The organism is Brachybacterium massiliense (assembly GCF_900184245.1).
Classification (GTDB): Bacteria; Actinomycetota; Actinomycetes; order Actinomycetales; family Dermabacteraceae; genus Brachybacterium; species Brachybacterium massiliense.
Window position 1 is genome coordinate 227057 of record NZ_FXXB01000005.1, and the last position, 54882, is coordinate 281938.

At 71.8% G+C, this 54882-nt stretch carries 54 protein-coding genes (2 of these 54 only partly in view); 28 read left to right on the plus strand and 26 right to left on the minus strand.

Features of this window, described 5'->3' with window-relative positions; all coding sequences use genetic code 11:
* Together BN4251_RS04000 and BN4251_RS04005 are read right to left on the minus strand one after the other, a co-directional pair.
* Positions 1 to 143: the 5' end (the start) of a bile acid:sodium symporter family protein gene (locus BN4251_RS04000; RefSeq protein WP_087483842.1), read on the minus strand. Its footprint begins 862 nt before the window's first position; the window shows 143 of its 1005 coding nt (coding positions 1-143); it begins with the start codon at positions 141 to 143; the stop codon falls past the left edge of the window.
* A 17-nt stretch (positions 144 to 160) separates the two neighbouring features.
* Entirely contained in the window at positions 161 to 1687 is a 1527-nt protein-coding gene (locus BN4251_RS04005; RefSeq protein WP_087483843.1) for a glutamate-cysteine ligase family protein, read from the minus strand.
* A 102-nt stretch (positions 1688 to 1789) separates the two neighbouring features.
* Here BN4251_RS04005 and BN4251_RS18430 point away from each other — a divergent pair, with 102 nt between their 5' ends.
* The 6 genes from BN4251_RS18430 to BN4251_RS04035 all read left to right on the plus strand — a co-directional run bounded on the left by BN4251_RS18430 (position 1790) and on the right by BN4251_RS04035 (position 6989).
* A complete protein-coding gene (locus tag BN4251_RS18430; RefSeq protein WP_087483844.1) occupies positions 1790 to 2017 on the plus strand; it encodes a hypothetical protein in 228 nt (75 codons plus the stop codon).
* Entirely contained in the window at positions 2014 to 2868 is an 855-nt protein-coding gene (locus tag BN4251_RS04015; protein WP_245810186.1) for a hypothetical protein, read from the plus strand. Before BN4251_RS18430 ends, BN4251_RS04015 begins: the two co-directional genes overlap by 4 nt.
* 173 nt (positions 2869 to 3041) lie before the next feature.
* Complete coding sequence (locus BN4251_RS04020; RefSeq protein ID WP_087483846.1) at positions 3042 to 4307, plus strand: DNA/RNA non-specific endonuclease; 1266 nt, start codon at positions 3042 to 3044, stop codon at positions 4305 to 4307.
* A 90-nt stretch (positions 4308 to 4397) separates the two neighbouring features.
* Complete coding sequence (locus tag BN4251_RS04025) at positions 4398 to 4880, plus strand: hypothetical protein (protein WP_245810187.1); 483 nt, start codon at positions 4398 to 4400, stop codon at positions 4878 to 4880.
* Between the two features lie 113 nt (positions 4881 to 4993).
* The gene (locus BN4251_RS18190) at positions 4994 to 6028 is read left to right on the plus strand and encodes a WXG100 family type VII secretion target (protein WP_087483848.1); all 1035 of its coding nucleotides are present in this window, start codon (positions 4994 to 4996) and stop codon (positions 6026 to 6028) included.
* 61 nt (positions 6029 to 6089) lie between these two features.
* Positions 6090 to 6989 carry an aminodeoxychorismate lyase gene (locus BN4251_RS04035; protein WP_087483849.1) on the plus strand — a complete coding sequence of 300 codons (900 nt, stop codon included), beginning with the start codon at positions 6090 to 6092 and terminating at the stop codon, positions 6987 to 6989.
* 57 nt (positions 6990 to 7046) lie between these two features.
* Here the strand turns inward: BN4251_RS04035 and BN4251_RS04040 are convergent, their stop codons facing one another.
* Positions 7047 to 8003 carry a sugar-binding transcriptional regulator gene (locus tag BN4251_RS04040; RefSeq protein WP_087483850.1) on the minus strand — a complete coding sequence of 319 codons (957 nt, stop codon included), beginning with the start codon at positions 8001 to 8003 and terminating at the stop codon, positions 7047 to 7049.
* Here BN4251_RS04040 and BN4251_RS04045 point away from each other — a divergent pair.
* The 4 genes from BN4251_RS04045 (at position 8002) to BN4251_RS04060 (ending at position 10437) form a co-directional block, all read left to right on the plus strand.
* Positions 8002 to 8439 carry a PTS sugar transporter subunit IIA gene (locus BN4251_RS04045; RefSeq protein WP_087483851.1) on the plus strand — a complete coding sequence of 146 codons (438 nt, stop codon included), beginning with the start codon at positions 8002 to 8004 and terminating at the stop codon, positions 8437 to 8439. The genes BN4251_RS04040 and BN4251_RS04045 overlap by 2 nt on opposite strands.
* Positions 8436 to 8903: an NUDIX domain-containing protein gene (locus tag BN4251_RS04050; protein WP_087483852.1), complete on the plus strand. Its 468-nt coding sequence runs from the start codon at positions 8436 to 8438 to the stop codon at positions 8901 to 8903. The genes BN4251_RS04045 and BN4251_RS04050 overlap by 4 nt, the downstream gene beginning before the upstream one ends.
* 79 nt (positions 8904 to 8982) lie before the next feature.
* Positions 8983 to 9831, plus strand: a complete 849-nt coding sequence (locus BN4251_RS04055) for an aldo/keto reductase (RefSeq protein WP_087483853.1) — start codon at positions 8983 to 8985, stop codon at positions 9829 to 9831.
* Positions 9832 to 10056: 225 nt separating this feature from the next.
* Positions 10057 to 10437 carry a serine hydrolase gene (locus tag BN4251_RS04060; protein WP_087483854.1) on the plus strand — a complete coding sequence of 127 codons (381 nt, stop codon included), beginning with the start codon at positions 10057 to 10059 and terminating at the stop codon, positions 10435 to 10437.
* 239 nt (positions 10438 to 10676) lie between these two features.
* Here the strand turns inward: BN4251_RS04060 and BN4251_RS04065 are convergent, their stop codons facing one another.
* Both BN4251_RS04065 and BN4251_RS04070 read right to left on the minus strand, forming a co-directional pair.
* The gene (locus BN4251_RS04065; RefSeq protein ID WP_087483855.1) at positions 10677 to 12155 is read right to left on the minus strand and encodes an NAD-dependent succinate-semialdehyde dehydrogenase; all 1479 of its coding nucleotides are present in this window, start codon (positions 12153 to 12155) and stop codon (positions 10677 to 10679) included.
* Positions 12156 to 12273: 118 nt separating this feature from the next.
* Positions 12274 to 14157, minus strand: a complete 1884-nt coding sequence (locus BN4251_RS04070; RefSeq protein WP_087483856.1) for a glycoside hydrolase family 15 protein — start codon at positions 14155 to 14157, stop codon at positions 12274 to 12276.
* A gap of 43 nt (positions 14158 to 14200) precedes the next feature.
* On the opposite strand from BN4251_RS04070, the gene BN4251_RS04075 reads away from it, so the two are divergent.
* Positions 14201 to 14554: a hypothetical protein gene (locus BN4251_RS04075; protein WP_245810188.1), complete on the plus strand. Its 354-nt coding sequence runs from the start codon at positions 14201 to 14203 to the stop codon at positions 14552 to 14554.
* Here BN4251_RS04075 and BN4251_RS04080 read toward each other — a convergent pair.
* On the minus strand, positions 14541 to 16607 hold the full coding sequence (locus BN4251_RS04080; RefSeq protein WP_087483857.1) for a beta-galactosidase: 2067 nt from the start codon (positions 16605 to 16607) through the stop codon (positions 14541 to 14543). The two genes, BN4251_RS04075 and BN4251_RS04080, sit on opposite strands and share 14 nt — an antisense overlap.
* A gap of 135 nt (positions 16608 to 16742) precedes the next feature.
* Between BN4251_RS04080 and BN4251_RS04085 the strand changes: the two genes are divergently transcribed.
* From BN4251_RS04085 to BN4251_RS04100, 4 genes are all read left to right on the plus strand, one after another.
* Positions 16743 to 18080 carry an ABC transporter substrate-binding protein gene (locus tag BN4251_RS04085; protein WP_087483858.1) on the plus strand — a complete coding sequence of 446 codons (1338 nt, stop codon included), beginning with the start codon at positions 16743 to 16745 and terminating at the stop codon, positions 18078 to 18080.
* A complete protein-coding gene (locus BN4251_RS04090) occupies positions 18077 to 19003 on the plus strand; it encodes a carbohydrate ABC transporter permease (RefSeq protein ID WP_087483859.1) in 927 nt (308 codons plus the stop codon). The genes BN4251_RS04085 and BN4251_RS04090 overlap by 4 nt, the downstream gene beginning before the upstream one ends.
* Positions 19000 to 19941: a carbohydrate ABC transporter permease gene (locus tag BN4251_RS04095; protein WP_245810189.1), complete on the plus strand. Its 942-nt coding sequence runs from the start codon at positions 19000 to 19002 to the stop codon at positions 19939 to 19941. The genes BN4251_RS04090 and BN4251_RS04095 overlap by 4 nt, the downstream gene beginning before the upstream one ends.
* Before the next feature lie 135 nt (positions 19942 to 20076).
* Positions 20077 to 21129, plus strand: a complete 1053-nt coding sequence (locus tag BN4251_RS04100) for a LacI family DNA-binding transcriptional regulator (RefSeq protein ID WP_087483860.1) — start codon at positions 20077 to 20079, stop codon at positions 21127 to 21129.
* 21 nt (positions 21130 to 21150) lie between these two features.
* Here the strand turns inward: BN4251_RS04100 and BN4251_RS04105 are convergent, their stop codons facing one another.
* The 3 genes from BN4251_RS04105 to BN4251_RS04115 form a co-directional block, all read right to left on the minus strand.
* Complete coding sequence (locus BN4251_RS04105) at positions 21151 to 22677, minus strand: S10 family peptidase (protein WP_087483861.1); 1527 nt, start codon at positions 22675 to 22677, stop codon at positions 21151 to 21153.
* Between the two features lie 84 nt (positions 22678 to 22761).
* Positions 22762 to 23112, minus strand: coding sequence for a hypothetical protein (locus BN4251_RS04110; protein ID WP_170931819.1), 351 nt, complete (start codon positions 23110 to 23112; stop codon positions 22762 to 22764).
* A gap of 22 nt (positions 23113 to 23134) precedes the next feature.
* On the minus strand, positions 23135 to 24832 hold the full coding sequence (locus BN4251_RS04115; protein ID WP_087483862.1) for a sodium:solute symporter family protein: 1698 nt from the start codon (positions 24830 to 24832) through the stop codon (positions 23135 to 23137).
* Positions 24833 to 25206: 374 nt separating this feature from the next.
* On the opposite strand from BN4251_RS04115, the gene BN4251_RS04120 reads away from it, so the two are divergent.
* From BN4251_RS04120 to BN4251_RS04150, 7 genes are all read left to right on the plus strand, one after another.
* Positions 25207 to 26541 (plus strand): ABC transporter substrate-binding protein, encoded by a 1335-nt coding sequence (locus tag BN4251_RS04120; RefSeq protein ID WP_087483863.1) that lies wholly within the window; start codon positions 25207 to 25209, stop codon positions 26539 to 26541.
* Complete coding sequence (locus BN4251_RS04125) at positions 26538 to 27422, plus strand: carbohydrate ABC transporter permease (protein ID WP_087483864.1); 885 nt, start codon at positions 26538 to 26540, stop codon at positions 27420 to 27422. The genes BN4251_RS04120 and BN4251_RS04125 overlap by 4 nt, the downstream gene beginning before the upstream one ends.
* Positions 27419 to 28348: a carbohydrate ABC transporter permease gene (locus BN4251_RS04130; protein WP_087483865.1), complete on the plus strand. Its 930-nt coding sequence runs from the start codon at positions 27419 to 27421 to the stop codon at positions 28346 to 28348. Before BN4251_RS04125 ends, BN4251_RS04130 begins: the two co-directional genes overlap by 4 nt.
* Positions 28349 to 28676: 328 nt before the next feature.
* Complete coding sequence (locus BN4251_RS04135; protein ID WP_087483866.1) at positions 28677 to 30017, plus strand: serpin family protein; 1341 nt, start codon at positions 28677 to 28679, stop codon at positions 30015 to 30017.
* Between the two features lie 106 nt (positions 30018 to 30123).
* Positions 30124 to 31290: a serpin family protein gene (locus BN4251_RS04140; protein WP_087483867.1), complete on the plus strand. Its 1167-nt coding sequence runs from the start codon at positions 30124 to 30126 to the stop codon at positions 31288 to 31290.
* Positions 31291 to 31371: 81 nt separating this feature from the next.
* Positions 31372 to 33387: a beta-galactosidase gene (locus tag BN4251_RS04145; protein ID WP_087483868.1), complete on the plus strand. Its 2016-nt coding sequence runs from the start codon at positions 31372 to 31374 to the stop codon at positions 33385 to 33387.
* 619 nt (positions 33388 to 34006) lie between these two features.
* The gene (locus BN4251_RS04150) at positions 34007 to 35179 is read left to right on the plus strand and encodes a Gfo/Idh/MocA family protein (protein WP_087483869.1); all 1173 of its coding nucleotides are present in this window, start codon (positions 34007 to 34009) and stop codon (positions 35177 to 35179) included.
* 183 nt (positions 35180 to 35362) lie between these two features.
* Here BN4251_RS04150 and BN4251_RS04155 read toward each other — a convergent pair whose 3' ends face one another.
* Together BN4251_RS04155 and BN4251_RS04160 are read right to left on the minus strand one after the other, a co-directional pair.
* Positions 35363 to 35614, minus strand: coding sequence for a hypothetical protein (locus tag BN4251_RS04155; protein ID WP_087483870.1), 252 nt, complete (start codon positions 35612 to 35614; stop codon positions 35363 to 35365).
* 523 nt (positions 35615 to 36137) lie between these two features.
* A complete protein-coding gene (locus tag BN4251_RS04160) occupies positions 36138 to 36737 on the minus strand; it encodes a helix-turn-helix domain-containing protein (RefSeq protein WP_087483871.1) in 600 nt (199 codons plus the stop codon).
* Positions 36738 to 36784: 47 nt separating this feature from the next.
* On the opposite strand from BN4251_RS04160, the gene BN4251_RS04165 reads away from it, so the two are divergent.
* A complete protein-coding gene (locus BN4251_RS04165; RefSeq protein WP_087483872.1) occupies positions 36785 to 37807 on the plus strand; it encodes an NAD(P)/FAD-dependent oxidoreductase in 1023 nt (340 codons plus the stop codon).
* A 96-nt stretch (positions 37808 to 37903) separates the two neighbouring features.
* On the opposite strand, the gene BN4251_RS04170 is transcribed toward BN4251_RS04165, so the two are convergent.
* Complete coding sequence (locus BN4251_RS04170) at positions 37904 to 38857, minus strand: permease prefix domain 1-containing protein (protein WP_087483873.1); 954 nt, start codon at positions 38855 to 38857, stop codon at positions 37904 to 37906.
* A 1-nt stretch (position 38858) separates the two neighbouring features.
* The gene (locus tag BN4251_RS04175) at positions 38859 to 39206 is read right to left on the minus strand and encodes a PadR family transcriptional regulator (protein ID WP_087483874.1); all 348 of its coding nucleotides are present in this window, start codon (positions 39204 to 39206) and stop codon (positions 38859 to 38861) included.
* A gap of 283 nt (positions 39207 to 39489) precedes the next feature.
* Between BN4251_RS04175 and BN4251_RS04180 the strand changes: the two genes are divergently transcribed.
* Positions 39490 to 39972, plus strand: a complete 483-nt coding sequence (locus BN4251_RS04180) for a pyridoxamine 5'-phosphate oxidase family protein (protein WP_087483875.1) — start codon at positions 39490 to 39492, stop codon at positions 39970 to 39972.
* 5 nt (positions 39973 to 39977) lie between these two features.
* On the plus strand, positions 39978 to 40856 hold the full coding sequence (locus BN4251_RS04185) for a TolB family protein (RefSeq protein WP_087483876.1): 879 nt from the start codon (positions 39978 to 39980) through the stop codon (positions 40854 to 40856).
* Here BN4251_RS04185 and BN4251_RS04190 read toward each other — a convergent pair.
* From BN4251_RS04190 to BN4251_RS04200, 3 genes are read right to left on the minus strand one after another with little or no spacing between them, the layout of a single operon-like run.
* Positions 40838 to 41626, minus strand: a complete 789-nt coding sequence (locus tag BN4251_RS04190) for an ABC transporter ATP-binding protein (RefSeq protein ID WP_087483877.1) — start codon at positions 41624 to 41626, stop codon at positions 40838 to 40840. The two genes, BN4251_RS04185 and BN4251_RS04190, sit on opposite strands and share 19 nt — an antisense overlap.
* Complete coding sequence (locus BN4251_RS04195) at positions 41623 to 42696, minus strand: ABC transporter substrate-binding protein (protein WP_087483878.1); 1074 nt, start codon at positions 42694 to 42696, stop codon at positions 41623 to 41625. Before BN4251_RS04195 ends, BN4251_RS04190 begins: the two co-directional genes overlap by 4 nt.
* A 52-nt stretch (positions 42697 to 42748) precedes the next feature.
* The gene (locus BN4251_RS04200) at positions 42749 to 43834 is read right to left on the minus strand and encodes a FecCD family ABC transporter permease (RefSeq protein ID WP_087483919.1); all 1086 of its coding nucleotides are present in this window, start codon (positions 43832 to 43834) and stop codon (positions 42749 to 42751) included.
* Positions 43835 to 44077: 243 nt separating this feature from the next.
* Between BN4251_RS04200 and BN4251_RS04205 the strand changes: the two genes are divergently transcribed.
* Positions 44078 to 44773: a hypothetical protein gene (locus BN4251_RS04205; RefSeq protein WP_087483879.1), complete on the plus strand. Its 696-nt coding sequence runs from the start codon at positions 44078 to 44080 to the stop codon at positions 44771 to 44773.
* Positions 44774 to 44775: 2 nt separating this feature from the next.
* On the opposite strand, the gene BN4251_RS04210 is transcribed toward BN4251_RS04205, so the two are convergent.
* Complete coding sequence (locus tag BN4251_RS04210; RefSeq protein WP_087483880.1) at positions 44776 to 45195, minus strand: ArsR/SmtB family transcription factor; 420 nt, start codon at positions 45193 to 45195, stop codon at positions 44776 to 44778.
* 98 nt (positions 45196 to 45293) lie between these two features.
* Here BN4251_RS04210 and BN4251_RS04215 point away from each other — a divergent pair, with 98 nt between their 5' ends.
* Both BN4251_RS04215 and BN4251_RS04220 read left to right on the plus strand, forming a co-directional pair.
* On the plus strand, positions 45294 to 46664 hold the full coding sequence (locus BN4251_RS04215; RefSeq protein WP_087483881.1) for a NupC/NupG family nucleoside CNT transporter: 1371 nt from the start codon (positions 45294 to 45296) through the stop codon (positions 46662 to 46664).
* Positions 46665 to 46742: 78 nt separating this feature from the next.
* Positions 46743 to 47879 carry a Gfo/Idh/MocA family protein gene (locus BN4251_RS04220; RefSeq protein WP_087483882.1) on the plus strand — a complete coding sequence of 379 codons (1137 nt, stop codon included), beginning with the start codon at positions 46743 to 46745 and terminating at the stop codon, positions 47877 to 47879.
* An 85-nt stretch (positions 47880 to 47964) separates the two neighbouring features.
* On the opposite strand, the gene BN4251_RS04225 is transcribed toward BN4251_RS04220, so the two are convergent.
* From BN4251_RS04225 to idi, 9 genes are all read right to left on the minus strand, one after another.
* Entirely contained in the window at positions 47965 to 48270 is a 306-nt protein-coding gene (locus BN4251_RS04225; protein WP_087483883.1) for a hypothetical protein, read from the minus strand.
* 74 nt (positions 48271 to 48344) lie between these two features.
* The gene (locus tag BN4251_RS04230; protein ID WP_425426184.1) at positions 48345 to 49238 is read right to left on the minus strand and encodes a prenyltransferase; all 894 of its coding nucleotides are present in this window, start codon (positions 49236 to 49238) and stop codon (positions 48345 to 48347) included.
* Positions 49235 to 49543: a lycopene cyclase domain-containing protein gene (locus BN4251_RS04235; protein ID WP_087483884.1), complete on the minus strand. Its 309-nt coding sequence runs from the start codon at positions 49541 to 49543 to the stop codon at positions 49235 to 49237. Before BN4251_RS04235 ends, BN4251_RS04230 begins: the two co-directional genes overlap by 4 nt.
* Positions 49540 to 49905: a lycopene cyclase domain-containing protein gene (locus BN4251_RS04240; RefSeq protein WP_087483885.1), complete on the minus strand. Its 366-nt coding sequence runs from the start codon at positions 49903 to 49905 to the stop codon at positions 49540 to 49542. The genes BN4251_RS04235 and BN4251_RS04240 overlap by 4 nt, the downstream gene beginning before the upstream one ends.
* The gene (gene crtI, locus BN4251_RS04245) at positions 49902 to 51509 is read right to left on the minus strand and encodes a phytoene desaturase family protein (protein ID WP_087483886.1); all 1608 of its coding nucleotides are present in this window, start codon (positions 51507 to 51509) and stop codon (positions 49902 to 49904) included. The genes BN4251_RS04240 and crtI overlap by 4 nt, the downstream gene beginning before the upstream one ends.
* Positions 51506 to 52375 (minus strand): phytoene/squalene synthase family protein, encoded by an 870-nt coding sequence (locus BN4251_RS04250; RefSeq protein ID WP_087483887.1) that lies wholly within the window; start codon positions 52373 to 52375, stop codon positions 51506 to 51508. The genes crtI and BN4251_RS04250 overlap by 4 nt, the downstream gene beginning before the upstream one ends.
* On the minus strand, positions 52372 to 53178 hold the full coding sequence (locus BN4251_RS04255; RefSeq protein ID WP_087483888.1) for a TspO/MBR family protein: 807 nt from the start codon (positions 53176 to 53178) through the stop codon (positions 52372 to 52374). Before BN4251_RS04255 ends, BN4251_RS04250 begins: the two co-directional genes overlap by 4 nt.
* A 36-nt stretch (positions 53179 to 53214) precedes the next feature.
* Positions 53215 to 54318, minus strand: coding sequence for a polyprenyl synthetase family protein (locus BN4251_RS04260; RefSeq protein WP_087483889.1), 1104 nt, complete (start codon positions 54316 to 54318; stop codon positions 53215 to 53217).
* On the minus strand, positions 54315 to 54882 hold the 3' portion of the coding sequence (gene idi / locus BN4251_RS04265; RefSeq protein WP_087483890.1) for an isopentenyl-diphosphate Delta-isomerase. The gene runs 11 nt beyond the window's last position; only the last 568 of its 579 coding nucleotides appear in the window; the start codon falls outside the window, past its right edge — the gene reads right to left on this strand; it ends in the stop codon at positions 54315 to 54317. The genes BN4251_RS04260 and idi overlap by 4 nt, the downstream gene beginning before the upstream one ends.

Genomic DNA, 54882 nt, shown 5'->3' on the forward strand with positions numbered 1-54882 from the left:
ACGAAGAAGCCGAACGCCGCGACGGCGAGGATCAGGACGGGGAACACGGTCACCGCGACGCGCGCGGAGCGGTCCTCGGAGGTGCGGGCGGCCGACGGAGCGGCGCCGCGCACGTCCTCAGGAGCGGGGGAGGGAGTGGCCATACCCCCATCGTGCCGAGCTATGAGATGGGCGTCCGGGATGTGGACGCACTGTCCCGTTGGCGGGCCGGGACCGGCCAGGCGTGGACCGGCTCCCCGGTGTCCACCGCCGCGCGGTAGAGCCGGGTCATCTCGGCCAGAGCCTCCGGACGGCTGGCCCCGCGCAGCTCGAGCGAGGTGACGGTGTCGATCTGCCAGCGGGCGCCGTTGCGGCCGGTGCGGGCGCGCTCGGTGAGGATGCCGCAGTAGTGGGCGGTGACGTCCTCGTCGGCCCCGAGCGCCGCCAGCCCCTCCATGGCCTGGGGGATCAGCTGCTCCAGCAGCAGATCCGCCACCCGCACCCGCCCGATCCTGGGCCACTGCACCCGGGCCTCGAGGCCCCAGCGGGCGCACTGCTGGAACGTCTCGGCCGCCTGCTCGAAGCTCATCCTCGACCACAGCGGGCGCCGCTCGTGGACCAGCGAATGCAGGATCCCGTAGAAGAACGCGGCGTTCGCGGCCATGTCCGCGGGCGAGGGCCCGGCCGGCAGCAGCCTGTTCTCGAGCCGCAGGTGCGGGACGTCGGTGCCGGGATCGTAGATCGGCCGGTTCCAGCGCCACACCGTGCCGTTGTGGAGCATCAGCTCATGCAGCCGCGGCGCCGACCCCTCGGTGAGCAACGGCTCCGCGGCCATCTCCCGCGACTCGGGGATCAGCGCGGGGAACAGGCGCACGTTCTCCTCGAAGAGGTCGAACATCGAGGTGATCCACCGCTCGCCGAACCACACCCGCGGCCGCACACCCTGCGCCGCGTACTCGGGCGGGCGGGTGTCCAGGGCCTGCACGAAGGTGGGCACGCGGGTCTCGTGCCACAGGCGGCGGCCCAGCAGGAAGGGGGAGTTCGCGGCCAGCGCCACCTGCGGCCCGGCGATCGCCTGAGCGGCGTTCCAGGTCGCGGCGAAATGCTCGGGCGGCACCTGGAGATGCAGCTGCATCGAGGTGCACGCGGACTCCGGCGCGATCGAGTCGAACAGCAGGTCCAGCCCCTTGCCCTCGCCCTCGATGCTGAGATGGATCTCCTCGCCGCGCGCCTCAAGCACGCTGTTCTGGAGCGCCTCGTAGCGGGCGCCGGGGGCACGCCACTCGTCGTCCGCGAACAGCTCCTCGTCCACGGTGGGCAAGTGGCCGATCGGCACCACCCGTGCGCCGCGTTCCTGCGCGGCGGCGTCGGCCCGGGCGATCTTCTCGCTCAACTCCTGCTCGAGCTCGCGCAGGCCGCCGCCCTGGGGGCGGGTCACCGGGAGGTTCGCCTCGAGGTTGAAGCGGCCGATCTCGTGGACGTAGTCCTCGTCATCCAGATCCTCGAGCAGGCGGTCCGCCAGCAGCGCCGGCGCCATGGTGTCCGTGCGGGCGAGGTTCATCTCGAGCTCGACGCCCACGGTGCCCTCGTCGATGAACTCCGCGGTGTCGAGGAAGGACTCGAACAGGTCCAGGTTGCGGCGAAGCTCCCGGCGGTAGTGCGTGCGCTGGGAGCGGGTGTACTCCGTGGTGCCGATCTCGCGTCCCATGGCGGTCCTCCGGGTGGTGAGGGGATGAGGTGCGCTCATCCAAGCATGTCCGTCCCGTGAGGGTGGCGCCGCGCCGCCCGGCGGAACGGGTGGTAGGGGCCGGTGGCGGGACTCGACGCCGGAGACGAACTGCTGCACCCCGAGGAAGGGGAGGCGCTGCGTGCCGATGCCGTGCTGCACGGCCTCGGTGCGGAGCTGAACACGCACCGGGCACGGCGCGCCGGGCTCGAACTCGAGGGCGATGCTCGCCGGCCAGATCCCGCCCGGCCGAGCGAGCCCATGGGGCGCCGCCTGCCCAGGGCCGGCGGTCGTGCCAGACTGAACGGGTGAGCACGCCGATGAACAACTCCCTGCCCTGGCCCGCCGACGCCGAGGTGCTGCCGGTGGCCTCCGTACGACCGGTTCTGGACCGCCTGGCCTCCCTGGTGACCACCCATGCGCAGGACGCCGCCGCGATCCCGGGCCTCGCTGTGACCGAGGAGGAGGTCAGCGCCGATCCGCCGCCCGCCCTCGAGCAGATCGTCGACGAGCTCGGGGGGATCACGGTGCGCGGGCTGACCATGCTCACTCTCCAGATCGAGGACCGCACCGACGTGGGCCCCTACACCCTGCTCGGCCCCGCGACCACGTACTACCCCCTGTACGAGACCCCGGACTCCGCGGTGGTGCTCGCGCTCGACGAGGACGGCACCCCCGGCGCGGTCTACGGCATCGGCGAGGACCTCGCTCTCCAGCTCGCGGCCCCTGACCTGGGCGCCTACCTCGAGCGCTTCGCCGCGGCCCTCGAGGCGACGCTCGCCGGTCTCGCCGAGCGCGGCCCGGCGGAGGAGGACTCCGAGGACGCCCGCACCGACGCCGCCGAGCAGCTGATGGATCAGCACCTGTTCGCGGAGCTGCTGGGCATGCGCGAGATCGAGGAGGCCGACGAGACCGCCGGGGCCGACAAGACCACCGGTACCGACGGGACCGCCGGGACCGGCATCTCCGTCGTGCCGCTGCAGGCCCCCGCCGCCTCGGGCCTGCCGGGCCTGCCCGCCGGCGCCCTCGCCGTCGCGGATCTGCGCGAGGCGCCCGTCGGCGCGCGCGTGGACCTGATGGACGTGGATGTGCCCGGCGACCCGCTCGAGCTCCACGTGGCCTGGAGCGAGCGCGGCCGCGTGATCGCCCTGCTGGGAGGCTGAGCCGCGCCCTCGCTCGCGCCCGGCCGAGGCTCGTGCCCCGCCCGCAGGGGCGTTTCGGTGACCGGCAAGTGAACTCTCGGCGCCGCCGTGCGGGATGGGGAGAACTCCCCATGGTCGGCGCCGCACCGCGCTCCCTACGGTGAGTTTGTCGTGACCACGAGCGGGGAGAGCACGTGAACGGATTCCAGGGGGCCGATCCCGAGGCGCTCCGACACCAGGGCGCCGCCGTCGCATCCGGTGCCGAGCGGATCGAGGACCTCGCCCTGCGCCTGGGCGCCCTGATCGAGTCCGTGGCATGGACCGGACCGGATGCGGACTCCTTCCGCGCCGACTGGTCCGCCCGGGTGCGCCCCGGCCTCCTCGAGCGCGGCGAGCACCTGCGATCCGAGGCCCGCGCCCTGAACGCGCACGGCGAGGAGCAGGACCGCGCCTCGGCCCCCGGCACGGACGGCGCCTCAGCACCGGGCCGCCCGGCAGCCGATGCCGCGCCCTCGCCCGGCTCCGGCCCGTCGGCCGCTCCTCCCGCCTCGCCCGGCCACACCCTCGGCGGCGCGGGCTCCGAGACGGTGGGCCTGCGCCTGATGGCGGCGAGCACCCCGCTCGCGAGCGCCGCGGAGGTCTCCGAGGGCATCGGCGAGGGGGACCTCGCCTTCCCCGAGACCGGGATGGAGCTCAGCCCGCCCGAGACCGCGCACACCGTGCGCGTGGACGCGGACCACGAGCTCGCGCCCGACGGGGCGGAGGAGCCCTTCGGCCTCGACGCCGACGGCGCACCGCTCGAGCTCGCCCCGGACACGGCCTACGACGTGGGAGACCACGGCACGTACTACACCGACGGCGAGGGCCGCATCAGCTATGTCGAGGCCACCGGCGGCGGGGAGGAGATGAACCCGAACCTCCGCGAGGTGCTGCCCGAGACGACCTATCACGTCAACGAATCCACCTACTACCGCACCGACGAGCTGGGCCGCACCGAGCACATGTACGTCCCCGACGTCATCGTGGACCGCGAGATGGCCCGCAGCCAGTCGATCCAGTCGAAGATCGCCGAGCGCTGGGACATGGCCGGGGACGGCACCTCCGAACCGGTCGAGTTCAACGCCGGGCACGTGCTGGCCCGCCAGCTCGGCGGGATCCGCGAGGAGATCAACTACACCCGCCAGTGGGACGAGGTGAACCAGGCCCGCAGCGGCCAGGACACCATCTACAGCTACGAGTCGCTGATGGCCGACGGGATCACCGACGAGGGCCGCTCCTACTCCTACGAGACCCTCGTGACCTGGGGCGATGAACAGCCCTCAGGGGTGGGCCCCGAGCACGACAGCGCCCCCTGGGAGTACGTGCCCGAGGGCTACGACGTGCGGATCCACGAGGACGGCGAGCAGATCGTGGACGCGCACCTGCCGAACTACCCTGAAGGCGCCCGCTTCCCCGACTGAGCCGGCCCGAGCTGACCAGAGCTGGCCTGAGCCACCCGGTGCCGGCGCCGCTGATGATTCCTGCAGATCGACCCCCTGTGGAGGGACCCCGTGACCGAGAACCCGCCCCCGCCCCGCTCTCCGATGGAGCGCCAGGGCGCGCTGCTCCAGGAGCTCGCGGGCGTGCTGCTGGACGCGCTCGACCTGCCCGACGACTGGGCCTCGGTGGGCGCCGCCTTCCTCCCGCACGGCGAGGGATGGGCCGCGCGCCTCGTGATCACGGGCCGCGACGGCGCCACCTCGGGCGGGGACGCCCCCTTCGCAGAGGACTCGCAGATCACGACCCTGCTGAACGCCCTCCAGCAGGCCTCCGCCGAGCAGCGCGAGGCCTTCGCCTCCCTCCGGCTCACCGCATCGCGCAGCATCGAGGAGCCCGAGCGGATCCGGCTGGGCACGGACGTCAACTACGACCGCGACCCCGGCAGCTTCGACGGGCTCGGCGGGATCGACGCGCACTACGCGCGGCGTCTCGCGGACCGGGTGGGGGCGCAGCGCCTCCCGGGCTGGATGCAGGAGCTGCTCGAGAGCTCCTGAGAGGCGGCATCTTTGCAGGTGGCTGCATGGGCAGTCCTCCCCATGGTCGCAGCGGGAGAGGCTGGGTACGGTGATGTCGACAGCAGGGCAAATGGACGGGGGAGCGGCGGCGGATGAACGCATTCATGGGGGCTGACACCGAGGCGCTGCGCACCATGGGGACGGTGTGCGCGCGGCGCGCGGAGCTGCTCGCGGATCTCGTGACGCACCTGGCGGCCACGGTCGACGGCGTCGAATGGATCGGGGAGGACGCCGACCGCTTCCGCGCCGACTGGACCGGGATCGTGCGACCGGCGCTGCAGGAGCAGGAGATCGTGCTGCGCCAGCGGGCGCGCCACCTGCTGCAGCACGCCGATGAGCAGGACGAGGCCTCCGCGGTGGACGCCCCGATCTTCCGCACCCAGCCAGGCTTCCACAGCGGGCCCGGCCTGCTGCGCGGCGGGGTGGCGGACCTCGCCCAGGGGCCGCTGCAGGACATGATGGCGCGACGCGAGGAGCCCTTCGCCGAGCTGCTGCGGGCGCTGCTCGGCACCCCGGAGGGCCGGGCCCTGCTGCACGGCGCGCTGCTGGGCCGCCTGCTGGGCGGGCTGCTCGGCGATCTCCTGCTGCGTGCGCTGGTGCTGGACGTCGCGCTCGAGCAGCTGCTGGCGGGCCTCGGCACCGCCGGTGCGCTGAGCGATCTGATCGGCGAGAGCGGACTGCATGAGCCCCTCGAGGCACCCTCCGAGGCACCGGCCGGCGCGCCGGCCGAGGCGTCGGGGGGTCAGGCATCCGGCGTCGGCTCCGCCGCCGGCGAGGGCGGCACAGGCGGGGACGCCGGGGGAGGCTCCGGCGGCGGCAGCGGGGGCTCGAGCTCCGGCGGCGGTGCGGCGGAGGCCGGCGGCGCCGAGGCCGACACCGGCGCAGGGGAGCCCTCGGGCGAGGTGCGACCGCTGGGCCTGCAGGGCCTCGAGCACGGCCCCGGCCAGAGCGCCGGCTCCGGGCCCGGCGGCCGCTTCGTGGTCGATGCCGTGCAGGAGCCGCGCTCCCTGCTCGAGCGGCTGCTGGAGATGCTCGGCGACGCGATCGGCCCCGTCCCCGCCCCGGGCGGCGCCTCCGCGCTCAGCGACGACATCGGCGCCTCCGCCCTGGGTGAGGCCCGACGCTGACGGGTCTACCCTGGATCGAACGCCTCCCTCCCCGTGAGGCCACCCGATCAGGAGTCGTGACATGACCACGCACAGCCCGGACGTCCCCGCGCCGGTCCTCATCCTCGTCCCGGGCGCCGCCGGCGCCCCCGCGGACGGCGGGGCCCGCTTCCACGTCGCCGACGAGACCGCCCCGCAGCTCGCGGTCACGGATCTGGTCGCCACCCGCGGCGACGGCGTCTTCGAGACCATCGGCGCCTTCGACGGGGTGCCCGTCAACGTCATCCCCCACCTCGAGCGGCTCGCCCGCAGCGCCGCGATGGTCGACCTGCCCGCCCCTGATCTCGAGACCGTCGTCGGTGCCGTCGAGGCGGCGATCGCCGCCCATGAGCCCGTCTCCGAGCTGAGCGTGCGCGTGATGTACACCCGCGGCATCGAGGGCACCGGCACCCCCACCTGCTGGATCCACGCCCGCGTCTCCGACGACTGGGCGCCCTACCGCGCCGGGATGAAGGTCGCGCTGCTGGACCGCGGCCTGCCCACCACCAGCGCGCAGACCAGCCCCTGGCTGCTGCCCGGCGCGAAGACCCTCAGCTACGCGGTCAACATGGCCGCGGTGCGCGAGGCGAAGCGCCGCGGCGCGGCCGACGTGCTGTTCGTCGCGAGCGACGGCTACGTGCTCGAGGGGCCCACCTCGACGCTGCTGGTGCGCCGCGGCGACGAGTTCCTCACCACCCCGGTCAGCGCCGGGGTGCTCGCCGGGACCAGCGTGAGGTCGCTGTCGGACCACCTCGAGGCGGAGCGGGGCACCGGAGTGCGCGAACAGCTGATGACCATCGAGGACGTGACCGGCTCCGACGGCGCGTGGCTGCTGTCCTCGACCCGCCTGGCCGCCCCGATCACGCACCTGGACGAGGCCGAGCTGCCGGTGGACCGCGCGCTCACCGCCCGCTTCCAACAGGTGCTCACCGGCGCGATCTGACCCCTGCCGCCCCGCCCGTAGGCGCCGGAGAGAGGGACCGGCGGGCGTGCGGGGCGCTCAGACGTGCGCGAGGATCTCGCGGGCGAGGTCGACGTCGAACACGGCGGTGTCGATCACGCCGCTGCGCAGCACCCCGAGCACACCGGGGGCCTTCTCCGCCCCGGCGGCCACGCCCAGCACCTCCGGGATCCGCAGCAGCTCCGAGAAGGTCACCGAGAGCACCCGCTGATCCGTCGGCGCCCCGAGCGGCACCCCGTGCGCGTCGATGAACCGCCCGCACACGTCACCGGCCGGCTCCTGGGCGTCGAAGGCCGCGCGCTCGGCCTCGCTCAGCCGCATCAGATCCAGCACATGCGGGGAGGAGTGCACCCCGCGCGAGCCGATCCCCACGATCGCGAGCTCCACCTGCGCGGCCGCCGCGAGCACCTCCCCGATGCTGGACTCGGCGCGCAGCGTGGCCACCGCCGTCGCGGACTCGAGCACCGCCGGCGCGTACAGGGTGCGCGGGGTCGCCCCCAGGCGCGAGGCGAGCACCCGCAGCACCGATTCCCCAGAGTCGAACTGGTCCAGGGCGCTGTGCCCGCCCACCAGCGGCAGCACCTGCGGGGTGGGACGCAGCGAGAGGGTGTCGAGCTGGGCGACGACCTGCTGGACGGTGCGCCCCCACGAGACCCCGATGCTGCGCACCGACGCGGCGCGCTCGGCGATCACGGAGGCGCCCTCGCGCGCCACGGACTCCATCGAGGTGGCGCGCGGCGCGGAGACCACATGCGCCTCCCGCAGCGAGAACGCGGCCCGCAGCGCCGCCTCGAGCACCTCGTCACGGCGCGGCGGCCCCTCCGGATCATGGATCGTGATCTCCACGATCCCGCGGTCCCGGGCCTGGGTGAGGATCCTCGAGACGTTCGAGCGGGACAGCCCCAGCTCCTGCGCCACCTCTGTCTGCGACCTGCCCTGCTCGTAGTAGAGCCGCGCCGCGCGCACGACCACGGCGGTGTCACGAGGGGCGGGCATGGGGCTCTCCTGGGGTCGGCGGGCGGCGCCGGCGGGGCGGGACGCGCCGTCCGGACCAGCCCAGGGTGCGCTGCGCACCCGCGAGCGGACCTACCCCACCGGACTGCCCACCCCCGTGCCCACCGCGATCCCGCACGCGGACCCGCAGCACGTGCTCACCCCGGGCCTGGCGCTGGCGACCCTCGCCCGCCCCGTCCCCTTCGGGGAGATGGGCACCCGCGACAGCACCGTGGAGGTGCGCCTGATCGCGATGCCGCTGCTGACCGACGCCCGCGAGCACCTCGAGGCGTTGCAGCGCCTGATGGGCCTGCTCAGCGACGAGACCGCGGTGCAGGAGCTGCTCGACGCGAAGGACGACCAGCAGCTGCGCGAGCGGGCCGAGGTGCGCCTGGCCGCCGCGCTGCCGACCCGTCGACCGGCGGAGCCGCACGCATGAGGACCCCGCGACTGGGCGTGAAGGCCCTGATCATCCGCGACCGCCAGGTGCTGATGAACCGCTACCGCGACCCGGAGGGCGACGCGGTGTTCGCCCTGCCCGGCGGCGGTCAGGAGCACGGCGAGGACCAGGTGGCCGCGATGATCCGCGAGTGCAGCGAGGAGATCGGTGCCCGGGTCGAGGTGCACCAGGCGGCCTGCCTGTTCGAGATCATGCGCCCGCCCGTCACCGTCGGCGCCTCCTCGCTGCCCCCGTTCCACCAGGTCAACGTCGCCTACTGGTGCGGCCTGGCCGAGGGTGAGGAGCCGGGCGAGGGCACCGAGCCCGATGCCGGGCAGGACGGCACCGCGTGGCTGCCGCTGGACCGGCTGGCCGAGTACCGGGTGCGCCCGCCCGAGCTGGCCCGCTGGCTCGAGGCCGATCCCAGCGACCGGCCGTTCTCGCTCGGGGTCTGCACGTTCTGAGCTCGCCGCTAGGCTGGGAGCACATGACAAGGAAACGGCGCCCCGCTGTGCCCGGACACGCCCCAGAGCAAGGAGCATCATGACCACCTCTCCCCGCATCGACTTCCGCGACGGCCGCTCGATCCCGCAGCTGGGCTACGGCGTGTGGCAGGTCGAGAACGAGGTCGCCGCCGACGTGGTGGTCAAGGCCCTCGAGGCCGGCTACCGCCACGTGGACACCGCCCGCGGCTACAACAACGAGGCCGGCGTGGGCCAGGCGCTGAAGGCCGCGGGCCTCGCCCGCGACGAGGTGTTCGTGACCTCCAAGGTCCCCAACCAGGACCAGGGCCGCGACGCGACCCTCGCCTCCTTCGACGCGACCATGGAGGACCTCGGCCTCGACGAGCTCGACCTCTACCTGATCCACTGGCCCGCCCCCTCCAAGGGCCTCGCGGTGGACACCTGGAAGGCGCTCATCGAGCTGCAGGAGCAGGGCCGCCTCCGCTCGATCGGCGTCTCGAACTTCCGCATCGAGGACCTCATCGCGCTCGAGTCCGAGACCGGCGTGCTGCCCGTGCTGAACCAGATCGAGCTGCACCCCTACATCACCCAGCCCGAGCTGCGTGAGTTCCATGCCGCCAAGGGCATCGTCACCCAGTCCTGGTCGCCGCTCGGCCAGGGCGGCGGCGAGCTCGAAGACCCGGTGGTCACCCGGATCGCCGAGGCCCACGGCGCCTCTCCGGCCCAGGTTCTGATCGCCTGGAACCTGGCGCTCGGCAACGTGGTGATCCCCAAGTCCGTCACCCCCGAGCGGATCATCTCCAACTTCGCCTCCCTCGACCTCACCCTCACCGAGGACGAGATCGCGCAGATCTCCGCCCTCGACAAGGGCACGGCGGGCCGCCGCGGCCCGAACCCGGACGAGTTCGCCGGGCACCAGGGCGCCTGAGCCCTGGCCGGCCCCGCCCGGCCCGGTCCCGCCCGGCCTGGCTGCGCCCGGCCCCGTCCGGCCTGGCTGCGCCCGGTCCCGCCCGGCCTGGCTGCGATGGTTGGGTGCTGGCGTCACAGCGATCCGTACGGCGATATATCCGTACACATCGCGCAGGCGCCAGTACCTGACCATCGACTGCATCGGGGCGGCCACCCGGCGGCCACCCGCGCGTAGGGTCGATGCATGACCCTGCCCACCGCCGCCCCGCCCGCTGACGTGCGCCTCGCGCACTGCCTGCTCGATGCGCAGGGCACCGTCCTCTCCGCCCATGCGCCGGATCTGCCCTTCTACGCCGCGAGCACGATCAAGCTCCACGTGCTGCTGGCAGCGCTGCGCGCCGCCGACGAGGGCAGGCTCGATGTGATGGCCGAGGTGCCCGCCGCGTGCACCTTCCTGCGCGTGCTCGCCGTGATGACCGGCGGCCTCCCTCAGGACGAGGCGGATCCGCGGATCCAGGACCTGGTGCGCGAGCTGTGCGGGGACCTCGCCACCTGCGCCACGCTGCCGCGCGACCAACACGTCGGTGCCGGAGCGTGCGACAACCTCACCGGCCCGGAGGACTGACATGCCGGTGGTCAGGTGACGGCGTCACAGCGATGCGTACGGTCATATCGCCGTACTCATCGCCCCTGCGCCAGTACCCGACCATCAGCCGTGTGGGGGCGGGCAGCATCCCCGATTCAGCCGGTCAGGACCACGCGCCGCGCTTGCGGGCAGGCGCGCTCGCGATGCTTCCGCCGGGATCCGGTTCGGTGAGGTAGATGGTGCGGGCCATGCACGGATCCTAGACGCCCCCGCCCTGCTCACAGGGGGAGACGCACGTACGTGGTCTCGAGGAACTCGGCGACTCCCTCGTGGGAGCCTTCCCGGCCGAGCCCCGACTCCTTGACCCCGCCGAAGGGCGCCGACGGGTCCGAGGCGACCCCGAGGTTCACCGCGACCATCCCCGACTCCAGGCGGGAGGCGACGCGGGTGACCTCCCGCAGATCCTCCCCGGCCACGTACGCCATCAGCCCGAACTCGGTGTCGTTGGCGGCGGTGATCATCTCCTCGACGTCCTCGAGCACGGTGAGCGGGGCGAGCGGGCCGAAGATCTCCTCGCGATGCACCCGGGCTGAGAGCGGCACGTCGGCCAGCACGGTGGCCTGGTGGAAGAAGCCCTCGCCCTCGTCGCGGCCGCCGCCGGTGAGCACGCGGGCGCCGCGGTTGATCGCGTCGGCCGCGAGCTCCTGGACCTTCTCGACCGCCGCCTCGTCGATCAGCGGACCGAGGGTGGTGCCCTCCGCGGAGCCCGCACCGAGCACCAGCTGCTCGACCCGCTCCACGAAGCGGGCTGTGAACTCCTCGGCCACGTCGGCGTGGAGGTAGAAGCGGTTCGCGGCGGTGCAGGCCTCGCCGTTGTTGCGGAACTTCGCGAGTATCGCGGCGTCCACCGCGGTCTCGATATCCGCCGAGGGCAGCACCAGGAAGGGGGCGTTGCCGCCGAGCTCCATCGAGGTCTTCAGCACGTGCTCGGCGGACTGCGCGATGAGGGTGCGGCCCACCGACGTGGAGCCGGTGAACGAGACCTTCCGCAGCCGCGGATCGCCCATCAGTGCCGAGGACAGTCCCTTCGAGTCACTCGTGACCACGCAGTTCACCACGCCGTCCGGGACGCCCGCCTCGGCGAGGATGGCCATCAGCGCGAGCGAGGTCAGAGGGGTCTTCTGGGCGGGCTTGAGCACCACGGTGCAGCCGGCTGCGAGGGCCGGGGCGATCTTGCGGGTGCCCATCGACAGCGGGAAGTTCCACGGCGTGATCAGCAGCGAGGGGCCCACGGGCTTCGCCGCGGTGACGATCGCCTCGTCGGCCGCCGGAGCGTGGGAGAACCGGCCGGGCAGGCGCACCGCCTCCTCGCAGAACCAGCGCAGGAACTCGGCCCCGTAGGTGACCTCGCCGTAGGACTCCGCAAGCGGCTTGCCCATCTCGAGGGTCATCAGCGCCGCGAGGTCATCAGCGCGCTCATGGCACAGCTCGTAGGCGCGGCGCAGGATCTGCGAGCGCTCCCGCGGAGTGGTCGCCGCCCAGTCCTCCTGCGCGGCGTGCGCCGCATCGAGGGCCTGGAGGCCGACGGCCCGGGCGTCGGCATCGACCACCTGGGTGAGCGCGGCGCCGGTGGCCGGGTCGATCACCTCGAGCGAGGCGGTGCCGCCGAGGAAGCCGCCGCCCACGAAGGAGCTGCGCGGCGTGCGCTCGAGCAGGTCGGAGACGTGGGCGGGGGTCAGAGCGGTGCGGTCGGCCATCGGAACATCCTCCTGCGGGTGGGTGCGTGCCCAGTGGGTGCGCCTGCGGGGGCGCTCTGCCAGTCTGCACCCGCGCCGGGTACGAGGGGTGCTCGCGGGCCGACCGGTCGGGACCGGTTCAGCCGCGGGCGTCGGCGAGCGCGTCGACCGCGCGGATCAGGCCCAGGTGGCTGAAGGCCTGCGGGAAGTTCCCGGCCATGCGGCGGGCGCCGACGTCGTACTCCTCCGCCATCAGGTGCAGATCGTTCGTGCACTCCAGGAGGGTTCCCAGCAGCTTCTCGGCGTCCTCGACGCGGCCCGAGGCGGCGTACTGCTCCACCAGCCAGAAGCAGCACACCAGGAAGGGGTGCTCGTCCCCGCTCAGGACGTCCTGGCCCTGGGTGCGGTAGCGCAGGATCAGCCCGTCGGCCACGTGCAGGTCCTGCTCGATCCGCGCCACCGTGGCGAGCATCCGCGGATCATCGGCGGGCACGAAGCCGGTGTGGGGGATCTGCAGCAGCGAGGCGTCCACCTCGCGCGAGCCGTAGGTCTGGGTGAAGGCGCCGTCCTCGCCCACGCCGCGCTCGAGCACCTCGGCGCGCACCTGCTCGCGCAGCCGCTCCCAGGTCGCGAGCTCCTCGGCGCTCGCCGGCAGGTCGTGGGTGCGCACCGCGTCGATCGCGCGATCGAACACCGCCCACACCATCACCCGGCCGTGGGTGAAGAAGGCCGGCTCGCCCCGCATCTCCCAGATCCCCTGGTCGGGCTCGTCGAGCCGGTCGATCGTGAAGCGCACCAGCGCCTTCTGCAGCGGCCAGGACCACTGCGTCTCCTCGAGCCCGGCCTCACGCATCATCGACAGCGCGATCATCACCTCGCCCACCACGTCGGCCTGGAACTGGCCCGCGGCGCCGTTGCCGATCCGCACCGGCAGCGAGCCCTCGTAGCCGGGCAGGTGATCGAGCTCCTCCTCGGGCAGCTTCCGGTCCCCGGTGATCGAGTACATGATCTGCAGGCGCTCGGGATCGCCCGCGATCGCGCGCAGCAGCCACTGCCGCCAGCCTGCGGCGGCATCCACGTGGCCGTGGGTCAGCAGCGCCTCGAGCGACAGCGCCGCATCGCGCAGCCAGCAGAAGCGGTAGTCCCAGTTGCGCTCCCCGCCGAAGTCCTCGGGCAGGCTCGTGGTCGCCGCGGCGACGATCCCGCCGGTGCGGCGATGGGTCAGCGCCCGCAGCACCAGCAGCGAGCGGGAGACTTGCTCGGCATGCTCCGTCTCCACCCGCACCCGGCCCAGCCAGTCCCTCCACTGCGCGCAGGTCTGCTCGAGCTCGGCACGCGGATCCCGGGCCGGCGGCACCTCGAGCCAGGAGGGGAACCAGGTGAGGCTCCATGCGCTCTCCTCGCCGGCGCGCAGCCGGTGGCCGCCCTCGTGGCGGCGGTCCTCCCCGGCGGTGAGGGCCGGTCCGTGCAGGGCGACGGCGTCCCCTCCCGCGATCGCGATCAGCACCGGTTCCCCGGCCGCGTCCGTGCCTCGGCGCACCCACGGCACCACCAGGCCGTACTCGAAGCGGATCCTCAGCTCCTGGACCACCTCCACCTCCCCGCTGGTGCAGGTGACCAGGCGGAACAGGTCGGCATGGTCCTCAACGTCCCCGCGCAGGGAAGTGGCCGAGCCCGGTGTGCTGCCCGCCCCGCCCGTCGCCTCCCCACCGGGCGGGCCCGCGACGGGTGAGCCGTGCTCGGCGATGGGCATGAACTCGGTGACCGTGGCGGTGCCGGTGGGGGAGCGCCACAGCGTCTCGAGCACCATCGTGCCCGGCAGATAGCGGCGCGAGACCACCTCGCCGCCCGCGATGCGCAGCGACCAGTGGCCGTGCTCGTCCTCCCCGAGCAGGGAGGCGAACAGCGCGCCCGAGTCGAAGCGCGGCAGGCACAGCCAGTTCACATCCCCGTCCCGCGTCACCAGCGCCGCGGAGCGCTGATCGGACAGAAGTGCATGATCCTCGATGAACGGGGCAGCCATGCCTCCAGTCCATCACGGGACAGGGCGGCCGGGGAGGCATACGGTGGAGCACACCCCGCCGCTGGCGAGCGTGGGACTGACCGAGGCCGAGGCGCTCGCCGAGGGACACCGGGTCCTGGCCGCGGTGCAGAAGGTCGCCACGATCAAGGCGATGCCCCGCCCCAAGGCCGTGGCCGATCCGCGAGGCCTGGTCAAGGTCGTGGTGGACGCCGAGACCGATCAGATCCTCGGCGCCCGCCTGTTCCACGTCGACGCGCAGGAGGTCATCAACCTGACCGCGCTCGCGATGCGCACCGGCACCACCGCGACCCGGCTGAAGGACGGGATCTGGACCCACCCCTCCTCGACCGAGGCGCTCAACGAGACCCTCGGGAAGCTCGCCGTCAGCCGGCCGTGACGGACGCGGGCACCCGCGCGGTGGCCACGCCTCCTGCCGGGACTTCGAGCGGGGCGGCGCCGTCGACGGACACGGTCACGGGCTGCGCGGTGTGGTTCAGCGCGATCAGGTGCCGGGTGCCGTCCTCGGCGCGGCGCTCGAGCAGCTCCACGTCCTCGGGAAGATCCCTCGCCGTGAGGCCCGCGGCGAGGTAGGGCCCGCTGAACATGGCCGCGAGGTCCTCCACGTCGAGATCCGAGGCGAGGTACCACGCCGCGCCGTCGCCGTAGGCGTGCCGCGTGGCGGCGACCCCCTCGGCGACAGGACCGTCGGTGTAGCTGCCGATCGCGTCGGCGCCGCGCAGCTGCAGGTCCTCGCACCACAGCCGTGAGCGCAGCGGCTTGCCGTCCAGCACGAGGCGCGCCTCGTCCCCGTCGCGCAGCGGGCAGAACTCGTGCACCTCCAGCCCGAGCACCGGGGCGAGAGCGGCGTTCAGACCCCCCGGACGGACCCCGTCCTCGCCGTCGACGACCCCTGAGAACGGCCCCACCACAAGGTTCCCGCCGTCGTGCACGTAGGCCTCGAGGTTCCTCGCCGCAGCGTCGGAGAGCAGGTAGGAGGCCGGTGCGAGCACCAGGCGATACGCGCTCAGATCATCCTCGGGATGCGCGAAGTCGACCGCGATGTGATCGCGCCACAGCCGCTCGTACCAGGTCTGGATCTGCGCACGGTGGCTCAGATCATCGGCGGGCCGCCAGGGCAGATCCTGCGCCCAGTGGGACTCCCAGTCCCACAGGATCGCGACGTCGGCGTGCACGCGCGTGCCCTGCAGGTCCGCGAGCTCCTCCAGCTGCGCACCGAGCTCGGCGACCTCACGCCAGATCCGTGAGCTGGTCCCGGCGTGCGGGAGCATCGCCGAATGGAACTTCTCGGCGCCCTTGAGGGAGGCGCGCCATTGGAAGAACATCACCGCATCGGCGCCCCGTCCCACATGGGACAGCGAATTGCGCGCCATCTCCCCGGGCCGCTTGGCGACATTGCGCCCCTGCCAGTTCACCCCGGACGTGGAGTGCTCCATCAGCATCCACGGACGGCCCCGCGCGAGCGAGCGGGTCAGATCGGCGTCCAGGGCGAGCTCGACGAAGTTCCGCGCGTCGGCGGCGATCAGGTAGTGGTCGTTGGAGACCACGTCGACCTCGTCGGCCCACTTCCACAGATCGATGTTCGGGCAGGTGTGCGCCATGAAGTTCGTGGTCACGGGGACATGCGGGGTGAGCTCGTGCAGCACGTCCCGCTCGGCGCGGAAGCACTCCAGGATCTGCTCGGAGCTGAAGCGCCGCCAATCCAGCTCGAGCGAGGGGTTCTGCATCGACGGCGTGGGCAGCGGGGCATGGATCTCCTCGGGCACCCCGAAGGCCTGGCCCCAGAACGCGGTGCCCCAGGCGGCGTTCACCGCGTCGAGCGAACCGTGCCGACGCAGCGCCCAGTCGCGGAACGCGTCCTGCGCGAAGCGGGAGAAGCTCTCGCCCACCGGGGCGCCGTACTCGTTGTGGACGTGCCAGAGCGCAAGGGCCGGGTGGTCACCGTAGCGCTCGGCGAGTGCACGAGTGATCCCGGTGGCCGCGAGCCGATACGCGGGAGAGGACGGGCAGGCCATCCCGCGAGAGCCGGGGCCCAGGGCCCGTCCGTCGCGGTCGACGACCCGCGCCTCGGGATGCTCGCGGAAGAACCAGGCCGGGGGCGCTGCGGTGGGGGTGCCCAGGTCGACCCGGATCCCCGCCTCGTGCAGGAGAGCGAAGACCTCGTCGAGCCACTCCCAGTGGAACTCCCCGCGGCGCGGCTCGATGCTCGCCCAGGAGAACATCCCGATGCTGACCATCGTCACCCCCGCCTCCTGCATCAGGTGCACGTCCTCGACCCAAGTCTCACGGGTCCACTGCTCGGGGTTGTAGTCGCCGCCGTAGACGAGTCCGGTGGCACCGAGCGGCCAGCTCGGGCGGCCGGTCCGCTGCGCATGCTCGAGGCGATCCGACGGGGTGGAGGGGTCAAGGGACTGGAATCGATCACGGGTCATACTGCGGGACTTTGGCACGGACTCGCGGGGGATCGCAAGCGACAGCGGAGATATTGACTGTAAACGATCACGGTTCTACGATTCCGACCACTGCCGCTCGCATCCGAGCGGTCCATCCATCGCAAGGAGGCGAGCATGACCCGTGACGAACACCTTCGGCCGTCCCGGCAGCCCTCGCGCCGCGGGCTGCTCAAGGCCGCCGGCGCGCTCGGGACGGCGGGACTCGGCGCCAGCGCCCTCGCCGGCTGCGGCTCCGAGGCCGGCGGCGGCCCGGTGGAGCTGACCTTCTGGAGCTGGGCGCCGGGCATCGAAGAGGTTGTCGCGCTGTGGAACCAGCAGAACCCTGACGTACAGGTCCTTGTCAGCCGCCAGGACGCGGGCGACGCCGCCGTGACCAAGCTGCTGACAGCGGTCCGCGCCGGTAACGGCGCCCCCGACCTCGTGCAGGCCGAGTACCAGACCATCACCTCGCTCGTCGCCGCCGATGCGATCGCAGACATCTCCGCTGAGCTCGCGCCCGAGACGCCCGAGCACTTCTCGGAAGGCATCTGGTCCAGTGTCGGAGTCGGGGACGACGCCGTCTACGCCGTCCCGCAGGACACGGGCCCGCTGCAGCTCTACTACCGCGCGGACATCTTCGACGAGCTCGGACTCGCCGCCCCCTCCACCTGGGAGGAGTACGCGGACGCCGCAAGGGAGGTGCACGAGGCCGATCCCGAGATGTACCTGGGCACCTTCTCCTCCACCGATCCGGGACTCTTCGTGGGTCTCGTCCAGCAGGCAGGTGCCTCCTGGTGGGGGATCGAGGGGGAGCGCTGGCGCGTCGACATCGATGCCGAGCCGACCCGTCGGGTCGCCGAGTTCTGGGGCGGACTGGTCGAGGAGGGCGTGATCGCCGCAGAGCCGATGTACACCCCGCAGTGGAACGCCGCCCTGAACTCCGGCACCCAGATCGGCTGGGTCTCCGCTGCCTGGGCCCCCGGAGTGCTCGAGGGCAATGCGGGATCCACCGCCGGAAAATGGCGGATGGCGACGATCCCCCAATGGGGCGCCGGGGAGAACGCCACCGGGAACTGGGGAGGATCGAGCACCGCCGTCGTCACCGGCGGGGCTCACCAGGCCGAGTCGGTCCGATTCGCGGAATGGATGAACACCTCGGCCGAGGGGGTGCACGCCCTGGTCCAGCTCAGCGGGATCTTCCCCGCCGACCTGCCCCACGCCGAGGACGCGCTCGCCGAGCCGCCCACGTTCTTCGCCGAGCAGCCGGACTTCTACGAGCTCTCGACGAGCAATGCGGAGGGCGTGCGCCCGTTCGTGTTCGGCCCGAACGTCAATGTTGCCTACTCGCTCTTCAACGACGCCTTCGCCACAGCGACCCAGGCCGGGACCGCCGCCGCGTTCGGCGAGGCGGTCGCTACGGTCCACGCCGGCACCGTCGCCGATCTCGAGAACCAGGGGTACCAGCTCGCATGAACGCCACCACCTCGTCCCTGCGCCGACGCACCGATCGCTTCGGCTACCTGTTCATCGCCCCCGCCGCGCTGTGCTTCCTCGCCTTCCTCGCCATCCCGATCCTGTACGCCCTCTACGTCAGCTTCCGGCGGGAGAGGGTCGTCGGCCTCGGCCTCGGCGAGGGAGGCCGGACCGAGGTGTGGGCAGGGCTGCACAACTATCTCGCCGTGCTCCAGGACAGCGAGTTCCTCGCGAGCGCCGGCCGCGTGCTGGTCTACGGGCTGGTGCTGGTGCCGGTCATGCTCGGCCTCGCCCTGCTCTTCGCCCTCCTGCTGGACTCCCGATCGGCGCGCCTGCGACGCATCGCACGCATCGCGATCTTCCTGCCCTACGCCGTGCCGGCCGTGATCTCCTCGCTGCTGTGGGGGTTCCTCTACCTTCCCGGCACCAGCCCCTTCCACTTCCTGGCCGACGCCGCAGGCATGAGCCTGCCGGATGTGCTGTCCCCCCGGCTGGTACTGCTGGCGATCGCGAACATCGGCATCTGGGGCGGCACGGGCTTCAACATGGTCGTGCTCTACACGTCCCTGCGGTCCGTCCCCTCCGAGCTGTACGAGGCTGCGACCCTCGACGGCTGCTCGGAGGTGCAGACCGCGCTGCGGGTCAAGGTGCCGATGATCCTGCCCTCGTTGATCATGACCGCCGTGTTCTCGATCATCGCGACGCTGCAGGTCTTCGCCGAGCCGATGCTGCTGCGGCCGCTGACGAACTCGATATCCACCACCTGGTCGCCGCTGATGCGGATCTACCGGGACGCCTTCATCGAGAACGACATCTACACGGCCTCGGCCGGCTCGGTGCTGGTGGCCCTCGCAACCTTCGTGATCTCTTTCGGCTTCCTGCGCCTGGTGCGCGGTCAGGCCTTCGCCCAGGAAGAACGGTGAGCACCGCCATGACCCTCTCGACCCCGCCGAAGACTGCTTCGAGCACCGCCGCCTCCGACCCCGCGCCGGGAGGACCCGGAGCCTCCCGCTCCGCCGGGCGAGGCGGTGCGGAGAAGCCCTCCGTGATCGCCACCGGAGTGCTGCTGCTCGGCGCTCTCTACTGCCTGATCCCCATCATCTGGGTGCTGTTCGCCGCCTCCAAGAGCGCGGACGAGCTGTTCTCCACCTTCACCTTCGCGCCCTCCACCCATCTGCTCCAGAACGTCCAGGACCTCTTCTCGTACCGGGACGGACTGTTCCTGCGCTGGGCCGGGAACACCGCTCTGTACGCCATCGGCGGCGCCCTGGTCTCCACGCTGGTCTCCGCGGCGGCCGGCTACGGCCTCGCCCTGTTCGACTTCCGCGGCAAGAAGCTGTTCTTCAACCTGATCCTCGCCGGAGTGCTCGTGCCGGCGGTCATCCTCGCCGTGCCGCAGTACCTGCTGTTCGCGCAGGCAGGCCTGGCGAACACCTACTGGGCGGTGTTCCTGCCGAGCATCCTGAACCCCTACGGGATCTACCTCGCCCGCATCTACGCCGGCGCCTCGATACCGCGGGAGATGATCGAGGCCGCGCGCACCGACGGCGCCGGCGAACTGCGGATCTTCACCCGGTTCGCGGTGCCGATGATGCTGCCGGGCCTGGTCACGGTGTTCCTGTTCCAGTTCGTGGGGATCTGGAACAACTACATGCTCCCGTACATCATGCTCGGCGACGACTCGCTGTTCCCCATCACGGTGGGCCTGTCGACGCTGATGAACCAGGGCGCCTCGCAGCCGGCCATGTACACCACGGTGATCACCGGTGCGCTGGTCTCGATCCTGCCGCTGATCGCGCTGTTCCTGCTCCTGCAGCGCTACTGGCAGTCCGATCTCACCGGCGGGGCCGTCAAGGGCTGACGTCTGCGCGGTCGAGGCACGGGCGGAACCCGTCATGCCTCGACTGCGTGGCGCCCGGCCTGCGTGCCGTCGGAGATACTGGCCTGCACACCCTCGCTCCCGCAGTGGAGCCGCTGTACAGAAGGAGCGACAGACGTGGCAGAAGCCCAGCCGAAGCCGGCGCGGCGTCCGACGATCTCCGACGTCGCGCGACGCGCAGGGGTCTCGACGGGCACCGTCTCGCGATACCTCAACGGCGGCCGGTGGGTCTCCGCGGAATCGACCAAGGCGATCACCCGGGCGATCCGCGAGACCGGCTATGTCGCCAACTCGACAGCACGGCGCCTCCGCACGGGGCGCAGCGGCACCGTCGCCTTCGTGGTCGACGAGCCGCCGGCCCGCTTCTTCGAGGACCCGAACTTCGAGGCCCTCGTGATCGAGGTGGGGCAGGCACTGGCCGCACGGGACCAGACCATGGTGCTGCTCCTCGCCGGGGACGAGGACAGCGCGAAGCGCGCGGAGATGTTCCTGCGCACCAGCGGCGTGGACGGGGCGGTGACCGCCTCGGCCCAGCCCGAGCATCTGCTCTTCGAGCGGATCCAGGCGGCGAACATCCCGCTGGTCAACGTCGGCAGCCCGGCAGGAGCCGACGACCGCATCGCCTTCGTGGCCGCCGACGATCGTGAAGGTGCCCGCCTCATGGCCGAGCATCTCCTCGAGCGCGGTGCCCGCGAGCTCGCGGTGATCGCCGGCCCCGAGCACACCCCGGGCGGGATCCTGCGCCCGGCTGCCTTCGTCGAGGCGGTCGAGGCCTCTGCCGCTTCCGATCTCGTGCCCAGGGTGGTCGCAGTCGAGCACGGTGACTACACCACCGCGAGCGGGCGGGAAGCGGCCACGGCGATCCTCCGCGCGCACCCGAGGGTCGATGCGTTCTTCGCCGCCAACGACAGGATGGCTCGTGGTGTCATCGAGGCTCTGCACGCTCGGGGACGCACGGTGCCTGGCGACGTGCTCGTCGGCGGATTCGATGACTCCGTCGGCGCAGAGTCCGACGCCCCCCGCCTGACCACGGTGCGACAGGACTTCCGGCGCATCGCCGAGGAGCTCGTCGATGCTCTCGGCAAGCAGATCGACGGCGGTGTGCGAACGAACGTCGTGGTCCCGGTCCAGCTCGTGGTGCGGGAGTCCACCACCCCAGGCACGCACTGACCATGTCCTGAGAGGGAAGGGTCAGTCGGCGTTCTCCGTTTCCGCTTCCGTTTGAGCCTCCGCGCCGGTGACGAACTCGCTCAGGTGCTGCGAGAGGGCGAGGCGGCTGGGCTCGTGGCAGTACATCATGTGCCCCGCCTCGTAGTACTCGATGCGGATCCGCTCGCTGTAGTCCTCGCGCGGGATCGCCAGCTGCGCCAGCACGTGCTCGCTGGCATGGAACGGCGTGGCCGCATCGTGGTAGCCGTGGGAGACCAGCACGCGGGTGTGCGGGGACTTCCGCAGCAGGCGCGAGAGGTCCGAGGCGACCTCCACGGAGCGGTTCTCGAAGTCCTTGTAGCTCCACGGGTGCACGCGGCCGGACATGATCTCGTAGACCACGTCGGAGGAGAACTCGAGCTCGCCGCGCAGATACTGGTTGATCGTCGCGGTGTAGGACGGGGCGAGCTGGTCGATCGACGGATCGGTCTCCATCCGCGGCGAGTTGCCGTCCCCGGCCGGGGCGGTGAAGCGGCCATCGATCCGCCCGGTGACCAGGCCCTCATCCCGCAGCAGCTCGGCCAGGAACGCCATGTGCTCGACGCGCAGGTCCGCGCGCTCCACCCAGTCCGGATCCACGCCGATCAGAGCGCCGATACGCGCGGCGGCCTCCTGCTTCTGCTCCGGGGCGAGCCGCAGGCCCGCCGCGAGCAGCGCCGGGTACTTCTGCTCCGCGAAGGCCTCGGCCTCGTCCACCACGTCCTGCAGCAGGCGGTCCTCGTGCTTGCCGTGCGCATGGGCGATCGCCGCATAGGTGGGCAGGTAGTGGATGTAGGGGCGGTCGTTGGCGGGATGGAAGCGGAGGGTGCCGAAGTCGAGCACCGGGGAGATCAGCGCGATCCCGGCGATCGCCACGTAGTAGCGGTCCATCAGGTGCGCGGCGACGGCCGCGGCGCGGGTGGTGCCGTAGGACTCCCCGGCCAGATAGAGCGGCGAGGTCCAGCGCTGGTGGCGGGTGAGCCAGTCGATCACGAAGGCGGCGATCAGATCCCGATCCTCGGCCAGCCCGTGATGACGGCTCGGCTTCTGACCGGGCGCGGGCCGGGAGTAGCCGGTGGTCATCGCATCGACCACCACCAGGTCCGCGTCCTTGAGGATCGTCTCGTGGTTGTCCAGCAGCCGGTGCGGGGGAGCGGCGGGCGCCCCCGCATCTCCCGAGTCCACGCGGCGCGGGCCCAGCAGCCCCAGGTGCAGCCACACCGTCGAGGCGCCCGGACCGCCGTTGAAGGCGAACACCACGGGACGCTCCGTCGCCTCGACGCCCTGGGCGAGGTAGGAGACGGAGAACAGCTCCGCATACGCCGCTCCGCGCCCGTACTCCTCGCCCTCCGGCTCCTCCTTCAGCACCACGGTGCCGGTGGTCGCGGTGTAGTCGAGCGTGCCATCCGGCAGGGTCAGCGAGTGCAGCGTGGTGACCAGGTGGTCCTCGGGCGCGGGCTTCTCCCCGGCGGCCGACGGGCCTGGCTTCGTGCTCTCGTCGTTGCTGGCGGGGCGGTGCTGATCGGTCACTCGTGCTCCTTCATCGGATCCGGCGTCCCCACGATGCTATGTGAGGGGCACGGGGCCGGCCCGGCCTGCGCCGCCCGCGCGGGCTCAGTCGAGCGCTGCGATGTCGCGGGACTCCTCGGCGCCGTCCTCGTTGTCGCGGACGACCATGCGGATCGGGTCCAGCTTCGTCCAGACGATGAACAGCACGCCCACCAGCAGCATCGCCGCGCCCGCCCACAGGTTGGCGTTCAGCCCGTCGGTCTTGGTCGCCTCCTCGGGGGTGAAGGCGAACAGGCCCGCGCCCAGCAGGACCAGGCCGAACAGACCCAGCAGCACGCCGATGAAGTTGCGGATGTCGAAGGCGCCGGCCGTCTGGACCTCGGCGTTCTCGCCCGCGGCGCCGGCGGGCTCAGGGGTGTCCTGCGCGCCAGGGCTGTGATCCTTGTGTGCACTCATGGGTTCTCTCCTCGGTCCGCGCTCAGGCGAAGACGATGTTCAGGGCGATGACCAGGACGAGGGCGATGCCGGCCATGGGGGCGGGGCGGCGCCAGAAGGGCAGGTCCTTCTCCTCGGGATCGACCAGATCGGCCTTCGGGGTCTCGGAGTAGACGAGGCCCTTCAGGGCGTGGGCGGGCTTGGGGGCCGTGAACTGGGTGACCACCACCGAGACCACGATGTCCACCACGAACGCGGTCGCGGCGCTCACGAAGGCGAGGCCCTGGCCCGGCAGCTCGAAGACGCCGAAGAAGGTGGAGGAAGCCCACAGGACCACCGCGGCCAGCGTGCCCGCGACCAGACCGGTCCAACCGGCCGCCGGGGTCATCCGCTTCCAGAACATGCCCAGGATGAACGTGGCGAACAGCGGCGCGTTGAAGAATCCGAACAGGGTCTGCAGATAGTCCATCAGGTTCGAGAACTGCCCGGCGATCAGGGCGGTGAAGATCGCGATCACGCACGCCGCAGCGGTCGCGATGCGGCCGATGCGGGTGTAGTGGCCGTCCGGGGCGTCCTTCTTCACGTACTGCTCGTAGAGGTCGTAGGTGACCACGGTGTTGAAGGCGGAGATGTTCGCGGCCATGCCGGCCATGAACGCGGCCAGCAGGCCCGCGATCGCCACACCCAGCAGACCGTTGGGCAGCACGTCCCGCATCAGCAGCAGCAGGGCGTCGTTGTAGGTGACGCCGGTCGCGGCGGCCCCGGCGGCATCGCCGGCGTGGTCGAGCTGCTTGAACTCGGTCAGCTCGCCCACCAGGACCGCGGCGAGCATGCCGGGCACGATCACGATGAAGGGGATCAGCATCTTCGGGAAGGCGCCGATGATCGGGGTCATCCGGGCGGCGGTGATGGACTTCGAGGCCATCGCGCGCTGGACCTCCACGAAGTTCGTGGTCCAGTAGCCGAAGGAGAGCACGAAGCCGAGGCCGAACACGATGCCCACGACGGACAGCACGGGGCTGTCGAAGCCGGACAGCGCCTGGCCGGGCCAGGTGTGCAGCTGCTCGGCGCCGCCCATGCCGTCACCGGCGATGCGCTCCTTCATGCCGCTCCAGCCGCCCACGCGGTGCAGGCCGATCAGGGTCAGCGGCAGCAGCGCCGCGACGATCACGAAGAACTGCAGCACCTCGTTGTAGATCGCGGCGGAGAGGCCGCCCACGGTGATGTAGAACAGCACGAACGCGGCGGCGAGCACGAGGCCCACCCACATCGGCCAGCCCAGCAGGCGATTGACGATGGTGGCCAGCAGCGAGAGGTTCACGCCCGCGATCAGCAGCTGTGCGATCGCGAAGCTGATCGAGTTCACCAGGTGGGCCCCGGTGCCGAAGCGCATACGCATGAACTCGGGGACCGAACGCACCTTGGAGCCGTAGTAGAACGGCATCATCACCACGCCCAGGAACAGCATCGCCGGGACGGCGCCCACCCAGAAGTAGTGCATGGTCGGCATGCCGTACTGCGCGCCGGTGGCAGACATTCCCATGATCTCGACCGCGCCGAGGTTGGCGGAGATGAAGGCGAGTCCGGTGACCCAAGCGGGCAGGGAGCGGCCGGAGAGGAAGAACTCGATGGAGGTGGAGACGCCGCGCTTGGCGTACCAGCCCACTCCGAGCACGAAGACGAAGTACAACGCGATGATCGCGTAGTCGATCCACTGGGCGTCGAGGCGGAGGTCGACCATGAGGCAGTTCCTTGGGGACGGGGGAGTCCGGGCGCGATCGGCGATGGCCGGGGGAAGCACCCGCAGGTGACGCGGCCTGAACGCGAGGCCGCGCCGGCACGTTACCACCGGGTGGGCAAATCTGTGCGCCGGGAATGCACAAACGCCAGACAAGCGCGGCGCGATGTGCTATACGCCGCACCCCGGGTGGGAGAGACTGATGGGACGGGCTCCGCAGCGCCGCAGGGCCGCCGTGTCTGTATCGAGACTTCTGTGTGGGCTGTGCCGCTGGTAACGTCTCGTGTAGTGAACGTTCACGGCCTGTCTCTGGAGAGCGGCCCGAGTGACGTTACGCTCTGGTGGATTTTCAACGAAGAACACGGACAGGGAGAGCGATGAAGCCACGTCTATCACGCCGATCAGCACTGGTGGGAGGGGGTGCGGCGCTGACCGCCGGGCTCGCCGCCTGCGCGCCGCCGAATCCCGGTGAGGTCAATGCCGCGCCCACCATCCCCCCGGCCGACGGCAAGGTCCGCCTGACCTACTGGGCGTGGCTCAAGGACCTCCAGAACGTCTGCGATGTCTTCAACCAGTCCCAGGACCGCATCCAGGTCGACGCCGTCTGGATCCCCGGCGGCAACACCGGCGGCTACGCGAAGATCCTCTCCGCGATCGCCGCCGGCGGCGGTCCGGACATCGCCCAGGTCGAGCTGCGCCAGGTCCCGGAGTTCGCCCTCGCCGGGGCGCTCGTGGACCTCACCCGCTACGGCTTCGCCGAGCAGGAGCCGAAGTTCGATCCCGGCGCCATGAGCCAGGCGAAGGTGGGCGACTCCTACTGGGCCGTCCCGCAGGACACCGGCCCCGTCGCCACCTTCTACAACCGTGAGGTGCTCGAGGACGAGCTGGGCCTCGAGGCCCCCGCCACCTGGGACGAGTTCTACGAGACCGCCGGTATCGTCTCCGAGGCGGGCAAGAGCCTGATCAGCCTGGACCCCTCGGACGGCTCCCACCCGATCGCCTGGGTGATGCAGGCCGGCGCCAACTGGTTCCGCCCCGAGGGCGACGGCTGGATCGTGGACATGGTGGGCGACGCCTCGATGCAGGTGGCCGAGTACTGGGACCGCATCTTCGCCGAGAAGCTCGTGGGCGTCGGCTACGGCTCCTTCACCACCCCCTGGTACGCCGCGGCGGCCGAGGGCAACGTGCTGGCCTCGATCTCCGGCTCCTGGTCCGACGCTCTGGTCAAGACCGTCCCGGGCGGCGAGGGCAAGTGGGCCGTGGCCCCGATGCCCACTTGGCCCGACGGCTACGCCTCTGGCGGCCACGGCGGCTCCGCCGCCGCCGTCGCCTCCAACAGCCAGCACCCCGTCGAGGCGCTCGAGTTCCTCACCTGGATGTGCACCGACCCCGCCGGCATCGACGCGATGATCGAGCACTCCGGCATCGGCTGGTCACCGGCCGCCGACTACATCGGCGAGCCGCGCCAGCAGCCCGACGAGTTCTTCTCCGGACAGAACTACAACGAGGAGGTCATCGTGCCGATGGCCGAGGGACAGAACCTCGAGTGGACCTGGGCGCCGCTGATGCAGCGCGTGCAGGCCATCATCGGCGACGGGATGACGGGCGCCGTCACCGGTGACGTCCCGCTGGCAGACATGTTTGCCGAGGCGCAGACGGAGATCGTCGACATCATGCGCACCATCGGCCTGAACGCGGAGGAGGCACGATGAGATCGAAGACCGCCCCCTGGGTGCTGCTGGCACCCTTCCTGGTGCTGTTCATCGGCACCATGATCATCCCGATCATCATGGCGATCGGCTACAGCTTCACCCGGGTCGAGCGCTCGGGCCTGCTGGGCGAGGCCGGGACCGAGAGCACCTTCGCGGGCCTGTCCAACTACATCGCCGCCCTGACCAACGTGAACTTCATCGAGTCGATCGGGCGCATGATCCTGTTCGGCGTGGTGCAGGTGACGGTCATGATCGTGGCGGCGACGGTCCTCGCGCTGCTGCTCGAGAGCGCCGCGGCCAAGTGGCCCGGCTTCTTCCGCGCCACCTACTTCCTGCCCTACGGCATCCCCGGCGTGATCGCCACGATCCTGTGGTCCTTCCTCTACGTCCCCGGCCTCTCGCCGATCGTGGACGTGCTCCAGGTGGTGGGGATCAACATCGACTTCCTGGGCCCGAACATGGTGCTGTGGTCGATCGCGAACATCGTGACCTGGACCTACACCGGCTACAACATGCTGATCATCATCGCTCAGCTGAAGTCGATCCCCGGTGAGCTCTACGAGGCCGCGAAGATCGACGGCGCCAGCTCTTTCCGCGTCGCGATGGCGATCCAGCTGCCGCTGATCCGCCCCGCCCTGATGCTCACGATCATCTTCTCGATCATCGGCACCCTGCAGCTGTTCGCCGAGCCGCGCCTGCTGCAGACCATGAGCGCCGGCATCACCTCGGAGTACACCCCGAACATGTCCGCCTACGCCTTCGCGTTCCAGTACAACGACGTGGGCATGGCGGCCGCCCAGGCAGTGATCATCGCGGTCGCGGCCTTCACTCTCTCAGCGATCGCGCTGGGAATCTCCTCCTGGACGGAGAAGCGTCGATGACCACCACGGACACCACCAAGAACGCCCCCGCAGCGCGCCGCCGGGCCGCCTCCACGGATTCCCGCGCCGGCAGCCGTGACGCGGGCCGCAAGCCCACCACCACGATCATCGTCACCGCGCTGCTGGCGATCATCGCGCTGTACTTCCTCGTCCCCGTCTACTGGGTGGTCATCAACGCCACCAAGTCCACCGAGGACCTCTTCGGCACCAGCGGGTTCTGGTTCGGCGAGAGCTTCCAGCTGTTCGAGAACCTCGGCGCCGTGCTCTCGGCCAACGGCGGCATCTTCCCTCGATGGGGAGTGAACTCCCTGCTGTACGCGGGTGTGGGCTCCGTGGTGGCGACCTACTTCGCCACTGCCGCCGGCTACGCCTTGGCCAAGTACCGCTTCCCGGGCCGACGCTTCGTGTACGTGCTGGTCCTGGGCGGTGTGCTGGTGCCCGGCACCGCCGTGGCCCTGCCGCTGTTCTTCCTGTTCAGCTCGATCGGCATCACCAACACCTACTGGTCAGTGCTGATCCCTTCGCTGGTGAGCCCCTTCGGGCTGTTCCTCGCCTCGATCTACGCGAGCGCCGCGGTGCCCGACGAGATGCTCGAGGCCGGCCGGATCGACGGCGTGGGCGAGCTGGGCCTGTTCCACCGCCTGGCCCTGCCGCAGCTGGTCCCGGCGCTGGTGACGATCCTGCTGTTCCAGTTCGTCGCGATCTGGAACAACTACATGCTGCCGCTGGTGATGCTGGCCGACGAGCGGCTGTACCCGATCACCCTGGGACTGGACAACTGGAGGGCGCAGACGGACCGCCTGCCGGAGTTCTACCAGCTCACCACCGGCGGCGCTCTGCTGTCGGTGATCCCGCTGGCGATCCTCATCCTGGTCCTGCAGCGCTTCTGGCGCGGCGGCCTCACGGAGGGCTCCGTCAAGGGCTGACCCCCGGTGAGGGCCAGCTGCGGGGCCAGGCTGGCGTGCCCGGCCCCGCACCGCGCGGACCGGCTCCGGTGACGAGTACTGGCGTCAGGGAGCACGCTGTGGCGATATAGCCAGAGCGTGCTCCCACGCGCCAGCAACTGACCACCACGGGCCTGTGCTCGATCACGGCGGGCTGGTATGAGAGGCCCGCGGCGATGGCCGGACACCGGGGCGACTGCTCCGGAGCCCGGCCATCGCGCTGTGCAGGCATCTCGCGAATCCCTCGTCGGCCCTTGCTATGGACGCGTCCGCACAGTTCGATAGGTGGATGTGCCCCGACCACGCGCCGATGAGCCTCGACCACGCGCCGCTGACCGCCGGCCACGCGCCGCTGACCCCCGCACGCCGTTCGCTGCTGCGCGCGTCGGCGCTGCTTCCGCCGTTCGCACTCGCCCTCACCGCATGCGGGGGAGAGGGAGGCCAGGGCGGTGAACCGGATCTGGTCGCCGAGCTGCCGCGCGCCGAGCCGGGCCCCGTCGAGGGCGCCGGGGACCTCGTCGTCCCCTTCACCGCCGCGCTGCTCGGCGCGATCGACCGCGCCGCGGTCAACGCCGTCTGCTCGCCGCTGTCCGCGCAGGTCGCGCTCACCATGGTGGGCATGGGCGCTGCCGGGCAGACCCTCGCCCAGATGGAGGAGACCCTCGGCGGCGGGATGGACGAGCTGGTCGCGAGCGCGAACACCCTCTCCCAGCAGCTCGCCGTGATCGGAGACGCCGAGCGCGAGGCGGAGGATGACGAGGCGCCCGAGCCGGCCCGCGCCTCGCTCGTGAACGGGACCTGGCTGCAGGAGGGCCTCGAGGTCCAGGATGCTTTCCTCGAGGATCTCGCTACCTGGTTCGGCAGCGGGCTGTGGGAAGCGGACTTCACCGAGCAGGGGTCCCGCGAGGAGGCCCGCGAGGAGATCAACGGCTGGGTCGCCGACTCCACGGATGACCTCATCGAGGAGCTCGTCCCCGAGGACGCGCTCAGCCCCACCACGCGCCTGGTGCTGGTCAACGCCCTGCACCTGAAGGCAGCCTGGCCGCAGGAGCTCACCGCGAGCGGCGGCACCTTCACCACCACCGACGGTGAGGAGCGCAGCGCCGAGATGCTGCACGGCTCCACCTCCACCTGGTACGAGGACGAGGTCTGCCGTGCGACCTCGCTCGACACCTACGGCGGCGACCTCGCCCTCGCGCTCGTCCAGCCCGCCGCCGAGGTCTCCGAGGTGCTCGATGCCTGGGCCGAGGACAGCGCCGGCCTCTCCGCGCTGCTGAGCGGCCTCGAGGACTCCGAGGCCTCGACCCAGCTGACGGTGCCTGCCTTCGACATCGACTGGGACGCCTCCCTGAAGGAGATCCTCGAAGGGCTGGGGATGACCGAGGCCTTCGGCGGCTCGGCGGACTTCTCCGGCATCACCGGCGCTGCAGACCTGCGGATCACCGACGTGGTCCAGAAAGCCGTGATCACGATCGACGAGCAGGGCATGGAGGCCGCCGCGGCCACCGCCGTGATGGTGGGCGAGACCTCCGCCCCGGTGCTCGAGCAGGAGCTGGTGCTGGATTCCCCGTTCCTGTTCGTCGCCTACGAGCGGGAGACCCGCGCGCCGCTGGTGGTCGGCTGGATCGGGGACCCGACGCAGACCCGCTGAGCAGGCCGCGCAGCGCACGCCCTGCGCACCGGCGGCCCGCCGTGCCCGACGCCCACGGCGCGCCGGGCTGCTTGCCCCGTCGGCCGCCGACGGATTGGATGGGGCGATGGTCACCGCCTTCACCGCCCGCCTGCTCGCGAGCATCGACCGCCGCCCCGCCAACGCCGTCTGCTCCCCGCTGTCCGTGCAGATCGCGCTGACCATGGCCGGGCTCGGCGCCCGCGGTGCCACGCGGCAGCAGATGGAGCAGGAGCTCGGCGGGGACATGGAGCAGCTCGCCCGCGCCGCGGCGCAGCTGCGCGAGGAGCTCGCGGCCGTCGGCGAGGAGGCCCGTGCTCGCGAGAGCGGACGCGGCCCCGAGCCCGCCCGCGCCTCGCTCGTCGGCGGTGCCTGGGCGGAGCAGGGCGTGACGGTGCTCCCGCAGTACCGGGCGCTGCTCGAGGAGGACTTCGGCGCCGCGCTCGGGCGGCTCGACGTGCGCGAGGCCGAGACCCGCGAGGAGGGTCGCCGCGAGATCAACGCCTGGGTCGAGGAGCGCACCCACCAGCTGATCCAGGACCTCATCCCGCCCGGCGCCCTCACCGCCCGCGAACGGCTCGTGCTGGTCAGCGCCCTGCACGTGAAGGCCGCCTGGCCCTCACCGCTGAGCACCGCCCCCGGCACCTTCACCACCGCCCAGGGCCAGCAGCGCGAGGTGACGACGCTCAGCGGCACCGCCCGCGGCTGGTACGAGGACGCCCACTGCCGCGCGACCGCGCTGCCCACCGCCGGCGGCGAGATCGCGCTCGCCCTGATCCAGCCCGTCGTCGGCCCCGAGGACGTGCTCGATGCCTGGGCGGCGTGCGCGGTGGAGCCCGGTCGGAGCGGCGTGCCCGGCGTCGGCCTCGATGCCGTGCTCGAGGGGGTCGCCGGCTCGCACGAGCCCGTCGGCCTCACCCTCCCCGCGCTCGACGTCTCCTTCGAGGAGGAGCTCAGCGCGCCCCTGCGGCAGCTCGGCATGACCGCCCCCTTCGGGCCCGGCGCCGACTTCACCGGGATCGTCGAGGGCGCGCACTGGTTCATCTCGCAGGTGCTGCACAAGGCCGTGCTCACCGTGGACGAGCACGGGATGGAGGCCGCCGCCGCGACCGCGCTGATGACCCGTCTCGCCGCGGCCGCCCCGCCGCAGTGCCGCCTCGTGCTCGATGCGCCGTTCCTGGTGATCGCCTACGAGACCACCACCCGCACGCCCCTGGTGGCCGGATGGATCGGGGACCCTTCCCTGACTCGCTGACGGACTGCGCGCCCCCCGCCGCACGTGCGGCGCCTACCCTGGTCATACGCACTTCCGGATCGTTCTCGCAATGGAGGAGACATGACCGCTGCACGACCCTGGCCGCTCGGAGTCGAGGGCATCGCCTACGGCGGGGACTACAACCCCGAGCAGTGGCCCCGCGAGGTGCGCCTCGAGGACATCGAGCTCATGCGCGAGGCAGGAGTGAACCTGCTCAGCGTCGCGATCTTCTCCTGGGCGATGCTCGAGCCGCGCGAGGGCGAGTACGACTTCGCCTGGCTCGACGAGGTGATGGACAACCTCGCCGACGCCGGCATCAAGGTCGCCCTCGCTACAGCGACAGCCTCCCCGCCGCCGTGGCTGACCCGCCGCCACCCCGAGATCCTCCCCGTCACCGAGGACGGCACCGTGCTGAGCCAGGGCGGGCGCCAGGCCTACGCCGTCTCCGCACCGCTGCTGCGGCAGTACGCGACGAAGATGACCCGCGTGATGGCCGAGCGCTACGGCGACCACCCCGCGCTCGCGCTCTGGCACGTCGACAACGAGCTGGGCTGCCATGTCCCGCACGACTACTCCGACCACGCCGCCGCCGCGTTCCGCCGCTGGCTCGAGGCCCGCTACGAGACCATCGAGGCGCTCAACGAGGCGTGGGGCACCGCCTTCTGGTCCCAGCGCTACGACTCCTTCGAGGAGATCTTCCCGCCGCGCGTCGCCCCCACCTACGCCAACCCCAGCCAGCAGCTCGACTTCGCCCGCTACTCGAGCGACGAGCTGCTCACCCACTACCGGGCCCTGCGCGACGTGCTGCGCGAGGTCACCCCGCACATCCCGGCGACCACCAACTTCATGCTCTCCTCCGCCACCAAGTGGATGGACTACTTCTCCTGGTCGAAGGACGTCGACCTGGTCGCCAACGACCACTACCTGATCGCCGCCGACCCCCGCGGCCAGATCGAGCTCGCCTTCGCGGCGGACCTCTCCCGCGGTGTCGCCGGCGGTGACCCGTGGCTGATCATGGAGCACTCCACCTCGGCGGTGAACTGGCAGCCCCGCAACCGCACGAAGGGCCGCGGGGAGATGCTGCGCAACTCCCTCTCGCACGTCGCCCGCGGGGCCGACGGGGTGATGTTCTTCCAGTGGCGCCAGTCCAAGGCCGGGGCCGAGAAGTTCCACTCCGCGATGGTCCCGCACGGCGGGCGCGACACCGATGTGTGGCGTGGCACCGTGGGGCTGGGCCGGGCGCTGGAATCCCTCGCCGAGGTGCGCGGCAGCCGGGTGCTCAACCGCGTGGCGCTGGTGATGGACTATCCCTCATGGTGGGGCAGCGAGCTGGATTCCCACCCCACCCAGGCGCTGCGCTACAGCGAGGAGATGCTGCGCTGGTACACCGCGCTGTGGGATCTGGGCATCGGCGTGGACATCGTCTCCACCAGCACCGACCTGACCGGCTACGAGCTGGTGATCGCTCCGACGCTCTACACCGTGAGCGCGCCCGAGGCCGAGCGCCTGGCCGAGGCCGCCCGTGCCGGCGCGCAGGTGGTCATCACCTTCTTCTCCGGCATCGTGGACGAGAACGACCACATCCACCTCGGCGGCTATCCGGGCGCGTTTCGGGACCTGCTCGGCGTGCGCACCGAGGAGTTCTACGCCCTGCAGGAGCACGAGATCCTGCACCTGGACGACGGCACTGCCGCGGATATGTGGAGCGAGAAAACCCATCTCGAGGGCGCCGAGGCCGTGCGCACCTGGGCCGACGGGCCGCTGCACGGCTGGCCGGCGGTGACCCGCCACGTGGTGGGGGAGGAGGGCGGCGCCGCCTGGTACGTCGCCGCCCGTCCCGCGGCCGACGGGCTCGAGACGCTGGTGGAGGAGATCGCGAGCGCCGCCGGAGTGGAGCCCGCGGTGCCGGGCCTGCACCGCGACGTGGAGGCGGTGCGCCGCTTCGCCGAGGACGGCACCACCTACCTGTTCGTGCTCAACCACTCCGATCGTGACCAGGTGGTGCAGGTCAGCGGGCAGGAGCTGCTGCGCGGCACCGAGGCGGACGGCGCCCACACCGTCCCCGCCGGCGCCGTCGCGGTGATCCGGGAGAGCTGACCGGGCCGGGGCATGGGTCCCCACCCCACGTACCCCTCCACCGTTGCGTCGTCGGCGCTCTCGAGCCTCAGAACGCCGACTGCGCAACGGTGGGTCTGGGAACGCCGACTGCGCGGCGGGCGATGCGAGGTGTCCGCTTCGATTCCCGCACCGTCCGCTTGGATGCGCGCCCGAGCGCGCCGTGGTCCCCTCGCCCGCCGCACCTGTCACACTGCTGTAAGACGTTTGACCCGAGAGGACCTTCGACGTCAGTCCTTGCGGAGCCGGGTGCGCAGGGACTTCTTCGGCCTCACCGCATCGCTCCCGTCGCTGCGGCGGGAGGTCGGGGAGGGGCCGCGCCCCCCCCGAGGGAGGGATCCACGTCCTGCGGCGGGCGCCGGGCGGCGCCACGGTGTCGGCCGTGCTTCGCATCGTCACGAGCTGAGTCCTCGCGGTCACCCCTGGGCAGGGAGCGCAGAGGCAGCGCCAGCAGCTCTGCTTGACAGGGTGATGCAGATCGTCAATGCTCTTTCACCAGATTTGTAAATCGGTTCACGAAAAACGGGCATCGCACGCCGGCCGCGACGCCGTGATGAGTGAACGATGCCAACACGGCTCCTCTCGAAAGCGGTACCCCCTCATGAACGACCTCCGCATCGGCGTCATCGGCTTCGGCTCGCGCCACACCGTGGCGCTCCACGCCCATCAGCCCGGCAACGGCTCGGTGATCACCGTCGTCGCCGACCCCAGCGAACGCGGCAAGGCGAACGCCCGCGAGGCACTCGGTGACGACATCGCCACCGTCGACACCGTCGATCAGCTGCTGGCCGAGCACGAGGTCGATGCGGTGATGATCCTGACCCCCGACTTCGCGCACGCCTCGGTCGCCCTGGCCACTCTCGACGCAGGGCTCCCCACCTTCTGCGAGAAGCCGATGGCGATCTCCGTCGAGGACACCGACGCGATGCTCGCCCTCGCCAAGGAGAAGAGGGCCCGCCTGTACATCGGCCACAACATGCGCCACATGCCGGTGGTGCGGCAGATGAAGGCGATCGTCGACTCCGGCCGGATCGGCCGGGTGCGGGCGATCTGGTGCCGTCACTTCGTCGGCGCCGGCGGCGACTTCTACTTCAAGGACTGGCACGCCGAGCGCGCCAAATCCATGAGCCTGCTGCTGCAGAAGGGCGCCCACGACATCGACGTCATCCACTGGCTCGCCGGCGGTTACACCCGACGGGTCTCCGGCATCGGCGACCTCGCGGTCTACGGCGACATCACCGATCGTCGTGACAACTCGGACCGCCTGATGCGTGACTGGTACGACGCCGACATCTGGCCGCCCACGGCGCAGAAGGAGCTGAACCCCGTCATCGACGTCGAGGACATCTCGATGATCCAGATGACGCTCGACAACGGAGTGCTCGCCTCCTACCAGCAGTGCCACTTCACGCCCGACTACTTCCGCAACTACACCGTGATCGGTGACGCCGGCCGGATCGAGAACATGGGTGACGGCAGTGGCGACCAGATCCACATCTGGGAGTCGCGCCGCTCCGGGCCGGGCCGGCCGGATGCGGTCGAGGTCATCGCCCGCGCCGACGGCGGCCACGGCGGTGCCGATCCGAGCCTGGTCGAGGAGTTCCTGCGCTTCGCCCGTGCCGGCGGTACCACCGATGTCTCCGCGGTCGCGGCTCGCGAGGCCGTGGCCACCGGCGTCTACGGCGCGGAGTCGATCCGCGGCGGCGGCGTCCCGCTCGACGTCCCGGCCATCCCGCAGGACGTGAGGGACTACTTCGACGCCGGGCAGCCCTGAGCCGAGCGGGTCGCGGTGCGCGCGGCCGCGCAGCGGGAGCGGGGCGGGGTCTACGAGGCGATCGCGGTGACCGCTGCGCCCCATGCGATCGACGATGACGCGGCCGAGCGCCTGCTCGGCTGGCGACCCCGGCACGTGAAGGAGCCCGGAGCCTGATCAGGCTCCGGGCTCGATGCGGCCGGCTCAGGCCGAGGCGCCGACCAGCCCTCGCCGGGACTCGGCGGAATGCTGGCGCGCGTGGTGCGCGGCGGAGGACAGATCCACCTCGATGACGGGGTAGATGTTCCCGTCCTTCCAGGTGGTGGTGTGCTCCGAGGTGCGCTCCGAGCGCGTGAGGTAGCGCAGGCCAGCGCTCTGGTCGCGGAAGACGACCAGGTGGGAGCGGCCCGTGCCGGGCTGAGGTCGATGATGCGGGGTCGTGGTCTTGTACTGCATGGATACTCCTTCGATGTCGGCGCGGGGCCGACGGATGTCTGTGTCCGGCGAGGTGCCGGGATGCGCGGTCTGCGCGGGGTACGAGCTGTCCGCTGGGGCGGATGCTCGCTGGCCGGGGCCCGCTGGGGCGGGACCGTGACCGGTGGCGCGCACCTGCCGCGACGCTCCTCGGGAGGCCGCCTTGTCGGCGGGATGGAGGCGGCGCGGGTGCGCATGCCCTGCGAGTCGGGCTCGGGACGCTCCGCCTTCCATGGCGATGCGCGAGCCGCGGGGTTCGCAGTGGTCGAGAGGGCGGATCCTCCGCCCGGTCGGCGAGTTCGTTCGCCGTCTGACGTGACGCCGTCAGGGTGTTCCCCGGGCTCGACCACCCGTGGACCTGTCGGACGCTACCAGTGATCAACCACGAAGCCCAAGGCTTTATTCCCGGGGTCTCGCCGATGTCTCCAGCGCTCATCGCCGTGGAGAGAGGTCGAGGAAGCGAGAAGCGCGCGGCGGGCGTGACGAAATCGGTGGAATGGCTGAGCTATTCCCCCTGGTTCGTCCCCCTCGTCGAGGCAGTGCTCGCAGTGTCGTCGCGGTGCCCCTTGCGGGCCTCGGGGTCCACGACCAGCAGCACGTCCACCGGGCCGCCCGCGGCGCCGAAGGCGTGGGGGAGCATGGTGTCGAACTCGGCGGACTGGTTCGCCTGGACCCGGTAGCGACGCTCCCCGAGCAGCAGGGTGAGCGTGCCCGAGAGCACCACCAGCCACTCGTGCCCGGGATGGGCGCGCATCCGCGACGGCTCGGGCGGTGGCCCGGTGACCCGCTGACGCAGGATCACCAGGTCGGGGGAGTGGCGGATCCGCCAGCGCAGCGAGTCGCCACCATGATCGGTCATCGGGTGGGAGACCACCTCGACGTCCTGGGTCTCGACCAGGGCGTCGAGGCTCGTGTCCAGCGCCCGCGCGAGGGTGACCAGCTGGTCGAGGGCGAGGCGCCGCTGTCCGTTCTCGATCCTCGAGAGTGTCGAGGGGCTGAGGTGCGCCCGCTCGGCGAGCTCCCCGAGGGAGAGGCCCTGCGCGAGACGCAGCGCACGGATGCGTTGCCGGACCAGGCCGTCCACATCCCCGATATTTTGCGTCATGCGCAAAAGGCTATGCACTTTGGGCAACGGTGTCTAGCGTCGTCGCCATGACCTCACCGATGACTCCAGAAGCCCTCGCCCCGTCCGATGCCCTTCCCGACACCCTCGTGGACGTCGCCGTGATCGGCGGCGGTGCCGCCGGACTGAACGGCGCCCTGATGCTCGCACGCTCCCGCCGCAGCGTCGTCGTGATCGACAGCGGCGACCCCCGCAACGCCCCCGCAGAGGGGATCCACGGCCTGCTCGGCAACGAGAGCACCCCGCCCGGCGAGTACCTCGAACGCGGCCGCGCCGAGGTGCGCCAGTACGGCGGCCTGATCGTCCAGGGAGAGGTCGCCTCAGCGCGGGCCGATGAGCCTTCGGCCGACGGCGACCTGCGCTTCGCCGTGGCCCTTGCCGACGGGCGCACCCTCACCGCCCGCCGCCTGCTGATCGCGACCGGCGCCCGCGATGCGCTGCCCCAGATCCCGGGCCTCGCCCAGCACTGGGGCCGCGGCCTCGTGCACTGCCCCTTCTGCCACGGCTACGAGGTGCGCGACCGCGCCATCGGCGTGCTCGCCACCCGCCCCATGTCCCTCCACCAAGCTCTGATGTTCCGCGCCCTGAGCGAGGACCTCACCGTCTTCGCCACCGACGGGCTCGAGATCGACGCCGCCACCCGCGAGCGCTTCGAGGCCCTCGGCATCACACTCATCGAGGCACCGATCGAGGAGATCGTCGCCGATGAGGCGGGCGGCATCGCCGGGGTCAGGCTTGCCGGCGGAGAGGTCGTGGCCCGCGAGGTGCTCACCACCGCCACCGAGCTGAGCCCGTGCCTCGATGGCCTCGAGGAGCTCGGCCTCGCCCTCGAGGACCTCCCCGCCGGGATGGGGCAGAAGATCGCCACCGGCAGCGCGGGCGCGACCGAGGTGCCCGGGGTGTGGGTCGCGGGCAATGCCGCGGACCCCGCCGCGCAGGTCGGGGCCTCGGCCGCAGGCGGCGCGCTCGCCGGAGGGCACATCCACGGGATGCTCGTGATGGCCGACGCCGACGCGGCCGTCACCGCCCACCGCGCCCGCACCGCTGCCTGACCACACCCTTCACCCCGCACCCCGCACCCACACCCACTCGTGGGTGTGGGGCTCGCTCTCGCCCACTCGCGCGGGCTGCGGGCCCCACCCCCGGGGTCAGTGGCGGCGGTCGCGGCGGGCCTTGAGCCAGCCGTCCACGATGTCCCACATCGAGCTCGCGACCACCGCGACCGCGAGGATCACGGCGATGATGCGCACGGTGGGCTCGTCCACCCCGTTCGCGTGCAGGGCGAGGTCGATGAACTCGGGGTTGATCAGCTCGCCGCGCCCGATCAGGGTCAGCGCCCAGCTGATGAACGCCACCGCGAGTGCGGTGTTCAGCGCCGCGAGCATCCCGGTCCAGCGGCCGCGGATCAGCACCACCACGGCCAGTGCGACCTCGAGCACCAGAAGTGCGACCAGGGCGAGGATCCAGGTGGGCCACAGCTCAGGATTCAGCAGCGACAGGGATTCCCCCTCGAGCCGCACCGCGCCGCGCAGCTGATCCCAGATCAGCGCCGCCGAGAACACTCCGGCGAGCACCACGGAGGCGATCGTGTCCGTGCGGGTGGTGCCGGAGCTCTGCAGCTCGGGCAGCTGGTCCACGTCCCACTCCACACCGGTCTGGGCGCCGGTGCGCTCGAGGGCCGCGAACACCACGGTCACCCAGAACGCCACGTGCACCGCGGTGCTGAGCGCCACGCCGAGTGACTCGCCGATCAGCGCACCCATCGGCGCACCGACGAGGGCCTGGCTGATCGCCACGCCCACCAGGGCCACCGGCGGCACGATCCACAGCAGCAGGATCAGCAGACGCTTCCAGGTCAGGTAGAAGCGCGGGCCGATCAGCTGCAGCGGACGGTCCGCGTACTCGGCGGCGAGGATCGCGGGGTCGCCCAGCTCGGTGAGCACGGCACGCTCTGCCTCGACGGGGTCGACGCCCTGCTCGGTCCGGTCCTCGGTGGCGTCCATGATCAGGGCGGTGAGCTCGGTGCGCACGTCGTCCTGGGTCGAGGTGGGCAGGCCGGCGATCGCGGCCTGCAGATAGCGCTCGGTGAGTTCGGTATTCATGTCAGGACTCCTCGGCCCTGGGGCTCTCGGTGGTGAGGGAGGTGATGGCGCCGGTCAGGGCGCGCCAGTCGGTGGTGAGGGTGTCGGCGAGCCGCTCGCCCTCGTCGGAGGTGCGGTAGAACTTCCGCGGCCGCGCCTCCTCGGTGTTCCATTCGCTGGTGAGGAAGCCCTGCTTCTCGAGCCTGCGCAGCAGCGGGTAGAGGGTGTTCGCATCCGTGGCGAAGCCGTGGCGCTCGAGATCCTCCAGCAGCCCGTAGCCGTACCCGGGGGTACGCAGCAGCTGCAGGCAGGCGAGCACGACGGTGCCGCGCCGCAGCTCCTGCAGATGGAGATCATGGGAGTCGCTCATGCATCACACGATAGTGTGGGTCGCACAGTGTTGGCAAGAGGAAACTATCGTGCGTCGCGCGGGCGAGCGGGCGTGCTCTCCGTCGGACCCTCGAAAGCCGAGGGACCCGAGCAGCTCGAGCAACCCGAGCAGCCCGAGCAACCCGAAGAGTCCGAGGGGCCCGGGCAGCCCGAGGAACCCGCTCAGCCCGCCGCACCCGGACCGACCGGTCGAGCCCTCGAGGTGGCGGCGCCGCGCTGTGTAGCGTCGGCCCCTACAGCAGAGGCTGATCGAGGAGGACGAGATGACCGAGCAGGACCTCACCCAGCAGGACGTGGTCGAGAAGCTCCGCAACACGAAACTGGCCATGCTCACCACCGCGCTCCCGGACGGCACGCTGCTGTCGCATCCGATGTCGATCCAGGGCGTCTCCGAGGATGTGGACGTGTGGTTCTTCCTCGCGCTCGACGGCGGGCAGGCCGACGCCCTGCGCGGTGACCCCCACGTGAACCTCGCGGTCGCCGAGGCCGGCTCCTGGCTCTCCGTGGCCGGACGCGCCCGCCTGGTGGAGGACCGCGCGCTCATCGAGCAGCTGTGGACCGAAAGCGCCCGGGAGTACTTCCCCCAGGGCGCGGAGGATCCGAACCTGGGCCTGCTGCAGCTCAGCGGCGACTCCGCCCAGTTCTGGGGGATGCCCGGCGGGAAGGTCGCGGGCCTCGCCCAGATCCTCAAGGCCCGGGTGACCGGTGATCAGCCTCCCGGTGGCACGGCCACCACCGAGCTCTGACCGCGATGCCCCGCACCCTCGCGGACGGCCAGCGATGCCGCATCCATGTGCTCGACGTCGACACCGGCGAGCAGCGCATGGTCCACGAATCGGACCAGGTGCTCTACGAGGCACCGAACTGGACGGCCGACGGCGCCTGGCTGATCATCAACGGTGACGGGCACCTGTTCCGTCTCCCTGCCACCGGCGGCGAGCCGGAGCGGATCGATCTCGGGGATCTGCCGGCGCTGAACAACGATCACGTGCTCGGCCCCGACGGTCACCACATCTACGTCTCCGCCGACGACGGCCACATCCACCGGGCTCCGCTCACCGGCGGCCCCGCCACCCGCATCACCCAGCACGAGGACCACCTGCACTTCCTGCACGGGGTCAGCCCGGACGGCGCGACCCTCAGCTATGTGGGCGTGGAGCGGCTCGCCGACGGCACCTGGATGCCGCCGAAGGTGTTCGCGGTGCCCTCCCAGGGCGGGCGGCGCACCCAGCTGACCGACGGCGAGCACCCCGACGACGGCGCCGAGTACTCCCCGGACGGTCGCTGGATCTACTTCAACTCCGAGCGCGGCGGCACCGCCCCCGGCCACGCCCAGCTGTTCCGGATGCGCCCCGACGGCACCGGCATCGAGCAGCTCACCGACGACGAGCGCGTGAACTGGTTTCCCCACCTCTCCCCGGACGGGGAGCGCATGGCCTATGTCAGCTTCCCTCCCGGCACGCAGGGTCACCCCGCGGACCGCGAGGTGATCCTGCGCCTCGCCGCCCCGGACGGCGCCGGGATCCGGGATCTGGTGCATCTGCACGGCGGGCAGGGCACGATGAACGTGAACAGCTGGGCCCCGGATTCGCGTCACCTGGCCTACGTGGACTACCCGATCGGGGGCTGACCCCGGAACAGCAGCTGGGAGGTGCCGTCGGCCGCGAGGCGCCGATCGGCGGCGACCTCGTAGATCTCGCTGACCAGCTGTTCGTCGAGCACCTGGCCGGGTGGCCCGTCGGCCCGTACCAACCCGCCCGCGAGCACCACCACGCGGTCGCAGTAGCGGGCGGCGAGGTTCAGGTCGTGCAGCACCACCACCGTGGTCAGGCGCTGGGAGCGCACCAGCTGCAGCGCATGGTGCTGAGCGCCGATGTCGAGATGGTTGGTGGGCTCATCCAGCAGCAGCAGGCGGGGCCGCTGCGCGAGGGCGCGCGCGATCATCACCCGCTGCCGCTCACCGCCGGAGAGGGAGCGGACGTCCTGCCCGGCCAGGTGCAGGGCGCCCGCGAGCTCGAGCGCCTCGGCCACGATCTCCTGGTCCGTCCGGGTGAAGGCGCCGAGCGCGCCGCGATGCGGGATCCGCCCCAGCATCACCGCGTCCGCCGCCGTCATCGGCAGCTCTCCGGTGCCGTCCTGGCTCATCACCGCGATCCTCCGCGCCCTCTCCCGCCCCGAGAGGGTGGCCAGATCCTCGCCCTCGAGCAGCACCCGGCCCGCCTCCGGCACCAGCTCGCGGTGGAGGATGCGCAGGGCGGTGGTCTTGCCGCTGCCGTTGGGGCCCACCAGCCCCACCACCTCCCCGCGGGCGGCGGTCAGGGTGATCCCGCCCAGCACCTGCAGGGCGCCGAAGCGGTGGGCGAGGCCGTGCGCCTCGAGCAGCGGGGGAGGGGCGGTCATATGGTGGCCTGCTCGTCCAGCCAGTCGGCGATCTGTTCGAGCCCGTCCACGGTGAGCGGGGAGGCGGGCTCGACGACGTTGAACAGCAGCGGCAGCACCGCCTGCGCGGTGACGGCCCGCAGGCCGCCCAGACGCTCCGCGCCGGTTACCTCCGCGATCGCCTCCTCACCGGAGGTCTCGCCCTGATGGAGCACGATCAGCACGTCCGGATCCGCGGCCAGCAGCGGCTCGGCGCTGATCTCGAACACCCGCTCCGCCGTGTCCCCGAAGGCGTTCACGAGGCCCAGCGCCTCCAGCTGCGCGGTCGCCATGGACTGTGAGCCGTAGGTGTACAGCGGCCCGCCGCCGACACTCGGGTACAGCACCGCCGCCGTGCGCGCGGTGCGCTCGCCGGAGGCGGCCTGCACCGCCTCGATCCGCTCCTGCAGGGCGCTGGTCAGCGCCTCCGCCTCGTCCGCACGGTCGAAGAGCCGGCCGTAGGTGGCGATCTCCGCGAACAGGTCCTCGAAGCTCGCCCGCTCCGGGAGCTGCCCGCAGAAGGTGCGCGGCACGAGCACCTCGGCGCCCGCCCCGCGCAGCCCCTCCCGGGTGATGCCGTCCGGAAGGCCGATCACCAGATCCGGCTGCTGGGCGATCACCACCTCCTGATTGATCTGCAGGTGCCCGGTGGCATCGAGCTCCTCGGACAGCGCCGGGATCGCCTCGAGGCGGGCGGCGAGCTCGGGCGTGAAGTACTCCGCGGGGAAGGAGCCGGCGCGCGCGACCACCCGATCCAGCACCCCGATCCCCTCGAGCAGGGTCACCGGGGAGCTCTCCAGCAGCACCACCCGCTGTGGCGGTGCCTCCAGCAGCAGCCGCTCGGCGCAGTTGTCGAGGGCGAGCGGGAACCCGTCGGCCACCCCGGCAGAGCCGCCCCCACCAGCCGTTCCATCGGCCCCGGCGCCGTCGGATCCACCGGACCCGGGCCCGTCGACCCCTCCGCAGGCGCTCGCGCCAAGACCGAGCGCGCCGAGCAGCCCGGTGGCCAGCAGGGCGCGGCGCGGCAGGGGGCGGCGCGCCCTGCTGGCCACCGGGCCAGCAGGGCGCGGCGCGGCAGGGGGCGGCGCGGCAGGGGGAGAGGGGTCATCGGGAGGCCTTTCGGATCAGGACCAGCAGGAAGGGGGCGCCGACGACGGCGGTGATCACGCCGATCGGCAGCTCGCGCGGCACCATCACCAGGCGGGCGAGCACGTCCGCCCAGAGCAGCAGGCCCGCGCCGAGCAGGGCGCTCGCGGGGATCACCAGGTGGTGCCGTGCGCCCACCAGTCGGCGTGCGAAGTGCGGGACCACCAGGCCCACGAAGCCGATCGCCCCGGCGCCGGCGACCGCCGCGGCGGTGCACAGCGAGACCACCACCAGCAGGGCGATCCGGGCGCGATCGGGGGAGATGCCCAGGCTGTGCGCGGTGCCGTCCCCCGCTGCGAGCGCGTCGAGCAGCGAGGCCCCGGCGGTCAGCAGCACCGTGCCCAGCAGCGCGGCGCCGAGCGCGATCGCGAGGAAGGCGTTCCACTGCCCCAGCGAGAGCGAGCCGAGCATCCAGAACATCACCGAGCGGGAGCCCTCGGCGGAGTCGGAGGAGAAGATCAGCAGGCTGGTCACCGCCGAGAGCGCGTACCCCACCGCGACCCCGGACAGCAGCAGCCGCAGCGAGGTCACCCGGCCGTTCGCCCGCGCGATCACGAACACCAGCAGCGCCGCGCCGAGCGCGCCGACGAAGGCCAGCACCGGCTGGCCGTACTCGCCCAGCGCCGCCCCCGCGCCGAACAGGATCGCCGCCGCGGCGCCGGTGGACGCCCCGCCGGAGACCCCGAGGATGTAGGGATCGGCGAGCAGGTTGCGCACCATGGCCTGCAGGGCCGCGCCGCTGATCGCGAGGCATGCGCCGACGGCCGCGCCCATCAGCACCCGCGGCAGGCGCACCTGCCACACGATCGACTCGATAGACGGCTCCCAGGTCACGGGGACGGGCAGTCCGAGTCGGTGGCCGAGCACCTGCGCGGTGGTGAGCGGAGAGATCGGCACCGGGCCGATGCCCAGGCAGAGCAGCAGGCTCAGCGTGACCGCGAGCGCGAGACCCATCAGCAGCACCGCTGAACGGCGGCTGCGGGAACGCATCCCCAGCGGGTCGTGGGGAGCGGACGGTGCGGGAACGACGGCGGGCCGACGCATCGTGGCGGGCGTGAGAGCCACCTGGTCCCCTCCCTGCACGCGGTCGATACTTGGGCGAATATACAAGTGTGCGGGGAAGGTGCCCCGCCCGTGCCGTCGCTTGTCGACCCACGAGACCCGCCGGAGCTGCCGACGCAGCTCGTGCTCGTCGGGCGCCGCGACTGCTGGGCGGGCGCGGCCTGCGCTGCTACTCTGCCGATGCCGACGAGCCGCTCGGCCTCGCCAGCGGAAAGGTGCGCTCCGATGATGACGTCGCCGCCTCCCCAGCCCTCTCCCGGCTCCTCCGACTCGCCGGGCCCGCGCAGGAGCCGCGCGCCGTGGATCGTGGTGGGCGTGCTGATCCTGGTCATGCTGGTGATGGCGGGCGTGGGCGGGTGCGTCGCCGTGCGGCTGCTCGGTGAGGACGACCAGGCCTCTGCGCCCGCCTCCACCGCAGCGGATGACGCCCCCGCAGATCCCACCGACCGTCTCTTATACGCCGCCAGCTCCGGCGCTCCGGGCGCCTCGTGGGACGATCCCGCCCCGTTCGGCAGCACCGGGATGGTCCCGCTCGAGCCGGGCCGCGCCTTCGAGATCACGATCGGTGAGCCCGCCTGGGACGTCGAGCCGACCCTGCCCGACCGCGGTGGAGAGGCCCCGCCCGAGGGGATGGTCTACGTGGAGTTCCCGGTCACGGCCACCTATCGCGGCGAGGGCACCGCGATCTATGACGAGATCGTGTCCATGGTCTATCTGGACGCCACCGGCGCCGAGCACGATGAGGCGCTCGGGGTGACCACGAAGAACCCGCCGGAGGAGCTGCCGGAGTTCACCGACGGCACCAGCGCCGAGTTCGAGGTGGTGTTCCTGCTCCCCGAGGAGGACGAGGGCGAGGGCGCGATCGGCGTCGGTCCCGCCGCGACCGCTCCCGAGGGACGGGTCTTCGTCGAGGCCGGCTGAGCTCAGGAGTGCGAGTGCCCCGCGCCCGGAGAATCCGCGGCGTGGTGGATGCCGGGCAGGTGCTCTGACCCCAGGGTGTGCAGGAGCTCGTGGGCGAGATCGTCGGCCAGCTCGTAGCGCACCTCCCGCCCGGTGCGCCGGGCCCGCACCCAGCCCGCCTCGCGCAGCACGGCGAGCGCATGGGAGGTGGTGGACTCATGCGCCTCGATCGCCCGGGCCAGGTCCGAGCTGCGCACCCCGGGATGGGCGTGCAGGCAGAACAGGATCTGCAGCCGCCGAGGATCCGCCAGCAGCCCCATCCATGCGGCCAGCGCCTCGATCTCCCCGGCCTCGGCCAGCACGCTGCGCAGCTCGGCGACGAGTGCCTCGTCCTCCGGCCGCTCGGGGGAGGCCCGCACATGCAGCGGCTCATGGTGGTCCATGGCTCGACACGGTACAGCGGTTCTCCCTGCGTCCGGCCCGCCCCTACACTGGCGCGCACGACCGCGCCGTGTCCCCGATCCGCTGTGAGGTGAGTGCGATGGTCGACCTGCTCTGGGGCCTGGGCGGCATGGCCGGCCTGCTCCTGATCGCCGTCGCGCTGTCGAGCAACCGCCGCGCGATCCGCCTGCGCACCGTGATCGGTGCCTTCGCCCTCCAACTGGGGCTCGGGGTGATCGTCCTGTACTGGGCCCCGGGCCGATGGGTGCTGCAGAAGGTCTCCGCGGGCTTCCAGTCCGTCATCGAATCCTCCGGCGAGGGCATCGCCTTCCTGTTCGGGCCGCTGCTGCCCGCCGAGGGGCAGGGGAGCATCTTCGCCCTGCAGGTGCTGCCGGTGATCGTCTTCTTCGCCTCCCTCACCGCGGTGCTCTACCACTGGCGGATCCTGCCCAAGATCGTGGAATGGCTCGGCGGCGGGCTCGGCAAGGTGCTCGGCACCGGCTACGCCGAGTCCGTGAACACCGCCGCGAACATCTTCGTGGGGCAGACGGAGGCGCCGCTGGTGATCCGCCCCTACATCAAGGGCCTGTCCCGCTCGGGCCTGTTCGCCGTGATGGTGGGCGGTCTCTCCACCGTCGCCGGCTCCGTGCTGGTGGGCTACTCGCTGCTCGGTGCGCCGCTGGAGTACCTGATCGCGGCGAGCTTCATGGCCGCGCCCGGCGCGCTGCTGATGGCGAAGATCCTGATGCCGGAGGACGATCCGGACGCCCTCGCGCGCGAGGCCGAGATGGTCGCCGCGACCAGCCATGGGCGCTCGCTCGGCGCCGAGAGCAGCGAGGGGAGCACCGCCGAGCGCACGGCGGAGGGCATCGACGAGAGCACTGCGGAGGGCACTGTGCGCCGCGGCTCCGGCGAGGAGGGGGAGGACGAGGAGGAGGACCCCACCTCCTCCGGCTACAGCAACGTCATCGACGCCGCCGCCGGCGGTGCGGCCGACGGCCTCAAGCTCGCACTGAACGTGGGGGCCATGCTGCTGGCCTTCATCTCGCTGATCGCCCTGATCAACCTGCTGATCGGCACTGTCGGCGGCTGGTTCGGGGCCGGGGACCTCACCTTCCAGCAGATCCTCGGCTGGGTGTTCTCGCCTGTCATGTTCATGATCGGCGTGCCCTGGGAGGAGGCCGTGGCCTCCGGCTCCTACGTGGGCCAGAAGATCGTGGTCAACGAGTTCGTGGCCTTCGCCGGCTTCGGCCCCGAGATCGAGACCTTCAGCCCCAAGGCCGCCGCGATCACCAGCTTCGCCCTGACCGGTTTCGCGAACCTCAGCTCGCTGGGGATCCTGCTGGGCGGGCTCGGCGGCATCGCCCCGGAGCGCCGCTCCGAGATCGCCCAGCTGGGTCTCAAGGCGATCCTCGCCGGCACTCTCGCGAACCTGATGAGCGCGACAATCGCCGGGATCATGCTCGCCTGACGCACCGCGGCGACACAGCCCGCCGGCACCCGTCGGCACCACCTCTCCACCCCTCCACGAGACCAAGGAACACACCCCATGACCCCGCAGTCCCCGACCGGCCCCGTCGGCGTCGGCATCATCGGCGCCGGCACCATCTCCGTCCAATACCTCACCCACCTCACCTCCTTCCCCGACGTCACGGTCCACATCGTCGGCGACCTGTTCCCCGAGGCGGCCGCCGCGCGCGCCGCCGAGTTCGGGGTCCCGGCCTCCGGCAGCACGGAGGACGTGCTCGCCCACCCGGACGTCGAGATCGTGATCAACCTGACCATCCCCACCGCGCACTTCGAGGTGTCCCAGGCGATCGTCGCCGCCGGCAAGCACGTGTGGACCGAGAAGCCGATCACCACCTCTCCGGCCGATGCGAAGACGCTGCTGGCCGCGGCCGAGGCCGCTGGCGTGCGCGTGGGCGGCGCTCCCGACACCGTGCTCGGCGCCGGGATCCAGACTGCGCTGCGCACCCTGCGCGACGGCGCGCTCGGCGCCCCGGCCAGCGCGCTGACGCTGTTCCAGTCCCCGGGCCCGGAGTCCTGGCACCCGAACCCGGCCTTCCTGTTCCAGGAGGGTGCCGGGCCGCTGTACGACATCGCCCCGTACTACGCGACCACGCTCGTGCTCGCGCTCGGCCCGGTGGTCTCCGTCAGCGCGGTCGGCTCCAAGGCCCGCGAGCAGAGGACCATCGGCTCGGGCCCGAAGGCGGGGGAGGTCTTCGACGTCACGGTGCCCACGCAGGTCGCGGCGCTGCTGCGCTTCGGATCAGGGCAGAACGCGACCGTGCTGCTCAGCTTCGACTCCCCGAACTCGCGCACCGGCTTCGTGGAGGTCTACGGCACCGAGGCGACGCTCGCCTTCCCGGACCCGAACGTCTTCGACGGTGACTCGGCCCTGACGGTCTACCGCGGCGAGGAGGCCACCACGGTGCCGGCCACGGGCGCGACCACGGGCCGCGGCCTGGGTGTGCTCGAGATGGCCCGGGCGATCCGCGCGGGCGTCCCCCACCGCGCGCAGGGCGAGATCGCCGCGCACGTCCTGGACATCATGGTGGGCATCGAGACCGCGATCGCCGAGAACTCGATCGTGGAGATCTCCTCGACCTTCACCGAGGTCGAGCCGATGCCCGCGGACTTCGACCCCTTCGCCGCCACGCTCACCGAGGCCTCTGCCGCGGTCTGAGCCGTGGGGTCCGTCTGAGCAATGGGAAGAGCCCCGGCGCGAGCGCTCGCTCGGGTCGGGGCTCTGCTCTGGACGGCTGTGCTGGTCAGCGGGAGTCCGTGACCCCTCCGCCGAGCTCGCGCTGCTCCCTCTCCTGCGCGGCCAGCGCGCGCTCCGCACGCCCGGTGCGCAGCTCACGCGCCTCGCGCCGCTGCTGCAGCACGCGGCGCAGGATCCACAGCAGGCCGACGAGCACCGCCAGCACCCCGGCCGGCACGCTGCGGGGCAGCTCGATCGGGCCCAGCGCGATCGGCCCGAGAGCGAGCGCGAGACCGGCCAGCACGATCGCGAGGCCCACCAGGTATCCCTGCACATGGTCCCCGCGGCGCTGGGACGGGGTGCGGTGCGTCATCGGGCTGGCTCCTTCTCGGATCGCGAGGTGCTCACGCTACCGGAGGGGCGCCTCGTGCTCCTCCGACGGGCTGTTCAGCCGGTCAGCGCCATCACGATCAGCAGCTGCGTGAGCAGGAAGCCTGAGAGCAGGTTCAGCCACAGGAACCGCCGCCAGCCCCGGTTCGCCTCGTCGGCCCGCTGATCGGGCAGCGAGCGGAACGGCCAGGTGCTGAGGATGTAGGGCAGCGCCAGCGCACCGGCCAGCATCGCCGGCCATCCGGCCAGCAGCATCACCAGCCCCGCAGCGGCGTACAGCGCGATCGCGAGCCGCACCGTCGGCGCGGCGCCGAGCACCGTGGCGATCGAGCCGATGCCGGCCTCGCGGTCCGGCTGGACGTCCTGCACCGCGCCGAAGGCGTGCGAGGCCATGCCCCACAGGAAGAAGGCGAGCAGGCTCGCCGCCGCCGTGAGGCTCAGCGGCGCCCCGGTCAGCGCGAGACCGAACACCGCCGGGCCCACGAAATGGGTCGAGGAGGTCAGAGAATCCGCCACCGGCCGCTCCTTCAGCCGCAGCCCGGGCGCGGAGTACCCCACCACCGCGGCCAGCACGATCACCAGCACCGTCGCGGAGACCAGCCCGCCCCAGGCGAGCAGCGCGATCACGAAGGGCAGCGCGAGCAGCCCCGCGGACCACAGCGTCACCGCATGCCAGCGCCGATCCAGCACGCTCCCCTCCACGCCGCCCTTGCGGGGGTTGCGCAGATCGGACTCATGGTCGAAGACGTCGTTCACGCCGTACATCAGCAGGTTGTAGGGCACCAGGAAGAACAGGGTGCCCACCACCAGCGGGATATCCACCCCGCCGCCGGCCAGCAGGTACGCCGCGGCGAAGGGATAGGCGGTGTTGATCCAGCTCAGCGGGCGGGAGGAGGCCAGCAGCTGGCGCGCCGCCCCCGCCCACGAGCTCGCCGTGGTCATCGTGCTCATCGTTCACTCTCCGGGGTCAGCAGCAGCCACAGCGAGGGCAGCAGGAGCCCGGCCGCGAGCGGCCAGGCGAGATCCTCGATCGGGGCCAGGCCGATCCGCACGCCCAGCAGCTCCGACTCCTCGAAGCGGAACAGATCCGCGGCGATCATCAGCGAGTCGAACACCGCTGTCATCACCCACAGCACCACGATGGTCCCGGCGGTGACCGCCCACCAGCCTCGGCCCGGCCGGCGCCGCACCACCGCGAGCGCGGTGACCAGCACGGGCACGATCAGGAACAGACCGGCCAGCCCTGCGTAGCTCATCGCTCCTCCTGCGGTCTCGAGGTCGGTGCGGAGGCCCGCGACCGCGCGATGGCGGGGCGGAGCAGGCCCACCAGGCCGTGCAGCACCTGTGTCAGGTAGCTCAGGAAGGTGATGAACACCAGCTCCTCGAGCGGCAGCTCGGGCCCGAGCATGATCCCGGTCATCAGCGGGCTCTGCCCCATCCGGTAGTGGCCCACGGCGATCGCCGCCAGATCCCACAGCAGGAAGAACCCGATCCCGGCGCCGACCACCACCAGCGTGCGCCGCGGCGCCCGCCACAGCGCCAGGCGGAAGCGTCTGTCCAGCAGTCCCATGCAGGCCATCGGCACCAGCAGCGCGCACAGATACACCAGCGAGATCATGCCACCGCCTCCGCCGCAGGCTCGGGCAGCGGGGAGGCCGAGCGGTCCCCGCGCAGACGCTTGGCGACCAGCTCCGCGCTGATCAGGCACATCGGCAGACCGATCCCCGGGATCGTGCTCGAGCCCGCATACAGCAGAGACTCCACCTTCCGTGAGGCGTTGCCGGCGCGGAAGAACGCGCTCTGGGCCAGCGTGTGCGCAGGGCCCAGCATGCTGCCGCGCCACGCCCCGAGATCCTCGGCGAACTCCCCGGGACCCACGGTGCGGCGCACCACGATCCGCGCCGTGAGATCCGGGATGCCGGCCTGCGCGGAGAGCATCGCGATCGCCTCCTCGGCCACGCGCTCCACGGCCGCGTCGCCGCCGCCGTCCAGCCCGCCGCGTCCGATCCCCGGATCGGCGGGCATCGGCACCAGCACGAAGAGGTTCTCGTGCCCGGCGGGCGCGACCGACGGATCCGTCGCGGAGGGACGGCACACGTATGCCGAGGCGGGGGAGGGGATCCGCCCCTCGCGCAGGGCGGAGAAGTTCTCCTCCCAGTCCCGGGTGAACAGCAGGGTGTGGTGCGCCAGCTGCGGCAGCTCGCCCGTCACTCCCAGCATCACGAGCACGGCGCCGGGCCCGGGGGTGCGGCGCCGCCACCACGACTCGGGGTAGGTCTGCAGGTGGGGTGGCAGCAGGGTGGTCTCGGCCCGGTGCAGGTCAGCAGTCGCGACCACCACGTCCGCGGGGAGCGTGCGCGATCTCCCGTCGGCCCCGCGCACCTCCACGCCGCGCGCTCGCGCCCGGCGCCGCCCCCGTCGGCCCGCGAACCCTTCGCCGGGCTCCTCAGTGAGGATCCGGGTGGCGCGCGTGGAGGTGTGCATCCGCACGCCCTCGCGCTCCGCGAGCTCCACGATCACCTCGATCAGGTGGGCGAAGCCGCCCATCGGGTACTGCACCCCGCCGGTCAGATCCAGGGCGCTCATCAGGTGGTACATGCTCGGCGCACGGTCCGGGGAGGAGCCCAGGAACACCGCCGGATAGCCCAGCACCTGCTGCAGCCGCGGATCCCGGAAGCGGCGTGCCACGAAGCGGTCCAGCGGCTCGGTGAGCAGCTGCAGCAGGCGAGGGGCCTGCAGCGCCAGGCGCGGCGACAGGAACGGCCGCAGCGAGGTGAAGGAGGAGTACAGGAACCGCTCGAGCGCCACGTCATAGGTGCGGGCCGCGGAGTCCAGGTGCTTCGCCAGCTGCAGCCCGGCACCTGGCTCGATCCGCTCGAAGGCGTCGGCGTTGCGGGCCGCGGAGGCGCTCACATCCAGCCCCTCCTCATGCCCCTCGAACAGCACCCGGTAGCCGGGATCCAGCTGCCGCAGATCCAGCTGCTCGGCGGCGGAAGTCCCCAGCAGGCGGAAGAAGTGGTCGAACACCTCGGGCATCAGATACCAGGAGGGCCCGGTGTCGAAGCGGAACCCGCCCTGCTCCCAGGAACCGGCACGGCCGCCGAGCGCATCCCGGGCCTCGACGAGATCCACCTGGTACCCGTCCCGGGCCAGCAGCGCGGCGGTGGCGAGCCCCGAGATCCCACCGCCGATCACCACGGCGGTGCGTGCCCTCGCGGTCATGACCTGCCACCGATCAGCACCTGCGCGAGAATGCGGGCCTTGTGATGATCGGGCACGCGCACCCGTGCCTCGCGGATCCGAGCGGCGGGGGGGGCGCGCAGACGCTCGGAGAGCGCCCGGTACAGGCCGTGCGCGGCCGCCACCGCGGAGCGGCTCGAGGCGGGAAGTTGCCCGATCGCGGTGCGGGCGAGCTCGAGCTCGGCATCGATCTCGTCCAGCAGCAGGTCCCGCTGGGCATCATCGAAGTCCTCCGGGTCCAGGCCCGGGAAGTACCTGCGTCCCAGCTGGTCGTGGTCCTCGGCGAGATCGCGCAGGAAGTTGACCTTCTGGAAGGCGGAGCCCAGCGCCCGGGCGGGCTCGCGCAACCGCTCGTACTGCGCGTCATCCCCGGCCACGAACACGCGCAGGCACATCAGCCCCACCACCTCCGCGGAGCCGTGCACGTACTCGGCCAGGCTCGCCTCGTCATGCGTGGCGATCTCCAGATCTGCGCGCATCGAGGCGAAGAACGGACCGATCAGCTCCTGGCCGATGCCGTGCTCGCGGGCGGCGAGGGCGAAGGCATGCACCACCAGATTCGTGCTGCGCCCCTGCGCGATCGCCTGCGCGGTCTCCTGCTCGAGCGCCTCCAGCATCTGGCGGCGTCCTTCGTCCGCGAGGTCCAGCGCCGGATCGTCCACGATCTCGTCGGCGATCCGCACCAGCGCGTAGAGGCTGCGCACGTGAGTGCGCACCGGCTCGTGCAGCAGGCGCGAGGCCCAGCCGAAGGAGGTCGAGTACTCCTGGATCACGGTTCCGGCGCTGCGCTGGGAGGCGTGGTCGTAGCGGGTCCCGGCGGGCCGGCCGCGGTGGCGTCGGCCCCTCATCGCGCGGAGCCGCTCGAGCGGCGGCGCACCAGCTGGATGACGGCGGAGGCGGCGATCAGCACGGCCGCGACGGTCGCCGCGATCGCGACGGCCGAGGAGTCCGGGGCGTCGGTCGCGCGGCCGACGGCGATCCACGCCAGTCCCCAGATCATCGCCAGCGGCGCCGCCACGGGGGCGCGGCCGTACAGCGTCAGCCCCACGCCCACAACCACCACCGCGGCGAGCACCACCACGGCCAGCAGGGCGGGCACGCCGAAGCCGGTGAAGCCCGCGCCCTTGAGCGCGGCGGCGATGTTCGCGCAGGTCGCGACGCTCACCCAGCCGAGGTACAGCCCGAAGGGGCCATCCGCGGCCAGCCGCTCGACGAGGGAGCGGGGCGCGATCTCGGTCAGGCGGCGGAAGAGCGTGGCGAGCACGGCGAGCAGCACCGCGATCACGGGCACGCTCAGCCACACCGCCCCGGCCTGGATGGAGAGGATCCACGCCGCGTTCAGCAGCATCGAGGCGATCGCGAGGCCCGCCAGGCGCCGCTCATCGTCCCTGTCCCACCACTGCCACAGCGTGTAGGCGCCGAGGCCCAGGTAGATCACGGTCCACAGCGAGAAGGCGGGACCGGCCGGAGCGAGGTGCGTGGCGTCGGCCGCGAGGAGGCCGCCAGCGGCCTCGGAGATCTGCTGGCCGCCCAAGGCGCCGACGCCGACGGCGCTGCCGGCGATCGCCAGCAGGAAGCTCACCGTCACCGCGAGGCGGCGCGGCAGCGGGGAGCGGGGCGAGCTGGTGGCGGTGAGAGAGGCGGTGTTCATGGGGAGCTCCGTTCAGGCGGGATGGCCAGAGGCGGGTCAGGCGGGCTGCTCGGTCCTGGGCTGGACGGCGGGGGAGGGGAGCAGGGCGTGCTGGGCGGTTCGGAGCACCTCGTCGCTCGCGGTGCGGATCTCCTGGCGCAGCGCCGAGGGCAGTCCGTGCCGGGCGGCGGCGGTGTTCGCGCCCTCGAGGTGCCAGCGGGCCAGCTCCTCCGTCCAGGCGCGCGAGCCGCAGCGGGTCAGCAGCGCCCGCGCATCCGTCGCGCCGATCTCGTCGAGGTCCGGGCGGCCGATCAGCGGATGCAGCTGCGGCCAGGCCTCGGTGGTCGCGGCATGGGCGAGCATCGCAGTGCGCTTGCCCTCGCGCAGATCGCCGAGGGTGCTCTTGCCGGTGCGCCGCTCGTCGCCGAACACGCCCAGCAGATCGTCGAAGAGCTGGAACCCGATCCCGAACAGCACCCCGATCTCGTCCAGGGCGCGCAGCACGGGCTCCTCGGCGTCGGCGAGCAGCGCGGCGGCGTGCAGCGGCAGCTGGAAGGAGTACAGGGCGGTCTTCAGCTCGGCGACCGCGAGCACCTCGCGCATCGGGGCGGGCGGGTCGAGGTCGAGCTGGAGGCGCACGTCCGCGAGCTCCCCGGCCACGGTGCCGTGGATGGTGGTCTCCACCAGGTCCAGCAGCGCGTCGATCACGGGGGCGGGGGCCTCGCAGCGGGCGATCGCGCGCACCGCGCCGAGCATCCCCAGATCCCCGGCGAGGATCCCGGCCGCCGCGCCGTAGCGGCGCGCACCGGCGGCGGGAGCGCCCTGGGTGCGGGCGCGCGCGGCGAACTCGCCGGGCAGGCTCGGGGCGCCGCGGCGCAGCTGGTCCCCGTCGATCACGTCGTCCTGGACCACGAAGGCCGTGTGCAGCAGCTCGATCGCGGCCGCGACCTGCACCGCCGCTGCGGGGCGGTGGCCGTCGAGAGCCTGATGCGTGGACAGCAGCAGAGCGGGACGGAACCGTTTGCCACCGCCGGAGGCGCGGCGGAAGGAGGACCACAGCTCGTGGTGGTCCTCGAGCGGCAGACGCCCGGGCAGCGAGGTGCCGGTGCTCAGCAGGCGCTCGAGCGCGCGCTCCACCTGAGCGAGCTCGGCGGTGCTCATGAGCTGCCACCGCCCTGCGGGCGCAGCAGGCCGTGCAGCGCCGGCAGCTGCTGGATGGACCACGGGCTGAGCGTCCACGGCGCGAGCTCCACCAGGGAGCGGAGCGCCTCGGGCTCGACCCAGCGCAGCTCGGCGACCTCGTCCGGGTGGGGACGGGGCTCGCTGTCGGTCTCGGCGATGAACACCGGGCAGATCTCGTTCTCGACGATCCCGGAGGCGTCCACCGCGCGATAGCGGAAGTCCGGCAGCACCTCGCGGACGGAGTGGATCTCCATTCCCAGCTCGTGCTGGGCGTGGCGGGCCAGGGCCTCGGGCATCGTCTCGCCCTGGCGGGGGTGGCCGCAGAAGGAGTTGGTCCACACGCCCGGCCAGGTGCGCTTGCTGAGCGCCCGACGGGTCAGCAGCACCGTCCCGTCGGCCCGCACCAGGTGGCAGGAGAAGGCCAGGTGCAGCTCGGTGGTGGCGGTATGGACGGTGGCGCGGGGCGCGAGGCCGCGAGGGGTGCCGTCCTCGTGCATCAAGATCACGTGGTCCTCGATGTGCGGTTCTGCCTCGAGCGTCGAT

Coding starts and splice junctions, on each gene's coding strand:
- BN4251_RS04005 (WP_087483843.1), bottom strand. CDS start 1,687: ATGGGACGCGAGATCGGCACCACGGAGTACACCCGCTCCCAGCGCACG.
- BN4251_RS18190 (WP_087483848.1), top strand. CDS start 4,994: ATGAACGCATTCATGGGGGCTGACACCGAGGCGCTGCGCACCATGGGG.
- BN4251_RS04035 (WP_087483849.1), top strand. CDS start 6,090: ATGACCACGCACAGCCCGGACGTCCCCGCGCCGGTCCTCATCCTCGTC.
- BN4251_RS04045 (WP_087483851.1), top strand. CDS start 8,002: ATGGGGCTCTCCTGGGGTCGGCGGGCGGCGCCGGCGGGGCGGGACGCG.
- BN4251_RS04040 (WP_087483850.1), bottom strand. CDS start 8,003: ATGCCCGCCCCTCGTGACACCGCCGTGGTCGTGCGCGCGGCGCGGCTC.
- BN4251_RS04050 (WP_087483852.1), top strand. CDS start 8,436: ATGAGGACCCCGCGACTGGGCGTGAAGGCCCTGATCATCCGCGACCGC.
- BN4251_RS04055 (WP_087483853.1), top strand. CDS start 8,983: ATGACCACCTCTCCCCGCATCGACTTCCGCGACGGCCGCTCGATCCCG.
- BN4251_RS04060 (WP_087483854.1), top strand. CDS start 10,057: ATGACCCTGCCCACCGCCGCCCCGCCCGCTGACGTGCGCCTCGCGCAC.
- BN4251_RS04065 (WP_087483855.1), bottom strand. CDS start 12,155: ATGGCCGACCGCACCGCTCTGACCCCCGCCCACGTCTCCGACCTGCTC.
- BN4251_RS04070 (WP_087483856.1), bottom strand. CDS start 14,157: ATGGCTGCCCCGTTCATCGAGGATCATGCACTTCTGTCCGATCAGCGC.
- BN4251_RS04080 (WP_087483857.1), bottom strand. CDS start 16,607: ATGACCCGTGATCGATTCCAGTCCCTTGACCCCTCCACCCCGTCGGAT.
- BN4251_RS04085 (WP_087483858.1), top strand. CDS start 16,743: ATGACCCGTGACGAACACCTTCGGCCGTCCCGGCAGCCCTCGCGCCGC.
- BN4251_RS04090 (WP_087483859.1), top strand. CDS start 18,077: ATGAACGCCACCACCTCGTCCCTGCGCCGACGCACCGATCGCTTCGGC.
- BN4251_RS04110 (WP_170931819.1), bottom strand. CDS start 23,112: ATGAGTGCACACAAGGATCACAGCCCTGGCGCGCAGGACACCCCTGAG.
- BN4251_RS04115 (WP_087483862.1), bottom strand. CDS start 24,832: ATGGTCGACCTCCGCCTCGACGCCCAGTGGATCGACTACGCGATCATC.
- BN4251_RS04120 (WP_087483863.1), top strand. CDS start 25,207: ATGAAGCCACGTCTATCACGCCGATCAGCACTGGTGGGAGGGGGTGCG.
- BN4251_RS04125 (WP_087483864.1), top strand. CDS start 26,538: ATGAGATCGAAGACCGCCCCCTGGGTGCTGCTGGCACCCTTCCTGGTG.
- BN4251_RS04130 (WP_087483865.1), top strand. CDS start 27,419: ATGACCACCACGGACACCACCAAGAACGCCCCCGCAGCGCGCCGCCGG.
- BN4251_RS04135 (WP_087483866.1), top strand. CDS start 28,677: ATGAGCCTCGACCACGCGCCGCTGACCGCCGGCCACGCGCCGCTGACC.
- BN4251_RS04140 (WP_087483867.1), top strand. CDS start 30,124: ATGGTCACCGCCTTCACCGCCCGCCTGCTCGCGAGCATCGACCGCCGC.
- BN4251_RS04145 (WP_087483868.1), top strand. CDS start 31,372: ATGACCGCTGCACGACCCTGGCCGCTCGGAGTCGAGGGCATCGCCTAC.
- BN4251_RS04150 (WP_087483869.1), top strand. CDS start 34,007: ATGAACGACCTCCGCATCGGCGTCATCGGCTTCGGCTCGCGCCACACC.
- BN4251_RS04155 (WP_087483870.1), bottom strand. CDS start 35,614: ATGCAGTACAAGACCACGACCCCGCATCATCGACCTCAGCCCGGCACG.
- BN4251_RS04160 (WP_087483871.1), bottom strand. CDS start 36,737: ATGACGCAAAATATCGGGGATGTGGACGGCCTGGTCCGGCAACGCATC.
- BN4251_RS04165 (WP_087483872.1), top strand. CDS start 36,785: ATGACCTCACCGATGACTCCAGAAGCCCTCGCCCCGTCCGATGCCCTT.
- BN4251_RS04170 (WP_087483873.1), bottom strand. CDS start 38,857: ATGAATACCGAACTCACCGAGCGCTATCTGCAGGCCGCGATCGCCGGC.
- BN4251_RS04175 (WP_087483874.1), bottom strand. CDS start 39,206: ATGAGCGACTCCCATGATCTCCATCTGCAGGAGCTGCGGCGCGGCACC.
- BN4251_RS04180 (WP_087483875.1), top strand. CDS start 39,490: ATGACCGAGCAGGACCTCACCCAGCAGGACGTGGTCGAGAAGCTCCGC.
- BN4251_RS04185 (WP_087483876.1), top strand. CDS start 39,978: ATGCCCCGCACCCTCGCGGACGGCCAGCGATGCCGCATCCATGTGCTC.
- BN4251_RS04190 (WP_087483877.1), bottom strand. CDS start 41,626: ATGACCGCCCCTCCCCCGCTGCTCGAGGCGCACGGCCTCGCCCACCGC.
- BN4251_RS04200 (WP_087483919.1), bottom strand. CDS start 43,834: ATGCGTCGGCCCGCCGTCGTTCCCGCACCGTCCGCTCCCCACGACCCG.
- BN4251_RS04205 (WP_087483879.1), top strand. CDS start 44,078: ATGATGACGTCGCCGCCTCCCCAGCCCTCTCCCGGCTCCTCCGACTCG.
- BN4251_RS04210 (WP_087483880.1), bottom strand. CDS start 45,195: ATGGACCACCATGAGCCGCTGCATGTGCGGGCCTCCCCCGAGCGGCCG.
- BN4251_RS04215 (WP_087483881.1), top strand. CDS start 45,294: ATGGTCGACCTGCTCTGGGGCCTGGGCGGCATGGCCGGCCTGCTCCTG.
- BN4251_RS04220 (WP_087483882.1), top strand. CDS start 46,743: ATGACCCCGCAGTCCCCGACCGGCCCCGTCGGCGTCGGCATCATCGGC.
- BN4251_RS04225 (WP_087483883.1), bottom strand. CDS start 48,270: ATGACGCACCGCACCCCGTCCCAGCGCCGCGGGGACCATGTGCAGGGA.
- BN4251_RS04230 (WP_425426184.1), bottom strand. CDS start 49,238: ATGAGCACGATGACCACGGCGAGCTCGTGGGCGGGGGCGGCGCGCCAG.
- BN4251_RS04235 (WP_087483884.1), bottom strand. CDS start 49,543: ATGAGCTACGCAGGGCTGGCCGGTCTGTTCCTGATCGTGCCCGTGCTG.
- BN4251_RS04240 (WP_087483885.1), bottom strand. CDS start 49,905: ATGATCTCGCTGGTGTATCTGTGCGCGCTGCTGGTGCCGATGGCCTGC.
- crtI (WP_087483886.1), bottom strand. CDS start 51,509: ATGACCGCGAGGGCACGCACCGCCGTGGTGATCGGCGGTGGGATCTCG.
- BN4251_RS04250 (WP_087483887.1), bottom strand. CDS start 52,375: ATGAGGGGCCGACGCCACCGCGGCCGGCCCGCCGGGACCCGCTACGAC.
- BN4251_RS04255 (WP_087483888.1), bottom strand. CDS start 53,178: ATGAACACCGCCTCTCTCACCGCCACCAGCTCGCCCCGCTCCCCGCTG.
- BN4251_RS04260 (WP_087483889.1), bottom strand. CDS start 54,318: ATGAGCACCGCCGAGCTCGCTCAGGTGGAGCGCGCGCTCGAGCGCCTG.